The sequence below is a fragment of the Curtobacterium sp. YC1 genome (assembly GCF_016267665.1).
Classification (GTDB): domain Bacteria; phylum Actinomycetota; class Actinomycetes; order Actinomycetales; family Microbacteriaceae; genus Curtobacterium.
On sequence record NZ_CP066341.1, the window covers coordinates 3,085,088 to 3,142,758 of the forward strand.

A 57,671-nucleotide genomic window follows, 5' to 3' on the forward strand; every position below is an offset into this window, starting at 1 on the left:
CGGGTGGTCGACCGGGTTCATGGCGACACCACGCACGGTCGGGCGGACGCCCTTCCAGCGCATGCGGCCGGCCTTGCCCCAGTTGATGTTCGACTGCTCGGCGTTGCCGACCTCGCCGATCGTGGCGCGGCAGCGTGCGTCGACGTTGCGGACCTCGCCCGACGGCAGACGGAGCTGCGCGTAGGGGCCGTCCTTGGCGACGAGACGCACCGAGGCGCCGGCCGAGCGAGCCATCTTCGCGCCGCCACCGGGGCGGAGCTCGATCGCGTGCACGACGGTACCGACGGGGATGTTGCGCAGCGGCAGGTTGTTGCCGGGCTTGATGTCGGCGCCGGGGCCCTGCTCGATGACGTCGCCCTGCTTGAGCTTGTTCGGCGCGATGATGTAGCGCTTCGTGCCGTCCACGTAGTGCAGGAGCGCGATGCGCGCGGTGCGGTTCGGGTCGTACTCGATGTGTGCGACCTTGGCGTCGACGCCGTCCTTGTCGGAGCGACGGAAGTCGATCACGCGGTACTGGCGCTTGTGGCCACCACCGATGTGACGCGTGGTGATGCGGCCGGAGCTGTTGCGACCACCGGTCTTCGGCAGCGGACGAAGCAGGGACTTCTCCGGAGTCGAACGCGTGATCTCGGCGAAGTCGGCGACCGACGAGCCGCGACGACCGGGGGTCGTCGGCTTGTAGTTACGAATAGCCATGATTTATCCCTCTGGTCCTCAGCCGACAGCCGTGAAGATGTCGATCGAACCGGACTTGAGCGTCACGATGGCGCGCTTGGTGTCCTTGCGCTTGCCGAGACCGAACTTGGTGCGACGGGTCTTGCCCGGGCGGTTCAGCGTGTTGATGCTCGCGACCTTGACGTCGAAGATCTTCTCGATGGCGAGCTTGATCTCGGTCTTGTTCGAGCGGGGGTCCACGATGAACGTGTACTTGCCCTGGTCGATGAGCCCGTAGCTCTTCTCCGAGACGACCGGCGAGATGATGACGTCGCGCGGGTCCTTGTTGAAGCCGCTCATGCGGTGATCTCCTTCGCGGTCTTCGACGCGATGAAGGCGTCGAGGGCGCTCTTGCTGAAGACGAGCGCGTCGGCCTTGAGCACGTCGTAGGCGTTGAGCTGGCCGTACGAGAGCGCGTGGACGTTCGACAGGTTGCGGATCGACTTGAGCGTCAGCTCGTCGTCCGACTCGAGCACGACGAGCACGTTCTTGACGGGCGCGACCTTCTCGAGCAGGGTGCGGGCGGTCTTGGTCGACGGCACCTCGGCCGCGACGAAGCCCTCCACAGCGGAGATGCGGCCACCGCGGGCGCGGTCCGAGAGCGAGCCGAGCAGAGCAGCGGCGATCATCTTCTTCGGGGTGCGCTGCGAGTAGTCGCGCGGGGTCGGTCCGTGGACGACGCCACCGCCGGTGTGCTCCGGAGCACGGACGGAACCCTGACGGGCGCGGCCGGTGCCCTTCTGCTTGAACGGCTTGCGACCGGCACCGCGGACTTCGCCGCGGTTCTTGGTCTTGTGGGTGCCCTGACGCGCGGCTGCGAGCTGCGCGGTGACGACCTGGTGGATCAGCGGGACGTTGGTCTCGACGTCGAAGAGAGCTGCGGGCAGCTCGACGGTGCCGGACTTGACACCCGATGCGTCGAGGACGTCGATCGTGGTTGCGGTCGTGGTGGCCATGATCACTTACCCTTCACGGCGGTGCGGACGAAGACGGAGCGACCGCGAGCACCGGGGACGGCGCCCTTGACGAGCAGCAGACCCTTCTCGGCGTCGACGGCGTGCACCGTGAGGTTGAGGACGGTCACACGCTCGCCACCCATGCGGCCGGCCATGCGCATGCCCTTGAAGACACGCGACGGCGTCGACGAGGCACCGATGGAACCGGGCTTGCGGTGGTTGCGGTGCGCACCGTGCGAGGCGGAGACGCCGGCGAAGCCGTGGCGCTTCATGACACCCGCGAAGCCCTTGCCCTTGGACGTGCCGACGACGTCGACCTTCTGGCCCGCCTCGAACGTGTCGACGGTGAGCTCCTGGCCGAGTGCGTACTCAGCAGCGTCCGCGGTGCGGATCTCGGTGAGGGTGCGGCGCGGGGTGACCCCGGCAGCCTCGAAGTGACCAGCGGCCGGCTTGTTGACCTTGCGCGGGTCGATCGCACCAGCGGCGATCTGGATGGCCTCGTAGCCATCGCGCTCGACGTTGCGGATCTGGGTGACCACGTTCGGGCCGACCTCGATCACGGTGACGGGGATGAACTTGTTGTTCTCGTCCCACACCTGCGTCATGCCGAGCTTCTTGCCGAGGAGGCCCTTGACGGTCTTGAGTGAATTCGCCATCAGCGCAGCCCCCTTACAGCTTGATCTCGATGTTGACGTCTGCCGGCAGGTCGAGTCGCATGAGCGAGTCCACGGCCTTCGGCGTCGGGTCGACGATGTCGATGACCCGCTTGTGCGTGCGCTTCTCGAAGTGCTCGCGCGAGTCCTTGTACTTGTGAGGGGAACGGATCACTGCGATCACGTTCTTCTCGGTGGGGAGCGGCACCGGGCCGACCACGGTCGCACCGGCACGGGTCACCGTGTCGACGATCTTCCGGGCCGACGTGTCGATGACCTCGTGGTCGTACGACTTGAGCCGGATGCGGATCTTCTGTCCCGCCATGTGTCTCTTGTCCTCTCTGCGCCGCGCACCATCTGGCCGCCTGACGCCGCTCGGTTCCGCATTCCTGCGGACCGTGCTGTTTTCCTGAACCAACCGGCCGCATCCGCTGGGGATGACCGCTGTTCACCTGTCAACCGCGCGGGCGACCTGGGCCGTCCAGCGTGGGCAATCGACTGCCTCGCGTTCCGGGCGCAGCAGTGGTGCACTGCGTCCGTCCCGTCTCGGGGAGTCGTGTTCTGCTGCCTGCGGCCCAACCCAGCCCTGCTGAACAAGGGGGTTGTGCACTGCCAGAGCAGTGATCCTGTGGGCGTGCACCCACGGGGAATTCGGAACCGGACAAGTCTCGCATAGGCCCGGCGGACGTGCAACCCGGGCGTGTCGCGATTTCGTGGCGCGTCGGTTCCCTGCCTCGCCCCCGGTTCTCCGCGGATCCGACGGCCTGGAGGCGCGGGTCGGCCCCGCACGACACGGCGCCCTCCGGACGTGGTCCGGAGGGCGCCGTCGGGTCGGTCAGACGGCCGTCACTCGGCCGTCACCGGGGGCACGAACCAGGGCGGGAACACCGCGACGCGGGGTGCGTGTCCACCGTGGTCCGCGAGCACGGCACGAACGGTCTGCCGCGCCTTGTCGTTCGGGACGCCGATCACCGCGACCGACGTGAACGGCACGCTCGGGCCGGCGAGCAACTCGAGGCCGTGCATCTCGGGGTCGGTGAAGTCGGTGCGACGGATGAGGTTCGTCGCGGCGTCCGGACCGACGGCGAACCGGACGTCGTCGGCGTCGGCGTCCTGGTCGGCGACGATCACCGAGGCGCCGAACGACGCCACCGGCACGACCAGCACGACGTAGTCGATCGCGCGGGTCCGGCGTGCGGCGTCCGACCATCGCTCCCCCTCGGCGCCGCTGCGGAGCTCGTCCCAGCGGGTGGCGTCGGGCGAGAGCGTGAACGGGACGTGGGCGGCGATCGAGGAGCCGTCAGGAGCCTCCGCCTCCGCCCGTGCGGCGCGCGCCTCGGGCGAGCTGACGTCCACGACCGGTTCCGCCTGGTCGGACGCGAGGATCGCCCCCGCGCCGACGATGCCGTCGAGGTTGTCGATGTGCGTCACGTGGTGGGCACGGAGCGCGGCGAACTGCCGGGCTTCGGGCAGATCGGCGGACGACGACCGCAGCGACGTCGGCGAACGCAGCGACGAGCCGGGTCCGGACGCGGGCGGGTCGGCGCGCAGGTTGGTGGTGATGCGGGTCCGGCGGGGAGCCGGGGCGGCTGGGGTCTCCGGCGCTTCACGCTGCCGGGGTGCGCAGATGTCGCAGAGCTCGGTGGGGAAACCGTGGATGCACTCGTCGGTCACGACTGTTGAGGGTCCTTCCGTGCCGTGTGGGGGTGGTCCGGCACGTCGACCAACGCTACGTCATCCGGACGGCCACGGGGTCACTGTCGGTAGAGCAGGGCACGCACCTCGGACTCGGCCGATGCGAGGCGCTTCGGGTCGATGGTCTCGCCGTGCGCGTAGGCGTCGAGCAGACGCGGGTCGATGTAGCTCTGTCGGCACACCGTCGGGGTGTTGCCGAGCTCGTCACTCGCCGCCTTCACCGCGTGCGAGACCGCCTTCTTCCGCTTGGCCTCCGACGGCTGCGGGCCGGTCTTCGCCAGGTCGACGGCGGCGGCGACCGTGCCGTGCAGCGTGCGGAAGTCCTTCGCGGTGAACTCGTCCCCGGCGCGCTCCTTGACGTAGGCGTTGATGTCCTCGGCGGACAGGGGTTCCCACTCGGCGCCACGACGTTCGCGGAACGACAGCAACCGGGCGTTCGGTCCGCGCCGCTTCATGCCGGCGATGACGCGGGCCAGGTCGTGGTCGTGGATGGACGAGGACCACTCCTGGCCGCTCTTGCCCGGGAAGTCGAGTTCGATGTCGTCGCCGGACACGTGGGCGTGGGCGCAGAGCAGGGTCGAGAGCCCGCGGCTGCCGTGCTCGGTGGCGTACCGCTCCGAGCCGACGCGGAGCGACCCCTGGTCGAGCATCCGGAAGGCCGCTGCGAGAGCGCGCTGCCGGTCCGGCTCCGGCCGACGGAGGTCCTGCGTGACACCACGGCGCGCCACCGGCAGCGACTCGGCGAGGGCGAGCGCGCGGTCGTACTTGATGCGGTCCATGCGCTCGCGCCAGGACGGGTGGTACATGTACTGCCGACGGCCGGCACCGTCGATGCCGGTGGCGAGGATGTGCCCGTTCTCGTACGGCGAGATCCAGACGTCGTCCCACGCCGGCGGGATGACGAACTCGTCGAGCCGCGCGCGCTCCGTCGGATCGGTGACGGTGTTGCCGGCTGGGTCACGGTACGAGAAACCCCGGCCGGAACGGACGCGGTGGTAGCCACGTCCGCCGGTCCGGGATCTGCGGAGACGGGTCACTCCTCAGAGAGTGCCCGCGCGACCCTGTGACCGACCGGAGACAGGCGCACGACCGGCGGCGCGCCTCCAGGCCGACACGCACGCCGCGGGAGGACACGGTGGGCCAGGCCGGAACACGACAGCGGGGCCGGACCCGAAGGTCCGACCCCGCTGCAGCTGGTGACAGGAGTTACTTGATGATCTTCTCGACCGTACCGGCGCCGACCGTACGACCACCCTCACGGATGGCGAAGCGGAGGCCCTCCTCCATGGCGATCGGCTGGATCAGCTCGACGGTCATGGCGACGGTGTCACCGGGCATGACCATCTCGGTGCCCTCGGGCAGCGTGATGACGCCGGTGACGTCCGTGGTGCGGAAGTAGAACTGCGGGCGGTAGTTCGCGTAGAACGGGTTGTGACGCCCACCCTCGTCCTTGGTCAGGATGTACGCGTTCGCCTGGAACTCGGTGTGCGGCGTGACCGAACCCGGCTTCACGACGACCTGGCCGCGCTCCACGTCCTCGCGCTTGAGGCCACGGATGAGCAGACCGGTGTTGTCACCGGCGACCGCCTGGTCGAGCAGCTTGCGGAACATCTCGATGCCCGTGACGGTGGTCTTCTGCGTCGCGCGGATGCCGACGATCTCGACCTCCTCGTTCAGGTTGAGCGTGCCACGCTCGACGCGACCGGTGACGACCGTGCCACGACCGGTGATCGTGAAGACGTCCTCGATCGGCATCAGGAACGGCTGGTCGGTGGCGCGCACCGGGTCCGGCACGTTCTCGTCGACCTGGGCCATGAGGTCCTGGACCGACTTGACCCACTTCTCGTCGCCCTCGAGCGCCTTGAGCGCCGAGACCTGCACGACGGGGGCGTCCTCGTCGAACTGCTGCGAGCCGAGGAGCTCGCGGACCTCGAGCTCGACGAGCTCCAGGATCTCCTCGTCGTCCACCATGTCGGACTTGTTCAGCGCGACGACGATGTAGGGGACGCCGACCTGGCGGGCGAGCAGGACGTGCTCACGCGTCTGGGGCATCGGGCCGTCGGTGGCGGCGACCACGAGGATCGCGCCGTCCATCTGCGCCGCACCCGTGATCATGTTCTTCACGTAGTCGGCGTGACCGGGGGCGTCGACGTGCGCGTAGTGACGCTTCTCGGTCTGGTACTCCACGTGGGAGATGTTGATCGTGATGCCGCGCTGGCGCTCCTCGGGAGCGTTGTCGATCTGCGCGAAGTCGCGGGCCTCGTTGAGGTCCGGGTACTGGTCGTGCAGAACCTTGGTGATCGCCGCCGTGAGCGTGGTCTTGCCGTGGTCGACGTGACCGATGGTTCCGATGTTGACGTGCGGCTTGGTGCGCTCGAACTTGGCCTTGGCCACTGGGGTCCTCCTCAGGACTCGGAAGCGTCACCCCCGGCCGGCCCTGGATGGGCTCGGAACCGTTGGTGCGCGGTGTGTGTCTGTACTTTACTTGGTGGCGAGGGGCCCGTCGCCGGGCGCCCCCGCCTGTGGAGAAGCGCTGAGCGCTACTCCCCCGCGTTCTTCGCGATGATCTCCTCGGCGACCTTGGCCGGGACCTGGCTGTAGGTCTCGAAGGTCATCGAGTAGACCGCACGACCAGAGGTCTTCGACCGCAGGTCGCCGACGTAGCCGAACATCTCGGACAGCGGCACGCTCGCGCGGACCACCTTGACGCCCGAGGCGTCCTCCATCGAGGCGATCTGGCCACGACGGGAGTTCAGGTCACCGATGACGTCGCCCATGTACTCCTCCGGAGTACGGACCTCGACGGCCATGATCGGCTCGAGGATCGCCGGACCGGCCTTGCGGGCCGCTTCCTTGTAGGCGATCGAACCGGCGATCTTGAACGCCATCTCGGACGAGTCGACGTCGTGCGCCGCGCCGTCCTTGAGGATGGCCTTCACGCCGACGGTCGGGTAGCCCGCGAGGATGCCGACCTGCATGGCGTCCTGGATACCGGCGTCGACCGACGGGATGTACTCACGCGGCACGCGACCACCGGTGACGGCGTTCTCGAACTCGTAGACCTTCTCGGCCGTGACTTCCATCGGCTCGAGGGCGATCTGCACCTTCGCGAACTGGCCGGAACCACCGGTCTGCTTCTTGTGCGTGTAGTCGTAGCGCTCGACGACCTTGGTGAGCGTCTCGCGGTAGGCCACCTGGGGCTTGCCGACGCTCGCCTCGACCTTGAACTCGCGCTTCATGCGGTCGACGAGGATGTCGAGGTGGAGCTCGCCCATGCCCTTGATCGTCGTCTGACCGGTCTCGGCGTTGAGCTCGACGCGGAACGTCGGGTCCTCTTCGGCGAGCTTCTGGATGGCCGTGGAGAGCTTCTCCTGGTCGGCCTTCGTGTTCGGCTCGATGGCGACCTCGATGACCGGCTCCGGGAACGTCATCGACTCGAGGACGACCTGGTTCTGCGGGTCGCAGAGGGTGTCACCGGTGGTGGTGTCCTTGAGGCCGATGACCGCGTAGATGTGGCCGGCGGTCACGTTGTCGACCGGGTTCTCCTTGTTGGAGTGCATCTGGAAGATCTTCCCGATGCGCTCCTTCTTGCCCTTGGTCGAGTTGATGACCTGGGCACCGGACTCGATCGAGCCGGAGTAGACGCGGACGTACGTGAGGCGACCGAAGAAGGGGTGCACCGCGACCTTGAACGCCAGGGCCGAGAACGGCTCCGACGAGTCGGGCTTGCGGATGATCTCCTTCTCCTCGTCCTTGACGTCGTGGCCGATCATCGGCGGCACGTCGAGCGGGGACGGGAGGTAGTCGATGACGGCGTCGAGCATCGGCTGGACACCGCGGTTCTTGAAGGCCGAGCCGCACAGGACGGGGTAGACCTCGGACGCGATCGTGAGCTTGCGGATCGCGTTCTTGATCTCGTCCTTGGTGAGCTCCTCGCCACCGAAGTACTTCTCGAGCAGGGCGTCGTCGGTCTCCGCGACGCGCTCGATCAGCTTGGCGCGGTACTCGTCCGCACGGTCCTTGAGGTCCGCGGGGATCTCCTGGACCTCGTACTGGGCGCCCATGGTGACGTCACCCTTGGCATCGCCCGGCCAGACCTTGGCGTGCATCTCGATGAGGTCGACGATCCCGACGAAGTCGTTCTCGGCGCCGATCGGGAGCTGGAGCACGAGGGGCTCCGCGCCGAGGCGGTTGATGATGGTGTCGACGGTGAAGTAGAAGTCGGCGCCCAGCTTGTCCATCTTGTTGACGAAGCAGATGCGCGGGACGTCGTACTTGTCCGCCTGACGCCACACGGTCTCGGACTGGGGCTCGACGCCCTCCTTGCCGTCGAAGACGGCGACCGCACCGTCGAGGACGCGGAGCGAACGCTCCACCTCGACCGTGAAGTCCACGTGACCGGGGGTGTCGATGATGTTGATCTGGTTGTTGTCCCAGAAGCAGGTCGTCGCGGCCGACGTGATCGTGATGCCGCGCTCCTGCTCCTGCGCCATCCAGTCCATCGTGGCAGCGCCGTCGTGGACCTCACCGATCTTGTGCGTGATGCCCGTGTAGAACAGGATGCGCTCGGTCGTCGTCGTCTTGCCGGCATCGATGTGCGCCATGATGCCGATGTTGCGGACCTTGTTCAGGTCGGTGAGCACGTCCTGTGCCACAGGGTTCCTCCGGAAGAGTTGTAGGAGAGGTTGGCGGCCGGGCGGGCGCCGAGGTTCTTGACCACCGGCGCCCGCACGGTGCCGGGACTACCAGCGGTAGTGGGCGAAGGCCTTGTTCGACTCGGCCATCTTGTGCGTGTCCTCGCGGCGCTTGACCGCGGCACCGAGACCGTTCGACGCGTCGAGGATCTCGTTCATGAGACGCTCGGTCATCGTCTTCTCGCGACGGGCCTTGGCGTACGAGGTGAGCCAACGCAGCGCGAGGGTGTTCGCGCGGTGCGGCTTGACCTCGACCGGCACCTGGTAGGTCGAGCCACCGACGCGGCGGCTGCGGACCTCGAGGGTCGGACGGACGTTGTCGAGCGCCTTCTTCAGCGTCACGACGGCGTCCTGCTGGTTCTTGGCGGAGACGCCCTCGAGTGCACCGTAGACGATGCGCTCAGCGAGGCCCTTCTTGCCGTCGAGCAGGATCTTGTTGACGAGCTGGCTGACGATCGGCGCACCGTAGACCGGGTCGGCGACGACGGGACGCTTGGGAGCGGGACCCTTGCGAGGCATCTAACTCAACCCTTCTTCGCGCCGTAGCGGCTGCGAGCCTGCTTACGGTTCTTGACTGCCTGGGTGTCCAGGGCGCCACGGATGATCTTGTAACGGACACCCGGGAGGTCCTTCACACGACCGCCACGGACGAGCACCATCGAGTGCTCCTGGAGGTTGTGGCCCTCACCGGGGATGTAGGCCGTGACCTCGGTGCCGTTCGAGAGCTTGACACGAGCGACCTTGCGCAGTGCCGAGTTCGGCTTCTTCGGGGTGGTGGTGTAGACGCGGGTGCAGACGCCACGCTGCTGGGGGTTCGCCTTCAGGGCGGGCGCCTTGGTCTTGGTGACCTTCGGCGTACGACCCTTGCGAACCAGCTGCTGGATGGTAGGCAACTGTTCTCCTGGTTCTTCGCTCGTGCTCTCTGGCCGGCGCGTTCCGCCGGCTTCCTCGTCCCACGCTGATCACCGCCGGACGGCGGACGATCGAGTGGGGGACGGAGTGGTCCGACTGGGCGTTCCGCCCGCCGGACTTTTCGGGCGCGCCCGAGGGCGCACACCCGGTAGAGACTACCTGCGGAGCGGGACGAAATCAATCCGGGTCACCCCGGGCACGGACACCGTCATGAGCCGGTGTCAGAGGACCCGTTGCCCACGGCGGAGCGGAACGTCGCACCGTCGTCGGAGAAGCCGGTGACGTACCCGCTCGCGTTCACGTCGAGCGGCCCGGCAGAGGCGGTCCCGGTGCCGGCAGCGCCGGAGATGTCCGCCGTGTAGGTCGCACGACCGGCGGTGGTCGTGCTCACCAGCCACCCGTTGCTCGTCCAGTCGCCGACCGACACCGTGGGCCGCGACTCCAGCGTCCACTTCTGGTTCGTGTAGGTGAAGGCGGGGTCCTGCCCGTAGGCGTAGAAGCTGCACCCGGTCGGAGCCGCGTCGGTCGACGCGATGCAGCGATCCACCCAGGCGTCCACCGCTCGTTCGGCGGCTCGCTGCCCGGCCTCCGTCAGGGTCACCGTCGTCTGCACCGGCCGCGTCGGGACCTGCCCGAAGCCGCTGACGGTCGCGGACCCACCCTTCGCGGTCGTCCACCTGCCGCCGTCGAACGTGACGTCGTACGTGCCCGGCAGGGCTCGGAGACGGACGGTGCCGTCCTCCGCGGTCCGCGCTGCACGGCCCGCCACCTGCACCGTCGCACCGGCCGGCCCCCGGACGCCGACGTCGACCGTGCCGAGCTCCGGCGCCTGCAGCTCCCAGACCGGGAACACGCCCCAGTCGGTGCCGGTGCGGGCGAGCGTGAACGTCGCCGCCACGTCCTGCCCACCCTGCCGCAGGTACGCGCGGACGGTCGCCGTGTCCCCCTCGGTCCGGGTTGCCGCGATCCGGTACCCGGTGACCTTGTCGGTGGCCTGTTCGTAGGCCGTCGCGCCGAGCAGCACGTCGGAGCGTTCGCGGTCGATGCCGGCGTCGTCGAGGGCATCTGCCACCCGCCCCGCCGTCAGGTCGTCGAGGAACGCCCGCACGGGCCGGTCGGCCGAGTGCGAGGTCGAGCCGACCGAGTACCCCACGCCACCGGCGACCAGGAGGAGCACGACGGCCGCGCCGGAAGCGACCAGGGCGACGACCTGCCCGCGTCGCAACCGCCGCCGCGGTCGGCGCTGTCCCGTGGCGGCTCCGGCTGCGGGCGCGTCGACGGTGCCGCGGATCGAGGCCACGGTCGGCACGGCACCCCAGCCGCGCTGCTCGTCCGGGTCGTGCCCGTGCTGGTCGCTCATCGTTCCCCCGTCAGCTGTCCGTCGTCCTCCCGCAGACTACCGGCCGGTGGGTTCGTCGCCCGTGGACGAACGACCGGCACGCCCCTGCCGCTCGTGGGTGTCCACCGGGTTCCGCGCCCCGTGCCGAGCCGCCGTGACGCCGCCGAGCACGGAGAGCAGGGCCACCACGACGGACCCGACCACGAACGGACCGAGGGCGTAGCCGGCCGGGAACACCAGGAGCTCGGTCAGGTCCGACCGGATCAGCGCGTACCCGACCGCGCCGACGCCGAGCATCACCAGGTAGGCGGTCGCCGCGGCCACCAGCGCGGTCACGCCGGGGTTGCCCTCGCGCGCACCCACCGCGGTCGCGAGGAACACCACGACGGTCGCGCCGACCACCATCGCGGGTCCGAGGTACGGGGTGGCGTCGGGCTGCGAGATGACCTCGACGTCGGCGAGCAGGGACTCGAAGCCCGTGACGGCGATCACGAGCGCGATGAAGAGGACGGACGTCATCGTCGCGATCAACCACCGGGACATGGGGCGATCGTATCGCCGTCCGGCTGGTCGACGCCGGACCACGGCCACTGCGTCAGCCTGGAGGCCCGTGGTGGCGTCCGCCTCGGAGCCGTCCGGTCGGCGGTCGCCAGCGCACGGCCGGTGGCCGGGACGACCCGGACCTCGCGTCAGCCCGCCTTCGGGGCGTCCGCTGCCGCTGTGTCGCCTGGTTCCGCGAAGACGTAGACGGAGCCGGTCAGCGACCACGCCTGGTCGTCCATGGGGCTCGCCCCACCGTCCGAGCTCGTCGAGGCGATGCCCGTCACGAGGAACAACCGCTGCCCGGACTGCACCGCCTTCGTGAAGGCGAGCGCTTGGTCGTAGGACCCCTTCACCGCGGCCGTGACGGGGATCACGACGAAGTTGGCCCCGGTGACGGCGGGGTCGGTCAGCGGGGCCGGAGCGGACGGCGTCGGCTCCGCAGTCGGCGTCGCGGTCGTCGACGGGGACGGCTCGGACGCCGGCGCTGCCGCGACGGGGTCGTAGGCCTTCGCGTCACCGATCGTGATCGCCGTCACGGTGACACCGCTGGCGCCCGCCGCGTTGTTCAGCTGCGTCAGGAGCGCCGCCGTCGACGGGGTGGACGGGACCGAAGCACGGAGGACGTCGAGCTCCGCCTTCGTCGCACCGAGCTCCTCGCTGGCCTTCTCGAGCCGCGCGAGTTCCGCACGGTTGCGGGCGTTCGTCGCGTCGATGTCCGTCTGCTGGGTCGAGTGGTCGGCGGCCTGTGCGAGCTGCGGTTGCACGCCGAGGAACCAGGCCCCGGCCAGGACGGCGCCGATCGCGACGAGGGCGACGACGAGTGAGAGACGGTTGCGGTTCACTTCGACTGCTCCTCGGTGTACCTGCCGTCGAAGGCCCCTGCTCCGAGGTGGACCTGGACGGTCGCGGAGTACCCGCCGGAGTCCTCCTGGAGGGCGACGGCCGTGATGCTCGAATCGGCGTACCCGTCGAGCTGCGACAACCGGGCGGTCCAGTCGGGCACGGACGGGATCGTCGGGCTGGAGACGGTCAGCTGCATCGTCGCGACACGGGCCTTCTCGAGCGGCACGGCCGACTGGGCGAAGGGGGTGGTGACGTCCGCGGAGTCGATGGTCATCGACGTGATGGCGACCCCCGACGGCAGGAGGGCCTTCAGCTGCGACAGGGTGCCGTTCCAGTCGATCTCCGTCGACCCACCGACGGCGCGTGCCGCCTCGAGGAGCTGGCTGTCCTGCTCGGCCTGGCGGACCTCCGAGAAGCGCTGTTGCTGTTGGAGCAGCGAGGTCGTCTCGGCCTGTGCGGCGGTCAGCGACGACGCGGTGTCCAGCTGGTGCACCGCCGCTGCCCCGACGGCGAGCGCCGCGACGGCGGCGACGACGATCACGCCGAGCCAGGCGCGCCGAGCGACGCCCCGTTCACGCCGGTCAGCGTGCACCTCCGGCGGGAGGAGGTCGACGCGCGGCTCACGCCCTGCGATCGACACCTGCGCGCGCTTGGAGGCCTTCCGCTCGCGCATCCCACCTGCGTCGTCCTCGGCGGTGGCCGGACGGGTCTCGGCGACGGTCATGCTGCTCTGCTCCCTACTGCCAGGCCGAACGCCACGGTGATGGCGTCGAGGTGGTCGACCACGTCGTCCGCGGGGATCGACCGGGCGAGACCGACGCCGTCGAACGCGTCGCCCACGGTGATCGGGAGCCGGATCTGCTCCGCGAGCGCCTGCTGCAGTCCCGCGAGACGCGCGCCGCCGCCGGCGACGACCACCCGGGTCACCGGCTCGGTGGGACGGGTGTTCACGAAGTAGTTGATCGTGTTCCGCAGGCTCGAGATGAGCTCGTTGACCGACATCGCGATGACGGAGACGGCGCGAGCGTCGTCCGCCGTCCGCTCCCGGCCGCCCAACCCGAGGTGGCGCTTCACCGCTTCGGCCTGGTCGAACGTGACGTCGAGGGTGCCGACCAGCGCCCGCGAGATGTCGTTGCCGCCGATCGGGATGATCCGGACGAACTGCGGCACACCGTCGGTCGCGATGACCACGCTGGTGGTGTCGGCACCGAACTGCACGACGGCGGCGGTGCCACGGGCACCCTGCCTGCTGAGCAGCACGCGGGTGAGGGCGAAGGGGATCATGTCGACGCCCACCGGGTTGAGCCCTGCGAGCTGCACCGCCTTGACGTTCGCGAGCACGGCGTCCTTGATCGCCGCGATCAGGAGCCCGTGCACGACCGGTCCGTTCTCGCTCTCACCCTCGGACACCGGGTAGAAGTCGAGGATCGCGTCACCGACGGGCACCGGGAGCATCTCCTGCACCTGGAACGGCAGACTCTCGCGGATCTGCGGCATCGGCGCGAGCGGCACCGTGAGGTCGCGCGAGAGCACGCGCTGGTTCCCCATCCCGAGCACGACGTCCTTCGAGCGGAACCGACCCGTCGCCCACAGCTTGCGCAGGGCCGCGGCGACGGTGTTCGGCTCCAGGACCTCACCACGGCTCACGGCGTCCGGCGGGGTCGGCACCTCGGCGAAGCGCACCACCGTCGGACGTGCTCGGTCGGCGTCCGCGACCTCGACCGCTCGGATCGATGATCCGGCGATGTCGACACCCACGATGCTCTTGCCCATGATGCTGCTTTCGTTGACTGTGGAGGATGAGAGCGGTCAGGCGACGCCGAGGACGCGGAGGTACCCGGTCCAGAGTCCGTCGCCGAACGCGATGCCGAGCCATGCCCCCACCAGCATCGACGGACCGAACGGCAGGCCACCGCGCCAACGCGCGCGACCGCTGACGAGGAGTGCGAGGGCGACGGTACCGCCGACCACGAACGCACCGAAAGCACCCACTGCGAGGGGTCCCCATCCGAGGTACGCCAGGACGAGGCCGAGGACGACGGCCAACTTGACGTCCCCCAGCCCCATGCCTCCGGGCACCGCGAGGGCGAGGGCGAGGTAGGCGATCCCCAGCACCGCTGCCCCGATCGCGGCCCGACCGAGCGCTCCCCAGTCGCCGTCGAGCGCGCTGACCAGCGCGAGCAGTACCGCCAGGACGACCGCCGACGGGTAGACGACGCCGTTCGGCAACGTGTGCGTGTCCGTGTCGATCAGCGTGAGCGCCACGGACATGCCCATCGCCCAGAGCAAGGCGACGAGCAGCACCACCTGCGCGGCCGTGCTCTGCGACGCACGGTCCGACGTCGCCGTCACCGCCAGGACGGCGGCGACCCCGAACAGGACCGCCGTGGCGAGTTCGACCAGGGGATAGCGCGCGGAGATGGGCGCCGAGCAGTCGCGGCACCGCCCCCGCAGCAGGAGCCAGGACAGCACGGGGACGTTGTCGCGGCGACGGATCGCGTGGCCACAGGCCGGGCAGGCACTCGGCGGCGAGACCACGGACGCACCGGCCGGCACCCGGTGCACGACGACGTTGAGGAACGAGCCGACGAGCAGACCGAGCAGGGCGGACGCGCCGGTGAGCAGAGGGAGCAGGGGCTGGAGCGTCGTCATCGGCACGCACCGCCCGTCGTCTTCGCGCAGGAACCGTCCGCGGCGTAGGCCGCCTGCACCTCGACCTGGGTGGTGACCCCGTACGAGGTCGACACCGGCTGCAGGAACTTCGGCGGCGCGGTGGTCAGGAGGCGCTGGTCGTAGACGTAGTTCTTCGAGAACCCGGTGTTGCCGGTCGTCGCGACCGCTCCGCGCCAGTTCTGCGCGATCGACCCGACCACCTTGAGGGTGCCGAGCTTCGGGCCGATGTCGTAGTTCTGGTTCCAGAAGGTGCCCGCGTTGCTGGCGATCGCGGCGGCCACCGTGATGGAAGCACCGCCGGACCGGTTCAACAGCCCGACACCCGCAGTGTTGCACCGCGAGGTGTCCGTCACGTACCCGACCCCCCACTGGTAGGTGGTCGGGTAGGAGGTGCACCGCGCGGGATTGTAGATCTCGACGGCGTTCTGTCCCACGAGGCCGAGCACGTCGTTCGTCGGGCTCCCGTACGTGATGTCACCGGTGACCCAGACCGTGCCGGAGGACGCGATCGTCATCGCGCCGCTGAACGCCCCGCTGACGAACACGTCGCCGGCACTGCACCTGTACGTGTCGGAGGCCGAGCCGGTCTGGTACGAGTTGTCGGACCTTCCGCCGTTGATCCACTCGCCAGCGGCGGGGAACCCCTGGCCGTTGTCGAACGGCTGGTTGCGTGTCGTGGTCACGGATCCGTTCGCGCGCACGGTGACCGCGGTGGTGCAGTAGGTGTTCGAGTACCTCGACGGGTAGCTCGCACCCCACGCGTTGACGTTGTTCGACGCGGACGGGACGTCCTGCACGTACATGAGGTTCGACGGGAGCGTCGCGATCGTCGCCCCGGCGGCGCTCTGCAGGTCCGTGACCCCACCGCACAGTGCAGCGGCCTTGGCGGCGTCGTCAGCGGCGGAGACCGCTCCGGAAGCGCTGTCGACCTTGATCTGCGTGGCCTTCGACCATGGCGACCACACGGTCATCTTGCCGTTCCCGAGGAACTTCACGCGGGTCGGACCGGTGTACATGCACCCGGGCCGCGGGACCGTCGTCGGCAGGTCCGTGCGCGTCTCCTGCGACATGTTCGTGTTCAGTGCGGGGAGCCCGAGGTACGGGACCGCCGACGCCGGACCGCCGTTGAACGATCCGGCACAGCCCCCGCTCGCGGGGAGGACCGTCGTGTCGTGCTGCTCGACCGAGCCGTTGAAGACCGTGGAGCACGCGGAGGTGAAGACGTCGTTCGTCCGGATCGGGCCGTCCAGGGTGTCGGACCCGGCGAACTGCACCGCGGCGCACTTGCCGCTGACGGACTGCCACTGGTAGGCCGTCGTGCAGTCGCTCCCGGTGAGCGCCGGGTTCGACGATTCGTAGTTCGTGAAGTACAGGTAGTTGATGAAGCCGTCGCCCTTGAGGTTCGCGACGAGGGACCGGACGCTCGAGCCCGACTTCCCGGTGACCCGGACCCGGAGCACGCCCTTGCCGGAGTAGTCCGAGTTGTCGACCTCGTACCGGAACCACTGGTCGCTGGACCCCACGACCGGCGCCCAGTCCCGCCCGGAGGTGGTGAACGCGATGTTCTTGTCCGCGTTCACGAACGTCGACCCGCTCGACTTGCTGAACTGCGCGTCCGCGTTGCCGTAGAGGGCGTACCCGTTGTCGTTCGAGAGCTTCGACTGGTAGTCGGCGAGTCCTGCGTACGCCGCAGCCATCGCGTTCTGGAAGTTGCGGTCCGTCGCCGCCTTGACGGCACCCGAGGTCGAGACGGCGATCATCGTGGCGACGAGCAACATCATGACCGTACCGAAGATGAGCACGTTGCCGAGGATCATCCCGCGCTCGTCCCGGTGCGCCCGGTCCAGCACTCGGCTCAAGCGACCGATCATGGGGTTCCTGCTCCGATGCTCGTGCCGTAGACGACGTTGAAGAGGTACAGCGTGTTCTGGACGTGGGTGTTGCCGCTCGCCCCCGCGGCGGTCGATCCGAGCTCGAGGTTGACCCGGACGGCACGGATGTTGCCGAGCTGCGCGCTCGCGAGGGTGCCGTCCGGCTGGGTCGGCAGGGCTTTCCCGTCGGCGCCGAGGTACGTCAGCAGTGGGGCGCCGTCACTCGTCGGTGACGCGATCGGTCCGCCGATCACCAGGCTCCGCGCGGGCGTCTGCGACGTGGCGGGGAACGAGTAGAAGCCCTTCGTCGCAGACCCGTCCCACTGGTCCACCACGAGACGTTTCGCGGCGTTGAGCGAGTAGCGGACCTGGACGGGCTTGTCGGTGCTGTTGCCGTCCAGGTTGATGTAGGCGTAGAAGACCACCTGTGTGGGTCCGGCCTGCGTGACCGCAGCCGCGTAGGTGCCGTCGGCCTTCGGCAGCAGGCTCGCCGCGTGCACGTAGCGCGTCAGGGAGTTCATCGCGATCGACGCCGTCCGCGCGTTCTGGTCGGACGCGGTGTTGGTGGTGCCCGCACGCAGTGTCGAGGTGAAGAACCCGCCCACCGCGACGAGGATGATCATCGACACGCTGACGGCGACCAGCAGTTCGGACAGTGAGACGCCCGCCTGGTCCCGGTGGAGGCGGAGGACCAGCCGCCTCACGGTGTCTGACCCCGCGGGTCGAGGGTCAGCGTGTTGTCGTAGTTGATGACGACGAGGGTCGTCTTCTGGTTGACCATGCCGTTGGTGACCGGCTTGACGTTCGACGCCTTCGCCGCGATCTCGTTCTTGCTCGTCGACCCGAAGGTGGTGCCGGAGGAGATCGTCCAGGTGCCGAACGGCAGGGCGATGGTGGCGGTGTCCGTGGTCGAGACCGGGAACCGCATCGTCATCCCCGCAGCACAACCGGGGTCGCCCGCCGCCGGGTTGACGGACGACACAGCCGTGACGTACCGCCCCTTCACACCCGTGACGGTGGCGACGCCCATCTGGACGTCGGCGGTCGACGGCTGTCCGGGCGCGGTCGCGACGGTCGGGGGACTCACCCCGATGGCGTTCTCGGCGTCGGGTGTCGACCAGGACGACGGGTTCGGGCTGAGGCAGCTCGTCGATGCGCCCGGGGTGTTGGAGTAGGGCCCGGCGTACACCGTGTAGCCCGAGGTGAACGGGAAGACCGGCACCGATGGCCTCGACGCAGACGTGACGTTGAGCGAGGTGCTCGCCAGGTCCCACGGCCGGATCGTGTCCAGTCCCCCGGCGGTGCTCGACAGGGTCGTCGGCATGTTCGTGGGCAGGGTCGCCTGGTGCCCGGTCGCGTACTGCAGGGTCAGTCGGCTCGCCTGGTCGTAGACGAAGGGGACGGGTGCGCTCGCGCCGGCGGTCACCGAGATCGGTGACTGCACGGACGGTTGGCCCTGGTTGGTGTCGATGCCGCCACCAGCGTTCGCGGTGACGGTGTAGTCGCCCTGCGTCACGTTGACGGCGTACGAGCAGCCCTGGTCGTCGGTCGGGAGGACCGGGGTCGTCAGGGGGCTCCCGCCGCCGCCGCTGACCGGCGCGATGCTGATGCCGACACCCGCGGCGGGGGCGCCGGACGCGGTGGTGACCGAGATGATCACCGTGCCGTACCCGGGGTCGGTCACGGCGTCGCTCGGTGCGATGGCGGACGACACCGAGGTCGTGCTCGAGCCACCACGCGGGTTGGGCCACGTGACCGTCTCGACGACGCTCTTGTACGCCAGCTTGCCGTTCGACGTTCCGCAGGCACCGGTCGCGCCGTCACTCTGGACCCAGCGCACGGCTCGGTCGACCTGGTAGGTCACACCGCCGATGGTCTTCTTGTTGTCCTCGCCGGCCCTGCTGAGCACCTTGAAGATGCCACCGGTGGACGCGGCAGCCGTCTGGCGGAGGGTGTCGATGTCCTGCGAGGCCAGGGCGACGGCGGTCTCGCGTCCGCGGTTCGTCTGGGTGAGCTGCAGGCTGTTCGCGATGCCGTAGGCGATGCCGATGGACATCACGGCGAACACCATCATGGCGACCATGACCTCGATGACCGAGAAGCCGGCCTCGGCGTCGTGCCGGGACAGCCGGTCGCGCAGTCGTTGGATCATGGTCACCTCCTCGTCGTCCGGTGTGGCGAAGGGCGGCCCGTCCGATCGACGGGCCGCCCTCCACTTGTTGCCTAGGCCGCGCCGCAGGCCTTGTCGACCACGGAGGTCGACTCGGTGATGCGGAAGGTCTTACCGCTGTCCGAGGTCTGCTGGATGCAGAACGTCGATGCGCCGGTGGTCGGCGCCGTCCCGTACTTGAGGTCCTTGGTGTTCGCGCTGACCGTCAGCCCGTACTTGCCGAGTTCGGTGTTCGAAGCCTCGAGCTTCTGCCCTGTGCTGGAACCGTCCGGCAGGTTGCCCTTCTCGGTCTGGTAGGCGATGACGGCGGTCTTCGCGTTCGCGAGGTCGCTCTTGACTGCCGAGTCCTTCGCGTTGTTCTGCACGTTCAGGTACACCGGGATGGCGATCGCGGCGAGGATGCCGATGATGATGACGACGACGAGGAGCTCGATGAGCGTGAAGCCCTTCTCCTTGTCCTCGAGGAGACCCTTGCGGCGAGCGTCGAGCTTGCCCATGAGAGCGAAGTACATGGTGGTTTCCATTCTTCTGGGAATGCGTTTGGGTTGTGCAGGGAAGTGCTCCGCCGCCGCTGACAAGAGTATTCAGGGGTGTTTGCGGGCGGAATCCCGAGAACGGGGGGTCCGGGCGCACCGAAATGCCCCCAGTAGCGGGGGCAATCCAGCCGCGGCTGCCCCCGCACGAGGGCCAGGATCGAGCTGCCGCTACTGGACGAGCGACGTGATCTGGAAGATCGGCAGGTACAGCGCGACGATCATGCCACCCACCACCACGCCCAGGAACGCGATGAGCAACGGCTCGATCAGCGCGGTGAGGGACTCCGTCGTGGATTCGACCTCGGCGTCGTAGAACACGGCGATCTTCTCGAGCATCACCTCGAGGGACCCGGCGTCTTCACCGACCGCGACCATCTGCGAGACCATTGCCGGGAACACTGTTTCTTTTTCCATCGGCGCGGCGATCGATTCGCCTTTCCGAACACTTTCGGAAACGCGCTCGAGTGCTTTCTGCACGACGAAGTTGTTCGACACCTGACCGACGATCGACAATGCCTGGAGAATGGGGACGCCGGCCCCGATCATGTTCGAGAAGTTGCGGGCGAACCGAGCGATGACGATCTTGCGGGTCAGGGCGCCGAACACCGGCAGACGGAGCAGGATCGGGTCGCGGAAGTTCCGGAAACGGTCGGTGTTCTTGTTCGCGCGGTACCAGAGCCACGCGGCGATCAGCACGACCGCCAGCACCGGCCCGAGCCACCGCATCGCGCCGGACAGGGTCACGAGGATCTGCGTCGGCACGGGGAGCTGCCCGCCGAGCGACGAGAACATGTCCTGGAAGATCGGGACGATGAAGACGAGCATGATGACCACCGCGGCGAGCGACATGCACAGCACGACGACGGGGTAGGTCATCGCCGACTTGATCGTCGACCGGAGCTTGTGCTCCTTCTCGAAGTTCGTCGCGATCGAGTCCATGGCCTGGTCGAGGAACCCGCCGGTCTCCCCCGCACGGATCATGTTGATCATGATCGGCGGGAAGTCGACCGGGTACTTCGCCACGGCGTCGGAGAACGAGACGCCGCGCTCGACGTCGTCACGGACCTTGCCGAGGATGTCCTTGAGCTTCTTGTTCTCGGTCTGGTCGGACAGGATCGTGAGTGCACGCAGGAGCGAGAGCCCCGACGTCAGCATGGTCGACGCCTGGCGCGACATGATCGCGAGGTCCTTGAGGCCGACGCCCTTCTCGAAGCCCGGGATCTTGATCTCGGTCTGCAGGCCGGTGCCGGCCTTCGCCTCGGTGATGGCGATCGGCGAGACGCCCATCCCCCGCAGGCGCTGGACGACGGCGCCTTCGGACGCGGCGTCGAGGCGCCCCTTGACGAGCTTGCCCGCGCCGTCGCGACCGCGGTAGTCGAACGCGAGGGACATCAGTAGCCTCCGGAGAACTTGTCGCCGAAGTCGATGCCGCTGGCGGCGATCGCGGCGGCCGAGGAGTCGGACGGGGACTCGACGCGCTGCACCAGCCGGTCGAAGCCCTCCTCGTCGTGCACCTTCTCCATCGCGGCCTTCCGCGAGACGGTGCCGACGTTGACCAGTTCGGCGAGGTCCTGGTCCATGGTGTGCATGCCGAGGTCACGGCCGGCCTGCATGGCCGAGGTGATCTGGTACGTCTTGCCCTCGCGGATGAGGTTGCCGATGGCGGGGGTGATCGTCATGATCTCGGTCGCGACGACCCGACCGACGCCGTTCGCCTTCGGCACGAGGGTCTGGCACACGACGCCCTGCAGGGTCGCCGCGAGCTGCGTGCGGATCTGGCCCTGCTGGTGCGGGGGGAACACGTCGATGACGCGGTCGATCGTGCCGGGAGCGCTCTGCGTGTGCAGGGTGGCGAAGACCAGGTGGCCGGTCTCGGCGGCGGTGAGGGCGACGGAGATGGTCTCGAGGTCGCGGAGCTCACCGATGAGGATGACGTCGGGGTCCTGGCGGAGCACGTGCTTCAGTGCCGAGGCGAACGACTGCGTGTCGGCGCCGACCTCGCGCTGGTTGATGATCGACCGCTTGTGCTCGTGCATGAACTCGATCGGGTCCTCGACCGTGACGATGTGGTCGGACCGCGTCTCGTTCACCATGTCGATCAGGGCGGCGAGGGTGGTCGACTTGCCGGAGCCGGTGGGGCCGGTGACGAGGACCAGGCCGCGGGGCAGCCCGGCGAACGCGCCGACGTGCTCGGGGATGCCGAGCTGCTTGAGCGTCTTGATCTTCGTGGGGATGATGCGGAACGCCGCACCCCAGTTGCCGCGCTGCTGGTAGTAGTTCACGCGGAAGCGGTACTCCGGGGACAGCGAGTACGCGAAGTCGAGCTCCTGGTCGTGGTCGAACTGGCCGGCCTGCTCGACGGACAGCAGCGTCTTGAGCGCCGCGATCACCTTGCCGCGCGACCACGCGCCTCCCGGCACGGCGGGGCGGAGCGAGCCGTCGACGCGGACGGTCGGCGGGGCGTCGGCGGTGACGTGCAGGTCGGAGGCGCCCTGGTAGACGACCTGCGCGAGCGCCGTGATGAGATCGGGGTCGGCGACCTCGCGCGCGTGCCGGGCGAAGTCGATGTCGCCGGGGGCGGTCGAGCCCGGGGCGGTCGAGCCCGGCGCTGCGGCCGTCGTCGTGGGCGCGCTGAGCGAGGTCCCGGCGACGGGTGCGGTCGGCAGCTGCTGCGTCGGCGGTTCCGCGTAGCCGTAGGTGGCGGTGGAGGACGGCACGGCAGCGGGCGGCGTCACCGGCGCCGTCGACGACGGTGCCGTGGGGACGGCAGCCGAGGCGAGGGGCGCCGCCCATGCCGAGGCGTCGTCGCCGAGGTCGTACACCTGCTCCGGCGGAGCCGCGGCGGCCGCCGCGGCGAGCCGGGCGGCGCGGCGCGACCCCACCTCGGCGCCGGGCGTACCCGGGTGCCACCCGGCGACGGGCTCGTCGCCGGGCATGGTGATGTCGTACACGGAGTCGGTCATGTGCGGGTCCTGTCCTCCGGTCACGCGACGACGCGCAGGATCTCGTCGACGCTCGTCATGCCGAGCTTGACCTTCTCGAAGCCGTCCTGCCGGAGCGTGAGCATGCCCTGCTCCTGCGCCACCCGGCTGATCTCCGCGCTCGAGGCCCGGCCGACGGCGAGGCGCTCGATCTCCTCGGTGACGGTCATCACCTCATGCAGGGCGATGCGACCGCGGTAGCCCGTGTTCGAGCAGACCGCGCAGCCGACGGGGGCGAAGAACGACGGCAGTTCGTCGCCGGCGCGCAGGAATCCGAGCGCCTGGAGCTGCTCGACCTCGTACACGGCGGGCGCCTTGCACCGGTCGCACAGCCGGCGCGCCAGTCGCTGGGCCACGACGGAGTCGAGCGCCGAACCGACGAGGAACGGCTCGATGTCCATCTCGGTCAGGCGCGTGACGGCGGACGGGGCGTCGTTGGTGTGCAGCGTCGAGAGCACGAGGTGCCCGGTGAGCGACGCCTCGATCGCGATCTGCGCGGTCTCGTGGTCGCGGATCTCGCCGAGCAGGACCACGTCGGGGTCGGACCGCAGGATGGACCGCAGCGCCGAGGCGAAGGTCAGCCCGGCCTTCGGGTTCACCTGCACCTGGTTGATGCCGGCCATGCGGTACTCGACCGGGTCCTCGACGGTGATGACGTTGATCTCGGGCTTCGCGACCGCGTTCAGCGTGGTGTAGAGCGTCGTGGACTTCCCCGAACCGGTGGGCCCGGTGACCAGGATCATGCCGTACGGCTTCGAGTACGACCGCTGGTACGCCTGGAAGTTCCGCTCGAGCAGGTTGAGGTCCTTGAGGGTCAGCGACGTGTTCGTGTTGTCGAGGATCCGCATGACGACCTTCTCGCCCCACACCGTCGGCAGGGTCGCGACGCGGAGGTCGATCTGCCGACCGCCGTGGCGGACCGACATGCGGCCGTCCTGCGGCTTGCGCCGCTCGGCGATGTCGATGTCGCTCATGATCTTCAGACGGCTGATGACGCCGTTCTGGATGTTCTTCGGGGCCGGCGCCATCTCGTGCAGCACACCGTCGATGCGGTAGCGGATCCGCACCTCGTGCTCGCCGGGCTCGATGTGGATGTCGGACGCGTGGTCCTGGATCGCCTGCGACACGAGCAGGTTCACGAACCGGACGATCGGGACGTCGTCGAGGGCTCCGTCGGCGATGTCGACCTGCGCCGTGGAGGTGGCGGACGCTTCTTCCTCGAGCGAGGAGGTGAGGTCGTTCAGCTCGTCGTCGGCCCGGAGGTAGCGGTCGAGGGCCGCCACGAGGTCGCGCTCCTCGACCTGCAGCGGCTTGATCGTGCGCCCCGAGGCCGTGCGGGCGTCGTCGATCGCGAGCACGTTCGTCGGGTTCACCATCGCGAGGATGAGCAGGTCGCCCTCGAAGCCGACGCCGAGCACACCGTGCCGCCGGCAGAGCGCCGCCGGCAGGATCGACACCGCCGTGCCGTCGACGGGGTAGTCGCTCAGCGGGACCGTGCGGGAGTTGTTCGACGCGGCGCGGGCGGTGATGAACTGGGCCTCGCTCACGACGCCCTGGTCGACCAGGCCGCGGATGGCGCGCTCGTCGAGGTCCTCGTCGCCCGTCATCGAGTCGAGGTGCTCGATCGGCAGGGCGCCGTTCAGGATGAGGATCTCGGACAGGGTCGCCATGAGTCCCGTGCCTCCTTGGACTCGCGCAGGGCGAGACGTCGTCGGGTGATGCGCCACCAGGGATGTCGCGCCTGACCACGCTACTTCCGGGGCACGCACCGTCCGCAGTCCCAGAATGAGGGGGCGGGACCCCTCCGACTGCACCCAGAACAGGGGACTCGGGTCGACCCCCGCCGGGTCAGATCGCGATCGACGCCGTGACGTGGGCATCGCCGGCGACGAACCCGAGTCCCTCGTAGAGCCGGACGGCTCCGCTCGGGTTCTCGGCGTCGACGTCGAGCACCGCGGCGGCGAGCCCGTCGGCGCGCATCGCCCGGATCGCCGCGTCGAGCACGAGCGGGGCGAGCCCACGGCCGCGAGCGGACCGCACCACCCCGACCCAGTGCACGTACCCGAATGACCGCCCACGCGCCGCGAACGCGTCCGGGTCGACCTCGACGATCGCGAACGCCAACACCCGGCCGTCCGCGTCGACGACGACTCGGGACAGGTCCGGTCGGCTGACGGCCGCGGTGAGGAACCCGTGCCAGTCCGAGGCGACCATCGGCTGCGATCCCCAGTGGTCGCGGAAGGCGTCGTTCTTGGCGGTGCGCAGCGGCTCGATGTCGTCCGCGGTGCTCGCTCGCACGACCAGCCCGTCCGGCAGCGCCTGCGATGACGGCCCGTCGTGCTGCTCGCCGAACACGAGCTGCATCGCGACCCAGGTGCGCACGGGCGCGAAGCCGGCGCGGGCGGCGAGCCGGAGTCCGGACGCGCCGCGCGGGCCACCGACGTCGAGCGACGCGGGCAGGTCGACGTCGAGCAACGCCAGCCGCTGCCGCGCCCGACCCACCTGCCAGTCGAGCACCCGCCGGCCGACGCCACGACCGCGGTGGGCGGGGTGCACCGCTCCCTCGAGCACGGCCCGGGCCGCGGTGACGCGGGATGGGACGTCGATGACGATGCCGAACGCCTGCACATGCCCATCAGGATCGACCCCGACGACGGTGTCCCGCGGCACGTCCATGCCCGCGGTGGACAACGCTCGCTCCAGGGCTCCTGTGGAGGGACGAGCGAGCGGGTCGTCCGCCGCCGCGGCCGCCACCGCGACCGCGTGCATGCCGACGACGTCGTCCCGCGAGGCGGCCCGGAACGTCAGGCCACCCGTCGGCTCCGGGACGTCCAGGTGGGCCGGTGCCGTGATCCGTTCGCGCAGCGTCGCCATGTGCCCACCCTGCCACGGAGCCGGTCCCCGACGGACCGCCCGGGAAGCCCTCGACGCACGGCCGTCGCCGCGACATGATGAGGCATGGACATCACCAGCGTGACCGTGGGGCTGCCCGTCACCGACCTCGAGGCGTCCTGCCTGTGGTACGGCGCCGTCCTCGAGCGCACCGAGCCGGATCTCGAACCCGAGGACGGCGTCGCCGAGTACGAGGTCGGCGGCATCTGGATCCAACTCGTCGTCGACGACCAGGCCGAGGTGCACCCGGCCCGGGTCCGGTTCGGGGTCGACGACGTCGCCGCCCAGCACACGCGCATCGGCGCGCTCGGCATCGACGTCGGCCCGGTCCAGTGCGTCGCCGGCGCGGTCGACTGGTTCGACGTACGCGATCCCGACGGCAACGTGCTGAGCCTGTACTCGCTGGTCGACGAGAAGGGCCGGACAGCGTGACCCCCTGACGGACGGGAGGCACGGCGCGGCCCCGCACCGCGCCTCCCGTCCGCCACCCCGTCGCGAGCGTGACCCGCAACGGCGAAGGGCCCCGCATCCTGACGGATGCGGGGCCCTTCGTGGATCACTTCAGGCTCAGTTGTAGGTGCCCGGCGTGAAGTCGTCCGACGAGAAGCTGTCGAAGTCGACGAAGCTCAGGTCGGCGTCCGAGAACGACGAGTCGTCGGCGAAGATGCGGTTGGGGTACCGCTCTGCCTTCGCCTCCTCGGTCGCGTTCACGTCCACGTCGCGGTACCGGCTGAGGCCCGTCCCGGCGGGGATGAGCTTACCGATGATGACGTTCTCCTTGAGGCCGACGAGGTGGTCCTGCTTGCCCTCCATGGCCGCCTGCGTGAGCACGCGGGTGGTCTCCTGGAAGGACGCGGCGGACAGCCACGACTCGGTCGCGAGGGACGCCTTCGTGATGCCCATGACCTCCTGGCGAGCCGAGGCGGTCTTGCGACCCTCCTGCAGCGCCGCACGGTTCAGCGCGTTGTAGCGCGACCGGTCGACGAGCTCACCCGGCAGCAGGTCGGTGTCGCCGTGGTCGACGACGGTGACCTTGCGGAGCATCTGACGCACGATGACCTCGATGTGCTTGTCGTGGATCGGCACGCCCTGCGAGCCGTACACGTCCTGCACACCGTTGACCAGGTGCTTCTGGACCTCGCGCACACCCTTGACCCGGAGGACCTCCTTGGGGTCCACCGTGCCGGCGATGAACTGCTCACCGAGCTCGACGTGCTGGTTGTCCTCGATGAGGAGCGTCGCACGCTTGAGCACCGGGTAGATGAACGGCTCGTCACCGTTGTCCGGCGTGAGGATGATCCGACGACCCTTGTCCGTGTCCTCGACGACGACGCGGCCGGGGGCCTCGGCGATCGGGGACGCGCCCTTGGGCGTGCGGGCCTCGAAGAGCTCCGTGACACGGGGCAGACCCTGGGTGATGTCGTCGGCCGAGGCCGAACCACCCGTGTGGAAGGTACGCATCGTCAGCTGGGTACCGGGCTCACCGATGGACTGGGCCGCGATGATGCCGACCGCCTCACCGATGTCGACCAGGTTGCCGGTGGCGAGCGAACGGCCGTAGCACTTCGCGCAGACACCGACGGCCGACTCGCAGGTCAGGACCGAGCGCACCTTGATGCTCTCGACACCGGCGGCGACGAGCTTGTCGATGAGCACGTCACCGACGTCCTCGCCGGCCTCGGCGACGACCGTGCCCTGTGCGTCCACGGCCTCGGTGGCCAGGGTGCGGGAGTACACGGTGTTCTCGACGCGGGCGTCGCGCACGAGCTTGCCGTCGGCGTCCACGGTCGCGATCGGCAGCTCGAGGCCACGGGTCGTGCCGCAGTCGTCCTCACGGATGATGACGTCCTGCGAGACGTCCACGAGACGACGGGTCAGGTAGCCCGAGTCGGCGGTACGGAGAGCCGTGTCCGCCAGACCCTTGCGGGCACCGTGCGTGGCGATGAAGTACTCCGCCACGGTCAGGCCCTCGCGGTACGAGTTGATGATCGGGCGGGCGATGATCTCGCCCTTCGGGTTGTTCACCAGACCACGCATACCGGCGATGTTGCGGACCTGCAGCCAGTTACCACGAGCACCGGACGACACCATGCGGTTGATGGTGTTGTCGACCGGGAAGTTGTCACGCATCTCCTGCGCGATCTCGTTCGTGGCCTCGGTCCAGATCTTGATCAGGTCGGCGCGACGCTCGGAGTCGGTGATCAGACCCTTGTCGAACTCGCCCTGCACCTTGGCGGCCTGGACCTCGTAGCCCGCGATGATCTCCTTCTTGCGAGGAGGCGTCACGACGTCCGACAGGGCGACGGTCACACCGGAGCGGGTGCCCCAGTAGAAGCCGGCGTCCTTGATCCGGTCGAGCGCGGCGGCCGTCTCGGTCTTGGAGTAGCGCTCGGCGAGGTCGTTGACGATCGCGGAGAGCACGCCCTTGTCGGTCACCTTCTGGACGAACGGGTAGTTCCCCGGCAGGGTCTCGTTGAAGAGCGCACGGCCCAGGGTCGTCTCGAGCAGGATCGTGTCGCCCTGCTCGTAGCCCTCGGGAGCCTCACCCTCGGCGAAGTGGACGTCCGTCATGCGGATCTTCACCATCGCGTTGAGGTGCAGCGTGTGCTGGTCGTTCGCCAGGATCGCCTCGGCCACCGACGAGAACGCACGGCCCTCGCCCACGGCGCCCTCGCGGACGGTCGTGAGGTGGTGCAGACCGATGATCATGTCCTGTGCGGGCAGGGTCACCGGGCGGCCGTCGGACGGCTTGAGGATGTTGTTCGAGGCGAGCATCAGGATGCGGGCCTCGGCCTGGGCCTCGACCGACAGCGGCAGGTGCACGGCCATCTGGTCACCGTCGAAGTCCGCGTTGAACGCAGCACACACGAGCGGGTGGAGCTGGATGGCCTTGCCCTCGACGAGCTGCGGCTCGAACGCCTGGATGCCCAGACGGTGCAGCGTCGGCGCACGGTTCAGCAGCACGGGGCGCTCGCGGATGATCTCCTCGAGGACGTCCCACACCTGCGGGCGCGAACGCTCGACCATGCGCTTGGCCGACTTGATGTTCTGCGCGTGCGACAGGTCGATCAGGCGCTTGATCACGAACGGCTTGAAGAGCTCGAGCGCCATCTGCTTGGGCAGACCGCACTGGTGCAGCTTCAGCTGCGGGCCGACGATGATGACCGAACGGCCCGAGTAGTCGACGCGCTTGCCGAGCAGGTTCTGGCGGAAACGACCCTGCTTGCCCTTGAGCATGTCGCTCAGGGACTTCAGTGCGCGGTTGCCGGTACCCGTGACGGGACGACCACGACGGCCGTTGTCGAACAGCGCGTCGACCGCTTCCTGCAGCATGCGCTTCTCGTTGTTCACGATGATCTCGGGGGCACCGAGGTCGAGCAGGCGGCGGAGACGGTTGTTGCGGTTGATCACACGACGGTAGAGGTCGTTGAGGTCCGACGTGGCGAAGCGGCCACCGTCGAGCTGCACCATCGGGCGCAGCTCCGGCGGGATGACCGGCACGACGCCGAGCACCATCGCTGCCGGCGAGTTGCCGGTGGCGAGGAAGGAGCTGACGACGCGCAGGCGCTTGATCGCGCGGATCTTCTTCTGGCCCTTGCCCTCGGCGATCTGCAGACGCAGCGCCTCGGCCTCGGCGGCCAGGTCGAACGCCTCGAGCCGGAGCTTGATCGCCTCGGCGCCCATGTAGGCGTCGAAGTAGATCCCGAACCGGTCCTGGAGCTCGTGGAAGACGGTGTCCTCGGGCTTGAGGTCGCCCACCTTGAGGTTGCGGAAGTCCTCCCACACACGCTCGAGACGGGTGATGTCCTCGTCGAACGACTTGCGGACCTGGGACATCTCCTTCTCGGCGGTGTCCTTGGTGCGGCGCTTGACGTCGGCCTTGGCACCCTCTTCCTCAAGGGCTGCGAGGTCGTCCTCGAGCTTCTTGAGGCGGTCGGCGATGATCGAGTCGCGCTGGCCCTCGAGGGTCTTGATCTCGAGACGCATCTCGTTCTCGAGACCGGGCATGTCGGCGTGACGGCCCTCTTCATCGATGTCGATGATCATGTACGCCGCGAAGTAGATGACCTTCTCGAGGTCCTTGGGCGCCATGTCGAGCAGGTAGCCGAGGCGCGACGGGACGCCCTTGAAGTACCAGATGTGCGTGACGGGTGCGGCGAGCTCGATGTGGCCCATGCGCTCACGGCGGACCGAGGACTTGGTGACCTCGACGCCGCAGCGCTCGCAGACGATGCCCTTGAAGCGGACACGCTTGTACTTGCCGCAGGCGCACTCCCAGTCGCGGGAAGGACCGAAGATCTGCTCGCCGAACAGACCGTCCTTCTCGGGCTTCAGGGTGCGGTAGTTGATGGTCTCCGGCTTCTTGACCTCGCCGTACGACCACTGACGGATGTCCTCGGCGGTCGCGAGGCCGATCCGAATGGCGTCAAAGGAAGTTGCTTCGAGCAATGTTCTTCTCTCTTGCTGATTCAGGCTTCGATGTACGGGCGGGATCAGATGTCGTCGACGGAGGACGACTCGAACCGCGAGGAGATGTTGATGCCCAGCTCTTCAGCGGCACGGAAGACCTCGTCGTCCGTGTCGCGGAGGCTGACCGCCTGGCCGTCGGCCGAGAGGACCTCGACGTTCAGGCAGAGCGACTGCATCTCCTTCATGAGGACCTTGAAGGACTCGGGGATGCCGGGTTCCTGGATGTTCTCGCCCTTGACGATCGCCTCGTAGACCTTCACGCGGCCGAGGATGTCGTCGGACTTGATCGTCAGGAGCTCCTGGAGGGCGTAGGCGGCACCGTACGCTTCGAGCGCCCACACCTCCATCTCGCCGAATCGCTGTCCACCGAACTGCGCCTTACCACCCAGCGGCTGCTGCGTGATCATCGAGTACGGACCGGTCGAACGCGCGTGGATCTTGTCGTCGACCAGGTGGTGCAGCTTGAGGATGTACATGTAGCCGACCGAGACGGGCTCCGGGAACGGCTCGCCGGAGCGACCGTCGAAGAGCTGCGCCTTGCCGGACGAGCCGATCAGGCGCTCGCCGTCGCGGTTCGGGAGGGTCGAGTCGAGGAGGCCCTCGATCTCGCGCTCGTACGCACCGTCGAACACCGGGGTGGCGACCTTGGTGCCGGGCTCCGCGTGGCGTGCGGCCTCCGGCAGGGCCTCGGCCCACTCCTGGATGCCCTCGACGTTCCAGCCCTGCTTGGCGAGCCACCCGAGGTGGATCTCGAGCACCTGGCCGAAGTTCATGCGGCCGGGGACGCCGAGCGGGTTGAGGACGATGTCGACGGGGGTGCCGTCGGCGAGGAACGGCATGTCCTCGACCGGGAGGATGGTCGAGATGACGCCCTTGTTGCCGTGACGACCGGCGAGCTTGTCACCCGCGGTGATCTTGCGCTTCTGGGCGATGTAGACGACCACGCGCTGGTTGACGCCCGAGCCGAGCTCGTCGTCGCCGTCCTGCGCGTCGAACACCTTGACGCCGATGATCGTGCCCTCTTCACCGTGGGGCACCTTGAGCGAGGTGTCGCGGACCTCCCGCGACTTCTCGTTGAAGATGGCGCGGAGCAGGCGCTCCTCGGCGCTCAGCTCGGTCTCGCCCTTCGGCGTGACCTTGCCGACCAGGATGTCGCCGGGGCGGACCTCGGCACCGATGCGGATGATGCCGCGCTCGTCGAGGTCGGCCAGCAGGTCCGGGCTGACGTTGGGGAGGTCACGGGTGATCTCCTCCTTGCCGAGCTTGGTGTCGCGGGCGTCGACCTCGTACTCCTCGATGTGGATCGAGGAGAGCGTGTCGTCCTTGATGAGGTTCTGCGACAGGATCATCGCGTCCTCGTAGTTGTAGCCCTCCCACGGCATGAACGCGACGAGGAGGTTCTTGCCGAGCGCGAGCTCGCCGTTCTCCGTCGCGGGGCCGTCGGCGATGACCTCGCCCTGCTCCACGCGCTCGCCGGCGGAGACGATGACGCGGTGGTTGTAGCTCGTGCCCTGGTTGGAGCGGTCGAACTTGCGCAGGTAGTAGGTCTGCGTGCCGCCCTCGTCGAGCTGCAGGGTGACGGCATCGGCCGAGACCTCCGAGACGACACCGGCCTTGTCGGCGGTGACGACGTCGCCGGCGTCGATGGCCGTGTAGCCCTCCATGCCGGTGCCGACGAGCGGCGACTCGGAACGGAGCAGCGGGACGGCCTGACGCTGCATGTTCGCACCCATGAGGGCGCGGTTCGCGTCGTCGTGCTCGAGGAACGGGATGAGCGACGTCGCGACCGACACCATCTGGCGCGGCGAGACGTCCATGTAGTCGACCTCGTCCTTGGCGACGAGTTCGACCTCGCCACCCTTCTTGCGGACGAGCACCTTGTCGTCGGCGAAGTGGAAGTCGTTCGTCAGCGGGGCGTTGGCCTGCGCGACGACGAAGTCGTCCTCTTCCGAAGCGGTGAGGTAGTCGATGGTCTTCGTGACCTCGCCGTTGACGACGCGACGGTACGGGGTCTCGATGAAGCCGAAGGAGTTGATCCGACCGAACGACGCGAGCGAACCGATCAGGCCGATGTTCGGGCCTTCCGGGGTCTCGATCGGGCACATGCGGCCGTAGTGCGACGGGTGGACGTCACGGACCTCGACGCCGGCACGCTCACGGGACAGACCACCCGGGCCGAGGGCCGACAGGCGACGCTTGTGCGTCAGGCCCGCGAGCGGGTTGTTCTGGTCCATGAACTGCGACAGCTGGGACGTCCCGAAGAACTCCTTGATCGCGGCGACGACGGGGCGCACGTTGATCAGGGTCTGCGGCGTGATGGCCTCGATGTCCTGCGTGGTCATGCGCTCGCGGACGACGCGCTCCATGCGGGACAGACCCGTGCGGACCTGGTTCTGGATGAGCTCGCCGACGGCGCGGATGCGACGGTTGCCGAAGTGGTCGATGTCGTCCACGTCGAGGCGCAGCTGCACCGGCTCGCCGTCACGGACGCCGTCGATCGTGGTGCGCTCGGCGTGCAGCGACACCAGGTACTTGATCGTCGCGACGATGTCCTTGACGGTGAGCACCGAGTCGGACAGCGGGGCGTCCATGCCGAGCTTGCGGTTGACCTTGTAGCGGCCGACCTTCGCCAGGTCGTAGCGCTTCGGGTTGAAGTAGAAGTTGTCGAGGAGCGCACGCGCGGCCTCGGCAGCGACCTGCTCGCCCGGACGGAGCTTGCGGTAGATGTCCTTGAGCGCCTCTTCCTTCGTCAGGACGGCGTCCTTCTCGAGGGTCGACTCGATCGAGGCGAAGCCCTGGAACTCGTCCATGATCTCCTCGCTCGTCAGGCCGAGGGCCTTGAGGAAGACGGTCACGGACTGCTTGCGCTTGCGGTCGATGCGCACGCCCACCTGGTCGCGCTTGTCGATCTCGAACTCGAGCCAGGCACCGCGCGACGGGATCACGCGTGCCGAGTAGATGTCCTTGTCGGAGGTCTTCTCCTGCTGGCGCTCGAAGTACACACCGGGCGAACGGACGAGCTGCGACACGACGACGCGCTCGGTGCCGTTGATGATGAACGTGCCCCGCTCGGTCATGAGCGGGAAGTCGCCCATGAATACCGTCTGGGTCTTGATCTCACCCGTCATGTGGTTCATGAACTCGGCGTTGACGTACAGCGGGGCGGCGTAGGTCTTGCCGCGCTCCTTGCAGTCGTCGATCGAGTACTTCGGGTCCTCGAGCTCCGGCGCGGTGAACGAGAGCTGCATGGTCTCGCCGAGGTCCTCGATCGGGGAGATCTCCTCGAAGATCTCCTCGAGCCCCGAGTGCAGCGCGAGGTCGGTGCGACCCTGCTCCTGCCCTTCGGCGAGGCGGGCCTTCCAGACGTCGTTGCCGACGAGCCAGTCGAAGCTCTCCGTCTGGAGTGCGAGCAGATCCGGAACCGTGAGGGTGTCCGTGATCTTGGCGAACGAGAGTCGCGAGTGGTTGCGACCGTTCTTGGGGTTGGTGGATGCGTTGGGCGCAGCAGCCAAGGGTGTGACCTCCGGTAGGCCCCGTCGGGCCGACACTGACGAGCAGTGTGTAGGTGAGTGGATTGATCGCTCGGCGAACCCCGAGAGTTCGTGCCCTGCGACCACGCCGACACGTGCGCGACGCGGGACGTCGGTGTACGTGTGGGATGATCTCCGTGAGCGGGACCCGCCGCCATATACGGGTCCGGCTGCACCAGGGCGAGTTGAAGAACTCTGCGTCGACCGCAATATGACGACACGGATGCCAGGGAGCGCGAACTGTCATCATAGTTCGGCCCGAGGCGCGCTGTCCAGTCCCGGCTTGACCGGATTCGGCACTGGCGTGTATAAGCCCGTCTCCGTGGTCGGCATTCCCGCCCCGCGCACCCCGGCAGGCCCGGGACTCTGACGATCCGGGGGCGACCGCCCGCTCAGCCGATGCGTTCCCGCTCGACGTGCGCCGCGCCTCCCGGCCGGCCGTGTGCGCCCGCCAGCGCACGGAACGCGTCCTCCGGACGACGGGTGCGCACGAAGGTGACGCGACCACGGTCGTCCGTCAGCTCGAGGCCGAGCCCCGGGGTCAGGATGAGGGCGCGCACACCGTGCCGGATGCGCAGTCCGACCCCGCCGTACGTCGCGGCGTCCGCCTCGACGAGGCGCACCCCGGCGATCCGTCGGCGGGCGATGCGCCGTGGCGGCAGCGGACGGAAGTGCAGGACGACGTGCCGGTCGGTGATGCTGACGCCCGAGCGCGCGAGCACGAGCAGCAGCCCGGCCACGACGGCGAGCAGCCCCGGGACGAGCAGCGCGATCTCCGGGGCGTCGCCGGGCCAGCCGAGCACGGCGGCCGTCAGACCGAGTCCGCCGACGAGCAGCAGCGCGCCGACGGCGCGCATCCACGCGGGCGCCGCCTCGCGGTCGGTGTGGGACGGCCTGGAGGCGCGGGTCGCCCGGGCAGGGCGGCGCACGGTGGGGCGCGTGGTCGGGTGGGTGCGGCGTGCGGTGGGCACGCTCAACGTGTCGGCGGTCATGACGGAGGCTCCTGCGGCAGCTGGGCAGTGGCACTCGGCGCTGGGTGCGGTGCGGTCGTCGGTCACCACGGACGGGTGGCCGGAGGGGCGGCGCGCAGCAGCACGCCGGCGGCGCGCACGCTCGAGCGGTGGGGGTCGCTCACGGGCACGTCGCGGTCCCGCTGTCCCGGCGGACGCGTGCCGCGTGGGGCACGGCGCGCATCGACGCCGGACGGCGGGACGACTGCGTCGAGGGTACGGAACGAGTCTCCACGTCCACTGGAGGTCCATGTGTTCGCATGCACCGCGGTGCGGGCGGCGCGCGCGGTGGTGTTCGATTGACCCATGGCAGATGCGTTCGACGGCTTCCGGATCGGTGCGGGGCACGCGGTGGTCGAGGCGGACCGGCACCGTCCGGGGTCGTTCACCCTGGTGGTCGACGGCACGCCGCAGTCGCACGTCGACCTCGAGGACCCGACGCACCTGGCGTTCGAGTACATCCGGCGGATCGGGCACGCGATCGACCTGCTGCCCGAGGGCCCGGTCACCGCGCTCCACCTGGGGGCCGGCGCCCTGACGCTGCCCCGGTACGTCGCCGTGACCCGGCCGGGCTCGCGCCAGCAGGTGGTCGAGCTCGAACGGGACCTGGTCGAACACGTCCGCGAGGTCCTGCCGTTCCCCCGCGGCGCATCGATCCGCGTGCGGTACGGCGACGCACGCGAGGTCCTCGGCAAGCTGCCCGGCGGACTCCGCGGCACGGTGGACCTGGCGGTCGTCGACGTCTTCGGCGGCTCGCAGATCCCCGCCCACGTGACGAGCGTCGAGTTCTACCGCGAGGTCGCCGCGTTCCTGTCGCCGACCGGGATCCTGGCCGTGAACGTGGCCGACGGCGCCGGGCTGGCGTTCGCCCGGGGCCAGGCGTCGACCCTGCAGTCGGTGCTGCCCTCGGTCGCGGCCGTCGCCGACACCGGGATGCTCAAGGGCCGTCGGTTCGGGAACATCGTGCTGCTCGGGTCGCCGACGGACCTGCCGGTCGCGGAGATGCCGCGGCGCTACTCGTCGGACCCGATGCCGGCGAAGGTCGTGCACGGCGCCGAGCTGCGGTCGTTCATCGCCGGGGCACCGATCGTCACCGACCAGACCGCGGTGGCGTCCCCCGAGCCGAACCGGAGCGTGTTCGGCGGCTGACCGGGTGTGGCGCCAGCCTGAACACGCTCCGGAGCCGGCTGCCAGGATGGGCTGAACGACCGCGCAGGTGCGCGACCGAGCGATGGGAACCCTGATGACGAACGACGACCGGAACGACCAGGACCGGACGGGCGACGGCCAGGCGCCGCGATGGGGCGAGGCCCCGCAGCAGCGGCCCGACGCCGACGCCCCGCGGTACGGCGAGCGGGTGGACCCGACGCCGACCTCGACGCCGCAGTACGGCGAGCAGTACGGCCAGGGTCAGCAGCAGTACGGGCAGCAGCAGCAGCCGTACGGCCAACAGCACGGCGACCACCAGGGGCAGTACGGGCAGCCGTCGAGCACGCCGAGCTGGAACGACCAGCAGCGCCACGACCACGACCGGCACGACGGCCACGACCAGCAGCCGTACGCCGCCGCGGGCTCCGCGCACGCCGGTGCTCCGGCGTGGCAGCAGCACGACGAGCCGAAGCCCAAGAAGAAGAAGACCGTCGGCGTCATCGCCTTCGTGCTCGGCCTGCTCGCGCTCGTCCTCGGCGTCGTCGGTGGGTACATCCTGGGCTCCGCGATCAGCAGCAGCGGGGTCGTCGACCAGCTCACGCAGAACGGATCGACGACCCTCACCCCCGATCAGATGCAGAACGAGGTCATGAGCGACCCCGAGGTCCGTTCGCAGCTCCTCGGTGGATTCGCCGTGATCGGCATCGCCGCAGTGCTCGGCCTCTGGGCACTCGTGCAGGGCATCATCGCCGCGGTGACCAAGCGCGGTCGCGGGTGGGGCATCTTCGCGATCGTCCTGGCCGTCGTCGCGACCATCGCGACCTTCGTCACCTACGTCGGCGTCGCCGCTGCCGCCGCCATGGGCGCCAACTCCTGACCGATCCCCCGGACGGCCCGTCGTGCTCCGGCACGGCGGGCCGTCCGTCGTTCCGGGGCAACCCTGAGCGCGTCGCACCGACCGCTCCCGGGAGACCGCGGCTACCCTCGAACCGATGTCCCTCCCGCCCGACGACCGCCAGCAGCCCGACCCGTCCGACCGATCCCGCGAACCGCGCCACGCGTCTCCCGTGACGGCCGGGGTCAGCCCGGGCAGCACCTTCGCGCCCATCAGCCTGCGACCCGCGGTCGACGTCGACGCCGTGCACCAGCGGCTCCGCGACCTCGGCCAGAGCCGCAGCACCGACGCCCTCGCCGAGCGCGCCGAGCTCCTCCGTCTGCTCGGTCGACTGGACGAGTCGCTCGTCGTCGCCGAGGAGGTCTTCCGCCTCGCGATGTTCACCGGGGAGCGCCAGGACAAGGTGGCCGCCCGCATCCGCCGCGCGCACGTCCTGCACGACCTCGGTCGACACGACCGCGCCGCCGCCGAGGCCGCGATGGCCCGGGACACCGCCGCGACCGAGGAGTGGCCCGAGCTCGAGGGCGCCGCCGCCGAGATCGAGGGCTGGTCGCTGTTCGAGAACGACCGCTTCGAGGAGGCCCGCGCCGCACTGTCGCGGGCGTACCAGGCGTTCCGGCAGGCCGGTGCACCGTCGGAGCGGACCGATGCGCTCCGCACCGCCGTCGAGGCCGCGATGCGTGCTGCCATCACGAGCCCGGCCGACACCGCCGACAAGCCGCGGACCGCCCGCGAGGTCGCCGCACGGCGCGCCGACGACGAGGAACCGACGACCCGTGTCGCCGAACCGGTCAAGCAGGTGCCGCCGGTCCGCCGCCGCGTGCTGGGCGCCCCGGACGCCGCGCGCACCGAGGCCGACGACATCTGGGGCCGGATCGCGGCCCGGGCAGCGAAGAAGGGGCAGGCCGACCCCCGCGCCGAGCAGTGACGGCGCTCGAGACCGTTCGCCTGCGCGCCGAGGAGCTCATCGCCGAGCACCTGGGCAGCGGCACGTGGTCGTTCGGCTTCGACCACGCCAAGACCCGCGCGGGGCAGTGCGACTTCGCCCGGCGACGCATCACGGTGAGTCGCCACCTGGCCACCCGGTTCTCGGACGCCGACGTCGAGCAGGTCCTGCTGCACGAGGTCGCACACGCACTGGCCGGGGCTCGCGCAGGGCACGGCCCGGCCTGGAAGCGGACCGCGTCGGCGATCGGCTACACGGGGTCGCGACTGCACGACGGTCCGATCGCCAGCGAGCTCGCGCCCTGGATCGGCACCTGCCCGGCGGGCCACGAGCACTTCCGGTACCGCACCCCGACGCGGCAGCTCGCCTGCGCCCGGTGCTCCCGCCGCTTCGATGCGCGCAACGTGATCGCCTGGCGCCGACGCACGGCCGCCGACGACGTGGCCACGCTGTCGTCGACTACCGCATGAGGAGCTCGCCGCTCGGAGGCGCGCCGGTGAGCCGTTAGCCTGGGCGGATGCACACGGGGCAGCACATCCGCACGGACGCCGGTTCCACCTGGTTCTTCGACGCCGGACGGATCGCGCTCGACTTCGCGCACACGGGTGGCTTCGCGGACGACGCCGCCGGACGACGCCCCCGGTCGCAGCTCGGCGAGCTGCTCGCGAGCCCGGCCGACCTGGACGAGTGGCTGAGCGAGCACACCGAGCCGATCGACGTCGGCGCCAGCGCCCGGGAGCTGCAGGACGCCCGAGCCCTGCGCGCGGCGATCGCCCGGCTCGCCGTCGCGGCGGCGCCCGCGCCGGCGAGCACGGCGGCGGACCGCACGGCGGTCGCGGCGGGCCTGCGTGCCGGAGCCGGCCGGACGCGCCCCGCGCCCGACGACATCGACACCGTCAACCTGTTCGCCGCCCTGCCGGACGTGCCCCCGAGCCTCCCGGGTGGCCGCCGCCGCGCCGGGGCGAACCGCGTCCGCCTGGCCCAGGCGCTGTCGAGCGTCGCGCGCGACGCGGTCGCGCTCTTCACCGAGGTCGGCTTCGACGACGTCGAGGCCGACGGGCGCCCCACCCGGCTGAGCCGCTGCTCGGCCGACGACTGCGGGCTCGTGTTCTACGACTCCTCACGGGGCGGCACACGCCGCTGGTGCTCCATGCAGCGGTGCGGGAACCGCGCCAAGGTGCGCGCGCACCGCGCCCGTCGCTCCGCGGCGTGAGCAGGAGCTGACGCCTGCCCGGCGTGATCCGGCGGCGTCCGCGACACCCCACCCACCTCGGCTGAGCGGTCACCGACCGTCGCCCGTCGGCGTCGCAGCCGTCAGGTCGTGACCACCCGACGCCGAGCACGCGACGAGTCGCGACCGCCCCACCGCACGAGAGGCGCGTGGCGGCGCCGCCCCGGGCCTCCCGTCCGCGCTCCGCGAGCGGTCACGACAACCCGCTCACCTTCGCCGAGCGGTCGCGGACCGTCGGCCGGCGGCTCCGCAGCCGACCGATCGCGACCACTCGAGGCACGCACCCGCGCATGTCGGCCAGGCGGCGCAAAGGACACGAAGAAAAAGATTCGGCGTGCCGAATCCTCTGGCAGGATCAGTGCATGACCGACACTGCCACCAGCCGGCTCGACGAGCACTCACCCGGTGCCCCGCGTCGTCGCGCAGCCGGCTTGACGCTGCTCGGACCGGCCTTCGTGGCGGCCATCGCCTACGTCGACCCGGGCAACGTCGCCGCCAACCTGACCGCGGGCGCCGAGCACGGGTACCTGCTGCTCTGGGTGCTCGTCGCCGCGAACGCCAGTGCCGTCGTCGTGCAGTACCTGTCCGCCAAGCTCGGCGTCGTGACGGGGCGGTCACTGCCGGAGCACCTGGGCCTGCGGATGCGCCGCACCCCGCGCCTGCTGTTCTGGGGGCAGGCGGAGATCGTGGCCGCGGCGACCGACATCGCCGAGGTGATCGGCGGCGCACTGGCCCTGCACCTGCTCTTCGGCCTGCCCCTGGTGGCCGGCGGGGTCATCACCGGAGTGGTGTCGATGCTCCTGCTCACCCTGCACAGTCGCCGGGGCACGCGCCTGTTCGAGACCGTCGTCACGGCGATGCTCGCGATCCTGACCGTCGGCTTCTGCGCCGGACTGCTGTTCGCCCGGGTGTCACCGGCCGACCTGGTCGCCGGGCTCGTGCCGCGGTTCGAGGGCGCCGGGTCGGTGCTGCTCGCCGCCTCGATGCTCGGCGCGACCGTGATGCCGCACGCGGTCTACCTGCACTCGGCGCTGGCCCGCGACCGGCACGGTGACGTGCCCGCCGGACCGGAGCGTCGTCGCGTGCTGGTCGCGACGCGGTGGGACGTCGCCCTCGCCCTGGTCGTCGCCGGCGGCGTGAACATCGCGATGCTCGTGCTGGCGGCGGCGACCCTGCCGGGCGTCGAGGGCACGGACTCGATCCCGGGTGCGCAGCGCGCGATCGCCGAGAACGTCGGCCCCGTCGTCGGGGTGCTCTTCGCGGTGGGGCTGCTGGCGTCCGGCCTGGCCTCGACCTCGGTCGGCTGCATGGCCGGCGCCGAGATCATGAAGGGGTTGCTGCACGTGCGGATCCCGCTGGTGGCCCGTCGGGCGATCACCCTGGTGCCCGCCGTCGTGCTGCTCGCGCTGAACGCCGACGCGACGATGCTGCTCGTGGTGAGCCAGGTGGTGCTGAGCTTCGGGATCGCCTTCGCCATCGTGCCGCTGGTGGTCTACACCTCGCGCCGGAGCGTCATGGGGGCGGACGTGAACGCCGCGACCACCCGCGTGGTGGCGTGGGTGATCGCGGCGGTCATCGTGACGCTCAACGTCGCACTGGTCGTGCTCACCCTGACCGGGTGAGTCCGGGCCGGGTGAGCCCGGGCCGGGTGAGCCCGGATCGGATGAGCCCGGATCGTCAGTCGACGACCTTGACGTCCTTCCAGAACGCGACGTAGCCCGAGTAGTCCTTGCCGACGCGGTCGAACGACGACGGGATCGGCGTCGGGTACGACCACGCGCGGTCCGGCAGCGCCTGCCCGTCCACGTTCACCGTGAAGTACTGGGTGTCGCCCTTCCACGGGCAGTGGTACTGGGTGGGGCTCTCGGTGAAGAGCTCGGTCTTCACGCTCGACGGCGGGAAGTACCAGTTGCCCTCGATCTTGATGAGGTCCTCTTCCGGGGCCTCTGCGATCACCGTGTCGCCGACGACTGCCTTCATGGCGTTGCTCCTTCGCTCGCTGGTTGCGTGACGACCGGAACGCTACGCGCGCTCCCCCGATTCCCGCAGGACGGGCAGGTCGGGCCCTGCGGCGAGCGCCGCGTGCACGTCGTCGCGGGACAGGGCGGCCGCGCCCTCGCATGCGCTGACAAGGTGCTTCACCGCGCGGCGCAGACCCGTGTACGCCGCACAGGCCGCAGCGGCCTCAGGCGAGGTGTGGTCGATCCCGGCCTCGGTCAACGCGTCGACGACGGCTCCGGCCGCGAGCAGGTCCTCGACGGCGAAGTCGGGTGCGTCCGGGACGTCGACCGACTCGCCCGCCGCCTCGGCAGCGTCGTCGTGGACCGCGCCGTGGTGCAGCCCGGCAGCGACGATCGCGACGACGCACCGGTCGCCGCGCGCGGCCTGGAGGCCCGTCACCCGTTCCGCGACCGCCGCCGCGTTGCCGAGGTGGCCGAGCACGACCTCCGGACCCGCCGGCAGCTGCGCGGTCACCGTCCGCAGCGCGCGCCGCTGCGCGGTGGCGTCGGCGGTGGCCGGGAGGACGTCGACCCAGACGAGCAGGTGGGCGCCGTGCGCGATGCGGCTCGCACCCCCGATCCCCCACGCGAACCGGACCTGGTACTGCTCCTGGGTGCGTTCTGCCACGTCCGTCACGATAGCCGCCCGGTGATGCTGTCCCTCTCCACAGGGTCGGCGTCCGACCGGGCTCCACCAGGGTCGGCGACCCTAGGATGCATGTCCATGGAGATCGCCCCCGTACCCACCCTGACCGGCGACCGTGTGACCCTCGAGCCCCTCGAGCAGGAGCACGCGGACGACCTGCGGGCGGTGGTCGCGGACGGCGATCTCTGGCGCACCTGGTACACCTCGGTGCCCGCCCCGGCGCAGGTCGAGGCCGAGATCGACCGCCGGCTCGCCGAGCACGAGGCCGGCCGGATGGTGCCGTTCGCGGTCCGGGACCGGCCGACCGGCCGTGTCGTGGGGGCGACGACGTTCATGAACCTCGACCCGGGCAACCGGCACGTCGAGATCGGGCACACGTTCCTGGCTCGGTCGGCGCAGCGCTCGGGCATCAACACCGAGGCGAAGCTCCTCATGCTCTCGCACGCGTTCGAGGCGTGGCAGTGCATCGCGGTCGAGTTCCGCACGCACTGGCACAACCAGCAGTCGCGGGCCGCGATCGCGGGACTCGGCGCGAAGCAGGACGGCGTGCTCCGGAACCACGCGATCGGGCGCGACGGCACGCTCCGCGACACCGTGGTGTTCTCGATCATCGCGTCGGAGTGGCCGACCGTGCGGCTCTCGCTGGCCGAGCGGCTGCGGCGGCACGACCGCGCCGAGGGCTCGCGCCGTCGGTCCGCCCGGCACGCCTGACCCGTCGGCTCGCCGCGCACCGGGCCACGTGCAGCGCCCGGGCGTAGCGTCGGGGACATGCACGTCGGCCTCCGGATCGTCCTCGATGCGCCGGTCGACGCCGTGCGCGATGCCCTGCTGTCCCCGTCCGTCATGGTCGCGGTAACGAAGCCGTTCCTGGCGTACCGCTCGCGCGACCCCCGGGGGTTCCCCGACCGGTGGGAACCGGGACACCCGCACCCGATCACCGCGAAGGCGCTCGGGGTGCTGCCGAGCGGGGACACGCACGTCGACCTCGACCTGTACGAGGTCGAGGGGGTCCCGGTGCAGCGCGACAACGGCGGTGGCACCTCGGGGCTGTTCGGCCGCATGACGATGTCGCACCGGATGGCGGTCGTCCCGGCGCCGGGTGGCCGCACCCTGCTGCTCGACCGCCTGACCTACCGGATGCGTCCCGCCGTGCTCGGCCTCGCGCTCTGGCCCGGCATGTGGGTCATCTGGCAGTGGCGGGCGTTCCGGATGCGTGCTCTCGCGCCCACCTGGCGGACCGACGGCGCGTGACCGACGCGGGTCGGGCCTCCCGTCCGCCGCGCAGCGGGCGTAGCCTCGACGACGTGAGCCAGACGCGCCCCCAGGAGCCGACGACCGACGACCGCGTGCGCGGCACGCTCGCGACCGTGGATTGGCGTCGGATGACGTTCGATCTGTACCGGCGCGTGCGCGCCACCCCCGATCCCGAGACGGCGCACGCGCTGTGGCGGGAGACCCGCGACGCGATGTTCGCGGAGCACCCGGCGTCGCCGCTGCTCGACGAGGACGCCCGTGACTTCGAGTCCCTGCCCGTCCCGGACTACGACCCGGCCTGGCGGTTCCAGCTGCCCGTCGAACCGACCGAGCCCGCTGAGTTCGACTTCGAGACCGGCACCGACGGGATCGTCCACTTCGACCGACTCGGCGTCGTCGCGGTGCCCGGCGTCGGGACCCTGGACGTCTGGTCGCACGGCGGGTACGCGGGCGGCGTGTTCGTCCCGGTGAAGGACGCCAGCGCCGGCAAGGCCCGGGGCACCTACGGCGGCGGACGCTACCTGCTCGACACGATCAAGGGCGCAGACCTGGGCGGCGACGACGGCGGATCGCTCGTGCTCGACTTCAACTTCGCGTACAACCCGTCGTGCGCCTACGACCCCGCGTGGGCGTGCCCGCTCGCGCCTCCGGGCAACACCGTGCCGGTCCCGATCCCGGTCGGCGAGCAGTACGACTTCTAGGGTGGACCGCATGACAGGACTCGTCGCCCTCGACGCCGGTGGCCGCGTGCCGCCGTTCGAGCAGGTCCGTTCGCAGATCGCGGCGCAGATCACCGCCGGCTACCTGGTGGACGGCGAGCGGCTGCCGAGCGTGCGGGGCCTGGCGGACGAGCTCGGGCTCGCCGCGGGGACCGTCGCGAAGGCCTACCAGCTGCTCGAGGAGGCCGGACTCGTGCACACCGCCCGTGGTGCCGGCACGCGTGTGGTGCGCCCGGCCGAGGTGCCGGACGCCGTGGCCGACGCCGCACGGGCCCTGGCCGCCGCGGCACGCTCGGCCGGACTGTCCGCCGACCAGGCGGCGACCGCGTTGCGCGAGGCCTGGCCGGCGTAGCCGCACGGCGGCCGCGCGCCGCGCGTGCAGCCGCGGGTGCTCAGCAGCGCTCGTAGACGTACTCGTCGTCGCTCGGCGCCACCAGGTCGCGGTCGCGCAGGATGGTCATGGCCGGACGGCTCTTCAGCGTGCAGACCGACCCCCACGAGCGCTCGAGGGTGTCGGAGTACTCGACGTCGATGACCCGCCCGCCGTACGCCTTCGTGTACGCCGCGCACTCCCGGTACTGCACGCACTCCTCGGCGACGACGAAGTCGAACCCGGTCTGCTTGCGGCCCGACGCCCCGAGCTGCGGCGTGTTCTTCTGCCCGACCGCCATGCCGTGCCGGTGCCCCTTGGCGACGAGCGACTTCGCGAGCGCCAGGTTGCCGGCGCGGGTGAGGCGCCCGCCGCTGCGGGTCCACGAGTCGAGGTTGTCGAACTCGACCGCGTCGAACCCGCGGTCACCGCACCGGGCGACGGTCTTCGCGATGACCTTCGTGATGAGGGCGCGCTTGGCGGCCGTCCTGGTGTCCAGGAGCATCTCGTCGGGCCAGCCCGGGTCGGCCACCGGCTTGCCGGCCCGGTCGCGCAGGATCGCCGACGGGTAGGACTTCTTCCACGTGCGGGCGGACCCGGGCTGCGTCTGGAAGCCGTTGACGTAGCAGATGTTGTACTTGCCCTTCGCCGGCTTCGCGGTGCTGTCCCGCTCGACGATCGTCACGCCGGACGGCGGCGTGTACGCGCCACCGAGCTGGTAGTCGAACCGACCGGAGGTGGGCAGGTTCGTGTAGCCCGCGGCCCGGGCGGTCGTCGCGGCCTCGGCGCAGCCGGCGGTGCCGAGGACCGCCACCAGGGCCATCGCAGTGGTCATGAGGACGGTTCGTGTGCGCACCCGGGAATCCTCGCACGCGCACGGGTTCGCCGGTGGCCTCGGTGATCCGGGGTCCGCGCGCTATGCTGGTGGTACTCGAGGCGCCGATCGCCTCGTGCGTCGTACGGACGCCCCCGAACTCCCGACCACCCGTCCCCGGACCCCGGTCGATGATCGAGCACCTCACGAAGGTGCCCAGGCTTCTCTGCTGCGGCGACTGCGCCAGCCACCTCCGTTGGCGCGCATCCCGCCCGCGCGCTGCCTTGCACGTGCGCCCACAGCCGGACCGTTCCGGCTCGAAAGGTCACCATGACCACCGAAGACATCCGTTTCTCCGACCTCGGCGTCCCCGCGCCGATGGTCTCCGTCCTCGCCGACCAGGGCAAGGACACGGCGTTCCCCATCCAGGCGGACACGCTCCCCGACTCCCTGCAGGGCAAGGACGTGCTCGGCCGCGGCCGCACCGGCTCCGGCAAGACGATCGCGTTCGCGATCCCGCTGGCCGCCCGCCTCGCCGCCAGCGGCCGCAAGCGCCGCGCCGGTCGCCCCCGGGCCCTGGTGCTCGCCCCCACCCGTGAGCTCGCGACACAGATCGACGCGACCCTCGCTCCCCTCGCCAAGGCGATGGGCCTGAACACGACGACCATCTTCGGCGGTGTCGGCCAGGGCCGTCAGGTCGACGCACTGCGCGGTGGCGTCGACGTCGTCGTCGCGTGCCCGGGTCGCCTCGCGGACCTCATGCAGCAGGGCCACGTGAACCTCGGCGACATCGAGGTCACCGTCCTCGACGAGGCCGACCACATGGCCGACATGGGCTTCCTGCCCGGTGTCACCAAGATCATGCAGGCGACGCCGGAGCAGGGGCAGCGCCTGCTGTTCTCGGCCACGCTCGACAACGGCGTGGACAAGCTCGTCAAGAAGTTCCTGCACAACCCGGTCATGCACTCGGTCGACGACGAGACCAGTCCCGTCGAGGCGATGACCCACCACCTGTTCGAGGTGGCCGACGCCGACGCCAAGAAGCAGCTCGTCACCACGCTCGCCTCGGGCACCGGTCGCCGCATCCTGTTCATGCGCACGAAGCACCACGCCAAGCGACTCGCCAAGCAGCTCACCAGCCAGGGCATCCCGGCCGTCGACCTGCAGGGCAACCTGTCGCAGGGCGCCCGTGAGCGGAACCTGGCGAAGTTCTCGTCCGGCGAGGCCCTGGTGCTCGTCGCCACCGACGTCGCCGCCCGCGGTGTGCACGTCGACCACGTCGAGCTCGTCGTGCACGTCGACCCGCCGACCGAGCACAAGGCGTACCTGCACCGCTCGGGCCGCACCGCCCGCGCCGGTTCGTCCGGCGACGTCGTCACGGTGACGATGCCCGCCGAGCGCCGCGACGTCGCGCAGATGATGCGCGCGGCCGCGATCAAGGTCACCCCGCAGCACGTCACCTCGAACTCGCCGGCCGTCACCGCGCTCGTCGGCGAGGTCGCCCCGATCCGTCACGTCGCCGAGGACCAGCCCGCGCAGCAGCAGCGTCAGCCGAAGCAGCGCTCGGCCGAGTCCGCCGGTGACGGCGCCGGTCGTCGTCGTGGTCGCGGCGGTCGATCGGGAGGCGCGGCGCAGCCCGCGCGCGCCGGCTCGGCATCCGAGTCCGCCGGTTCGGCCGGTGGCCGTCAGGGCCGTCCGGCTCGCGGCACGCGTTCCGAGGGTGCCGGGCGCTCCGGCGCCGCGGCAGCCGGATCGACCGGGGGTCGCCGCAGCGGCGGCGCCCGTCGCTCGGGCAGCAGCGACGTCGTGCGCGGCGGCTCGTCGGCCGTGTGGTCGTCCGACGGCGGCTACGCCGCGGGTCGTGGGACCGGCACCGAGTCCGGCGGTGGCCGTCGTGGCGGCTCGCGCCGCGCCTCCCGTCCGGCCGGCGCCGCCGACCGCCACTGACGCCGGTCCGTGCTCGGCCGCACAGGGGCAACCTTGACGGCGGCTGGGGACGGGGACGCCGACGGGCGTACGGTCTGGGGCACCGGAGGCCGCGCGAGCGGCTGACGGGGAACACGTCCCCTTCAGGAAGGAGTGCCCATGGCAGGCATCGATGACATCAAGAACGCCGCTGAGAAGGCGGCAGGCAAGGTCAAGGAAGCCGTCGGGAACACGACCGACAACGACCGCCTGAAGGCCGAGGGCAAGACCGACCAGGGCAAGGCCTCGGCGAAGCAGGGCGTCACGGACGTCAAGGACGCCGCGCACGGCGTCGCCGACAGCTTCAAGGACGACAACAAGCACTGAAGCCGGTTCGCGACCGCGCTGCGGAGCCCCCGGATCCGATCGGATCCGGGGGCTTCGTCGTGTGCGGGTCGCGCCCGCCGAACCGGGGGACGGCCCTGCGGCTAGTGGAGCGCCCCGACCGAGGCGAGTCCGGCGCGCAGCAGTGCGCCGCGGCCGCCCTCCATCTCGTCGGCGACGGCGTCGGACGCGGCCTCCATCGGGCTCATCCACGTGAGCTCGAGGGCGTCCTGCCGCGGCTCGCACGTGCCCGTGACCGGGACGACGTACGCGAGGGAGATCGCGTGCTGCCGCTCGTCGGTGTACACCGAGGCACCGGGTAGCGGGAAGTACTCGGCCACCGTGAAGGGCGTCGGGCTCGGCGGGAGCTGCGGGAAGGCCATCGGACCGAGGTCCTTCTCGAGGTGCCGGAACAGCGCGGTCCGGATCGACTCGCCGAACATGACACGGCCGGACACCAGGGTGCGTGCGATGGAGCCGCTCGGGGAGACCCGGAGGAGCACACCGACCTCGGTCACGACGCCGAGGCCGTCGGTGCGGACCGGCACCGCCTCGACGTAGCAGATCGGCAGACGCCGGCGGACGTTCGCGAGTTCCTCGTCGGACAGCCAGCCGGAGTCGGGGTCGGGATCGGGGGTGCGCAGCGAGGCCATGCTCCGTGTCTACCAGGGACGGCGGCGAGTTCGGCGGAAGCCGCGGGGCTGTGGACGGTCGACGGCGTCCACAGGACCGGTGCGGAGGAGCGGGACCCGGCCGCGGGGCGGACGGGAGGCACGTGGCGGGCTCGCGCCGCGCCTCCTGTCCGCTAGTCGGCGAGGATCTGCAGCAGGTCCTTACGGAGCTGGTCGACCTTGGCGGTGGCGGCCTTCGCCTGTTCCTCGGTCGCGGTGGTGCGGTACATCTGCAGGACACCCATGGTCTTGCGGAGCGCCTCGAAGAACTCGCGCTGGGCGTCCGGGATGCCGGGGGCACCGTCGAGGGCCGCCGCGATCTCGTCGGCCTTGTCCTCGGTCTCGGCCTTGCCGGCGTCGGTGAGCTCGAAGAGCGTCTTGCGGCCGTCGCCCGACGAGACCACCAGGTCTTCGTCGACGAGCTGCTGGAGCGTCGGGTAGACCGAGCCGGGGCTCGGCTTCCAGGCGCCACCGGTGCGCTCGGCGATGGTCTTGATGACGGCGTAGCCGTTCTGCGGGCCCTCGGCGAGGAGACCGAGGATGGCGAGGCGGACGTCGCCGCGGCGGCGGCGTTCGCGGCCGAAGCCGGGTCCGCCGAAGCCGGGTCCGAAGCCGGGGCCGAAGCCACGGCCGCCGAAGCCCCGCCCGCCGTGGTCGTGGTCACCGCGGTCGCGGCCGGGGAACCCGGCGCCGTGGTGCTGTCGGGCACCGCCGAAGCGGGGGCCGCGCGGGTGGCGGCCGGTGTCGTGATCGTCGTGCATGGGGCGCATGGTGCGTCCTTCCTGGGTGTGATCGGTCGCTACCGCTCCGACCTGAGTGGTCTTCGTCGTATCGCGATGTGTTTACGATAGATCGGTAACTGACATCGTGTCAAGGGGTACCGCTCCCTCGGCCTGCTGTCGGTGGTGACGGGCAGGATGGGACGGACCATGACGGACGTCTTCGAGCGCTTCTCCCCCGCCACCACCGAGTGGTTCCGCGGTGCGTTCGACGCCCCGACGCCCGCGCAGGCCGGAGCGTGGGACGCGATCTCGACCGGACGGCACGCTCTCGTCATCGCTCCGACCGGCTCGGGCAAGACGTTGGCGTCGTTCCTGTGGTCCATCGACCGGCTGATCAGCGCGACGGACCGGCCCCCGGCCAAGCAGCGCACGCGCGTGCTCTACGTCTCACCGCTCAAGGCGCTGGGCGTCGACGTCGAGCGCAACCTGCGGAGCCCGCTCGTCGGGATCACCCAGACCGCGCGGCGGCTCGGCACCGAACCCCCGGACGTCACGGTCGGTGTGCGCAGCGGCGACACCCCGTCGTCCGACCGGCAGAAGCTGCTGCGGCAGCCGCCGGACATCCTCATCACCACGCCCGAGTCGCTGTACCTCATGCTGACCTCGCAGGCGCGCGAGACCCTGGTGAACGTCGACACCGTCATCGTCGACGAGGTCCACGCGGTCGCCTCCACCAAGCGCGGGGCGCACCTGGCGGTCTCGCTCGAACGACTCGACGACCTGCTCGAGAAGCCCGTGCAGCGCATCGGCCTGTCGGCGACGGTCCGCCCCCCGGAAGAGGTCGCGCGGTTCCTCGGCGGTCGTGCGCCCGTGTCGATCATCGCGCCGCCCGCGCAGAAGACCTTCGACCTGCGGGTCGTCGTGCCCGTCGACGACATGACCGAGCTCGGGGCGCCCCCGGTCGGCGCCGACGCCACCGAGTCCCCGACCAACGGGTCGATCTGGCCCCACGTCGAGGAACGGGTCGTCGACCTGATCGAGGAACACCGGTCGACGATCGTGTTCGCGAACTCGCGACGGCTGGCCGAGCGGTTGACCGCGCGGCTCAACGAGATCCACGAGGAGCGCGTCACCGCGGCGGCGAGTGACGGCGTCCTGGTGCCGGCGGGCGTCGCCCCGGACGGCTCCGAGGCGCTCGCCACGTCGGGCCGACCGCAGTTGCCGGCACGGACCAGCGCGCACGCCGTCGCGCCGCAGGGCGCCAAGCGGCCGCCGGCGCAGCTGATCGGTGGATTTGGGCAGACCGGCGGGGGCGGGTCCGACGCGTCGGTCCCGGTGCTCGCCCGGGCGCACCACGGGTCGGTCTCCAAGGACCAGCGCGCGATCATCGAGGACGACCTGAAGTCCGGACGGCTGCGGTGCGTCGTCGCCACGAGCTCGCTCGAGCTCGGCATCGACATGGGCGAGGTCGACCTGGTCGTGCAGGTCGAGGCGCCGCCCTCGGTCGCGAGTGGCCTGCAGCGGGTCGGTCGCGCCGGACACCAGGTCGGCGAGATCTCGCGCGGCGTGCTGTTCCCGAAGCACCGCGCGGACCTGGTCAACAGCGCCGTCACGGTCGAGCGGATGGTCGCGGGACAGATCGAGTCGATCTCGGTGCCCGCGAACCCGCTCGACGTCCTGGCGCAGCACACGGTCGCGGCCGGTGCCATCGACACGATCGACGTCGAGCACTGGTTCGAGCTCGTCCGCCGCAGTGCTCCGTTCAGCGGGCTGCCCCGATCGGCGTTCGAGGCCACGCTCGACCTGGTCACCGGCAGGTACCCGAGCGACGAGTTCGCCGAGCTCCGGCCACGCCTGGTGTGGGACCGCGTGCACGGCACCCTGACCGGGCGTCCGGGTGCGCAGCGCCTCGCCGTCACGAGCGGTGGGACGATCCCCGACCGCGGCATGTTCGGTGTCTTCATGGTCGGCGAGAAGGCCAGTCGCGTCGGTGAACTCGACGAGGAGATGGTCTACGAGTCCCGCGTCGGCGACGTCTTCGCGCTCGGTGCCACGAGTTGGCGCATCGAGGAGATCACGCACGACCGCGTCATCGTCAGCCCGGCCTTCGGACAGCCCGGACGCGTGCCGTTCTGGAAGGGCGACGGCATCGGGCGGCCGGCCGAGCTCGGACGCGCGACGGGCGCCTTCGTGCGCGAGGTCGAGGGCGCCTCGGACGACGACGCCCGCGCCCGGGTCGCCGCCGGCGGACTCGACGAGCGAGCGGTCACGAACCTGCTGACGTTCCTGCGCGACCAGCGCGCGGCCACCGGGCACGTGCCGAACGACACCACCCTGGTGGTCGAGCGCTTCCGCGACGAGCTCGGTGACTGGCGGCTCATCCTGCACTCGCCCTACGGCATGCAGGTGCACGCACCGTGGGCCCTGGCCGTCGCCGCACGACTGCGCGAACGGCACGGCATCGACGGGGACGCCATGGCGGCTGACGACGGCATCGTCGTCAGGATCCCGGAGACCGACGCCGAGCCACCCGGGGCCGACCTGTTCGTGTTCGAGCGCGACGACCTCGAGGCCCTGGTGACCGACGAGGTCGGCGGTTCGGCCCTGTTCGCCGCCCGGTTCCGCGAGTGCGCGGCGCGTGCCCTGCTGCTGCCCCGCCGGAACCCCGGGCAGCGGTCGCCCCTGTGGCAGCAGCGGCAGCGTGCCTCGCAGCTGCTCGAGGTCGCGCAGAAGTACCCGACGTTCCCGATCGTGCTCGAGACCGTGCGCGAGGTGCTGCAGGACGTCTACGACGTACCGGCACTGCTCGGCATCGCCGACGAGATCGCCGGCCGCCGCATCCGCCTCGTCGAGACCGAGACCGAGACGCCGTCGCCGTTCGCGCGGTCGATCCTGTTCGGCTACGTCGCGGCCTTCATGTACGAGGGCGACTCCCCGCTCGCCGAACGCCGTGCGGCGGCACTCTCGCTCGACTCCACCCTGCTCAGCGAGCTGCTCGGCCGCGCGGAACTGCGCGAACTGCTCGACCCCGCCGTCATCGTCTCGGTCGAACGCGACCTGCAGCGCCTGTCGCCGGACCGCCGTGCACGGGACGCCGAGGGACTGGTCGACGTGCTGCGGCTCGTCGGCGCCGTGGACCTGGACGAGGCACTCGACCGCAGCTGGCTGGCGGCGACCGCGGTCGACGACGACACCCGGGCGACCGCCCGAGCCGAGCTGTCCGACGTGCTCACCGCCCTCGAGCGCGACCGCCGGGTGCTGTCCTTCTCGCACGCCGGGGCGACCCGCTGGGCCGTCATCGAGGACGCCGCCCGCCTGCGCGACGCCCTCGGGGTACCGCTGCCGATCGGTGTGCCCACTGCGTTCGTCGAGCCCGTCGCCGATCCGCTCGGCGACCTGATCGGACGCTACGCCCGGTCGCACGGGCCGTTCTCGGCGCAGGAGGCCGCCGGGCGCCTCGGCCTCGGCATCGCCGTCGTGCAGGACACCCTGCGCCGGCTCGTCGCCGACCGCCGCGTGGTCGAGGGCGAGTTCCGCCCCGACCGGCAGGGGGCCGAGTGGTGCGACAGCGAGGTCCTGCGGCGGATCCGCACGAAGTCCCTCGCGGCCCTGCGGCACGAGGTCGAACCGGTGTCCCCGGACACCCTCGCGCGCTTCCTGCCCGCGTGGCAGCACGTCCAGGCGCCCGGCACCCGCGGTGGGCTGCGGGGCGTCGACGGCGTGCTGCAGGTGATCGACCAGCTCGCCGGGGTCGCCCTGCCCGCCAGCGCGTGGGAGACCCTGGTGCTGCCGTCGCGCGTGACCGACTACTCGACGAGCATGCTCGACGAGCTCACCGCCACCGGCGAGGTCCTGTGGTCCGGTGGCGGGACCCTGCCCGGCAACGACGGATGGGTCCGCCTGCACCTGGCCGAGAGCGCCGCGACGACGCTCGCCGAGCCCTCCGGCGACGAGACGACCGAGCTGCAGCGTGACGTGCTCGGCGCCCTCGCCGGCGGCGGCGCGTACTTCTTCCGGCAGCTCGGCCAGGCGGTCGGCAGCTCGGACGACCAGGCCCTGACCACCGCCCTGTGGGACCTGGTGTGGGCCGGGCAGATCACGAACGACACGTTCGCGCCGCTCCGGTCGATGCTCGGCGGCAAGGCGAAGAGCGCGAGCGCGCCTCGGGCACGAGCCTACCGCGGACGCCGGCGGCCGACGATGCCGACGCAGTCCGGTCCGCCGTCGGTCGGTGGGCGGTGGTCGCTCCTGCCGCTCGCCGAGTCCGACTCGACCGTGCGGGCCGCAGCGACCGCCGAACAGTTGCTGGAACGGTACGGCGTCGTGACCCGCGGGGCCGTGCAGGTCGAGGGGGTCCGCGGCGGGTTCGCCGGGGTCTACCGGGTGCTCTCCCGGTTCGAGGAGTCCGGCCGTGCGCGCCGCGGGTACTTCGTCGAGGGGCTCGGCGCCGCGCAGTTCGCCACCGGTCCGACCGTCGACCGCCTGCGCACCTACGCACGCGACCTGGACGAGGACGAGCGCGCCGACCCGGACCGCAAGCGCGAGGCCCTGACGCTCGCCGCGACCGACCCGGCCAACCCGTACGGGGCGTCCCTGGCGTGGCCGACCGGTGACGACGGCGACGCCGACGACGGAGCTGCGGACGAGACGGCGACCCCCGCTGCCGTCGGTGCCGCGAAGACCACGGGCCGCGGGCACCGACCGGGCCGCAAGGCGGGTGCGCTCGTCACCACCGTCGACGGCCGCCTGACGGTCTACGTCGAGCGCGGCGGCAAGTCCGTGCTCACCTTCACCGACGACCCGGCCGACCTGGCGGCAGCCGCGGCCTCGATCGCCGGCACCGTCCGGACCGGCCTGCGGAAGCTCTCGGTCGAGCGGGTCGACGGCGACTTCGTGCTCGAGACGCCGCTCGGCGGCGCGCTCCGCGAGGCCGGGTTCACCGCCACCCCGCAGGGACTGCGGCTCCGTGTGTGAGCCGCGCCGCGCCTCCCGGCCGGTCCGCGACCGCCTGCCGGAGGTGACCCGTGCCTGAGGGCGACACCGTCTACCGGGCTGCACGCCGCCTGCACACCGCCCTGGCGGGCAAGGTCCTGACGACGAGCGACTTCCGGGTCCCGGCGTTCGCGACCCTCGACCTGGTCGGTCGCACCGTCGACGAGGTCGTGCCCCGCGGCAAGCACCTGCTGCACCGCATCGGCGACCTGACCGTGCACTCACACCTGAAGATGGAGGGCCGGTGGGACGTCTACGCGCCCGGTGACCGGTGGCGTCGTCCGGCGCACCAGGCGCGGGCGGTCCTGGACGCCGAGGGGGTCTCGACCGTCGGGTTCACGCTCGGCGTGCTCGAGGTCATCCCGCGCGACCAGGAGTCCGAGGTCGTCGGACACCTCGGGCCGGACCTGCTCGGCCCGGACTGGGACGCCGACCTCGCCCTGGAGAACCTGACCCGCGACCCGTCCCGCCCGGTCGGGCTCGCACTGCTCGACCAGCGGGTGCTCGCCGGCCTCGGCAACGTGTACCGGAACGAGCTCTGCTTCCTGCGCGGGGTGCTCCCCACCCGGCCGGTGGGCGAGGTGCGGGACCCGGCCCGGATGATCACGATGGCGCAGCGGTTGATCGTGGCGAACCGGGACCGCAGCGCCCGGGTCACGACCGGTGTCGACCGGCCGGGCTCGCGCTTCTGGGTCTACAACCGCCGCGGCAAGCCCTGTCTGCGGTGCCGGACGCCCATCCGGCACGGGGAGCTCGGTGACTCGGAGCTCACGCTGCGCGACACCTACTGGTGCCCGCGCTGCCAGACGTAGGGCCTCGGACGGATCAGGCCGCCGGGCGGTCGGCCTGGGTGCGGCGACGGAGCGTGGCGTCGAGGACGGCCGGCGGGTCGTACTGCTGGTCGAGCCGGCCGACGTCGGTGCCGGGCGGGACGATGGCGTCGATGCGGTCGAGCACCTCGTCCGACAGCACCGTGTCCGCCCCGGCCAGCAGGTCGTCGAGCTGCTCCATCGACCGCGGCCCGATCAGGGCGCTCGTGACGCCCGGGTGCGCGATCGCGAACGCCATCGCGAGGTGGGTCATCCGGACACCCGTCTCCTCGGACAGGGCGACGACCTGCTCGACGGCGTCGATCCGGCGCTCGTCGCTGTTGTGCCGGAACATCTGCACGCGAGCCAGGTCGGACTGCTGCCCCTTGCGGAAGCGCCCGGTGAGCATGCCGCCGGCGAGCGGGCTCCAGACGAGCGTGCCCATGCCGTACCGCTGCGCCACGGGCAGGACCTCGCGCTCGATGCCGCGGTTGAGGATCGAGTAGGTCGGCTGCTCGGTCCGGAAGCGCTCGAGACCGCGACGTTCCGAGGTCCACTGCGCCTCGACCTGCATCGAGGCCGGGAAGTCCGAGGACCCGATCGCGCGCACCTTGCCGCTGCGCACGAGGTCGGTGAGGGCGGAGAGGGTCTCCTCGAGGTCGACCGTGTCGTCCGGTCGGTGCGCCTGGTACAGGTCGATGTGGTCGGTCTGCAGGCGTCGGAGTGAGTCCTCGACCGCGGTCGTGATCCAGCGGCGCGAGTTGCCCCGACGGTTCGGGTCGTCACCCATCGGTCCGTTGAACTTGGTCGCGAGGACCACGTCGTCGCGGCGCCCCTTGAGGGCCTTGCCGACGAGGATCTCGGAACCGCCCTGCGAGTAGCGGTCTGCGGTGTCGATGATGTTGATGCCGGCGTCCAGCGCACGGTGCACGATCCGGATCGAGTCCTGCTCGTCCCCGTTGCCGATGCGACCGTCGGTGCCGAGCATCATCGCTCCGAGCGCGAAGGGGCTGACCTGGATGCCGGTGCGTCCGAGTGTGCGGTAGTGCATGTTCGTGCCTCCTGTCGATGGCGGTCCACGGGTCCGTGCCGTACGCTGGCCGAAGTGGAACGCTCTTCCGGAACTATACGGAACAGTTTTCCGTTTACGCAAGAGGAGATACTTTGCGCGCTGACGCCCGCCGCAACGCCGACGCCCTGACCGACGCCGCGAAGGCGGTCTTCGCCGACGACGGCGTCGACGCACCGGCGAAGGTGATCGCCGACCGCGCCGGCGTCGGAGTCGGGACGCTCTACCGGCACTTCCCGCAGCGGTCCGACCTGGTGGTCGCGGTCTTCCAGCGCGCGGTGGACGCCTGCGCCGACGCCGCCGACGAACTCGCGGCGACCCACGCGCCGGACGAGGCCCTGGCGCTCTGGCTGCAGCGCTTCACGGAGTTCATCGCGACGAAGCGCGGACTCGCGGCCGCGCTGCACTCCGGCGATCCCGCCTTCGAGGCGCTCCCCGAGTACTTCCTCGGTCGGCTCGGGGGCGCGCTGAGTGGCCTGCTCGACGCCGCGGCGCAGGCGGGGACGATCCGCCCGGACGTCGACGCCCCGCAGCTCCTGCACGCGGTGGCGAACCTGTGCCACGGCGCCCCGACCCCGGAGCAGAGCCTGCTCATGGTCGGCCTGCTCGTCGACGGGCTCCGCTACCGCGCCACCGTCTGAGCCACGGTCGGTCCGGTGGTCACCGCGGTGGGTGCAGCCGCTCCGCCGCCGTGGCACGCACGGCATCGGTGACGCACTCGAGCAGCGGTGACGCCAGGTTCCAGCGCTGCCACCAGAGCGCGACGTCGGCGTGCCGGCCCGGCGCGAGTTCGACCAGGACGCCGCGGTCGATCGCCTCGAGGCACTGCGCCTCGGGCAACAGCCCCCAGCCGAACCCGAGCGTCACCGCCCGGGCGAAGTCCGCCGACGTCGGGACGAAGTGGCGTGGCCCACCGGGAGCGTGCCCGAGGACCTGGCGCAGGTACCCCTGCTGCAGGTCGTCGTCGCGGTCGTAGTCGACGAGCGGGACCTCGTCGAGCCGCCGGAGCATCCGACGTTCGGTGCCGGTGCCGTCGAGGTAGCGCGCGACGAACGCCGGGGACGCCACGGCGCGGTACCGGTCGATCCCGAGCGGCACGGACGAGCACCCCTGCACCGGGTCCGCCTCGGCCGTCACCGCCGCCATCACCGTGCCCGCGCGCAGGAGCTCCGCGGTGCGGTCCTGGTCCTCGCGGTGCAGGTCGAAGACCACCTCGGCGTCGGCCCGGACCAGCGCGAGAGCGTCGAGGAACCAGGTGCCGAGCGAGTCGGCGTTCACGGCCAGCGGGATCGAGGGCACGGCCGGTCCGTCGTCGCCGAGGGCACTCGAGGTCTCCTCGTCGAGCAACCGTACCTGCCGTGCGTGCCGGAGGACGACCTCGCCGTCGGCGGTGGGTCGCACCGGGGTCGTGCGCTGGAGCAGCACCCGCCCGACCTGCTGCTCCATCGACTTGATGCGCTGCGACACCGCGGACGGGGTGATCGACAGCGCGCGGGCCGCGGCGTCGAGGGTGCCGTGGTCGACCGCCGCGAGCAGCGTCTCGAGGTGTTCGCGCTGGAACCGGGGCATGCAGCGCAGCTTACGGTGCTGCAGGAACCTGAGCTGTACTGCATGTGGGCCGGCCTCTAGCGTCGGAGCGTGACCATACTCCTGCCCCTGCTCTCCGGCCTCGGCACCGGGCTCGCGCTGATCGTCGCGATCGGCGTGCAGAACACCTACCTGCTCCGGCTCGCCGTCAGCGCGGGACTCCGGGTGGTGGCGGCGGCGGTCGTGGTGTGTGCCGCCTCGGACGCCGCGCTCATCATCGCCGGGGTGCTCGGGGTCGGCGTCGTGGTCGAGCGGTTCCCCGCGGCCGTCGTGGTGATCCGGTTCGTCGGCGCGGCGTTCCTGCTCACGTACGGGGTGCTCGCCGCCAGGCGGGCGCTGCGGCCGGCCGGGGACGCGATGCGGGTGACGGACGAGGCGGCGGACGACGGGGTCGTGCGGACCACCACCGGGGCGACGGCTCCGGCGGACGACGGGGTCGTGCGGACCACCACCGGGGCGGCGGGGGCGGCGGACGACGGGCTCGCGCACGCGACCAGCGGCGCGACGGTCGCCGCGGGGCGGACGCGCACCGCGCCTCCCGGCCGCACGGTGACCATGCGCACGGCGGTGCTGACCATGCTCGTCTTCACGTGGGCGAACCCGCACGTGTACCTGGACACGCTCGTGTTCCTGGGTTCCGTCGCGAACCAGCAGGGGCCGGACGACCGCTGGCTGTGGACGATCGGGGCCGTCGCGGCGAGCTGCGTGTGGTTCTCGGCCCTCGGGTTCGGCGGCCGGTTGCTGCGGCCGCTGTTCGCGAAGCCGATGACCTGGCGGGTGTTCGACGGTCTGGTCGCCGTGGTGATGCTCGGCTTCGGGGCGCTGCTGCTCGTCGGCGCGTAGCCCCTCGCCAACAGCGGGGGAGCCCCGGAACAGCGGAGAACGATCCGGAGCAGTGCAGGCCCCCGGAACGGACACAGCACCGTGCGATCGCACGGTGCTGTGTCCGGAACGGATTCGGAGCGGGGCTACTGCATGCCCTGGCCGACGCGGCTGTGGCGGCGGCTGTACCCGAAGTAGATCGCG

The 57,671-nt window shown here is 70.6% G+C and carries 53 protein-coding genes (2 of these 53 running past the window's edge); 17 read left to right on the forward strand and 36 right to left on the reverse strand.

Going from position 1 to position 57,671, the window contains the following annotated elements:
- From rplB to I8920_RS14720, 25 genes are all read right to left on the reverse strand, one after another.
- Positions 1-696, reverse strand: the 5' portion of a protein-coding gene (gene rplB, locus I8920_RS14600; protein WP_027466728.1) for a 50S ribosomal protein L2. 144 nt of this gene lie to the left of the window's left edge; 696 of the gene's 840 nt are visible here — the first part of the coding sequence; its start codon is at positions 694-696; its stop codon lies off the left edge, out of view.
- An 18-nt stretch (positions 697-714) separates the two neighbouring features.
- Positions 715-1,014 carry a 50S ribosomal protein L23 gene (gene rplW, locus I8920_RS14605; RefSeq protein WP_071259768.1) on the reverse strand — a complete coding sequence of 100 codons (300 nt, stop codon included), beginning with the start codon at positions 1,012-1,014 and terminating at the stop codon, positions 715-717.
- On the reverse strand, positions 1,011-1,670 hold the full coding sequence (rplD, locus tag I8920_RS14610; protein ID WP_198656994.1) for a 50S ribosomal protein L4: 660 nt from the start codon (positions 1,668-1,670) through the stop codon (positions 1,011-1,013). The genes rplW and rplD overlap by 4 nt, the downstream gene beginning before the upstream one ends.
- Before the next feature lie 2 nt (positions 1,671-1,672).
- Positions 1,673-2,326: a 50S ribosomal protein L3 gene (gene rplC / locus I8920_RS14615; RefSeq protein WP_198656995.1), complete on the reverse strand. Its 654-nt coding sequence runs from the start codon at positions 2,324-2,326 to the stop codon at positions 1,673-1,675.
- Between the two features lie 13 nt (positions 2,327-2,339).
- A complete protein-coding gene (gene rpsJ, locus I8920_RS14620; RefSeq protein ID WP_017885534.1) occupies positions 2,340-2,648 on the reverse strand; it encodes a 30S ribosomal protein S10 in 309 nt (102 codons plus the stop codon).
- A gap of 521 nt (positions 2,649-3,169) precedes the next feature.
- Positions 3,170-3,997 carry a DarT ssDNA thymidine ADP-ribosyltransferase family protein gene (locus I8920_RS14625; RefSeq protein ID WP_198656996.1) on the reverse strand — a complete coding sequence of 276 codons (828 nt, stop codon included), beginning with the start codon at positions 3,995-3,997 and terminating at the stop codon, positions 3,170-3,172.
- An 80-nt stretch (positions 3,998-4,077) separates the two neighbouring features.
- Positions 4,078-5,055 (reverse strand): DNA topoisomerase IB, encoded by a 978-nt coding sequence (locus I8920_RS14630; RefSeq protein ID WP_198656997.1) that lies wholly within the window; start codon positions 5,053-5,055, stop codon positions 4,078-4,080.
- Between the two features lie 169 nt (positions 5,056-5,224).
- Positions 5,225-6,412, reverse strand: a complete 1,188-nt coding sequence (tuf, locus tag I8920_RS14635) for an elongation factor Tu (protein ID WP_071259759.1) — start codon at positions 6,410-6,412, stop codon at positions 5,225-5,227.
- Between the two features lie 146 nt (positions 6,413-6,558).
- Positions 6,559-8,673: an elongation factor G gene (gene fusA, locus I8920_RS14640; RefSeq protein WP_198656998.1), complete on the reverse strand. Its 2,115-nt coding sequence runs from the start codon at positions 8,671-8,673 to the stop codon at positions 6,559-6,561.
- 87 nt (positions 8,674-8,760) lie between these two features.
- Complete coding sequence (rpsG, locus tag I8920_RS14645; protein ID WP_017885539.1) at positions 8,761-9,231, reverse strand: 30S ribosomal protein S7; 471 nt, start codon at positions 9,229-9,231, stop codon at positions 8,761-8,763.
- Positions 9,232-9,236: 5 nt separating this feature from the next.
- Complete coding sequence (rpsL, locus tag I8920_RS14650; protein ID WP_017885540.1) at positions 9,237-9,605, reverse strand: 30S ribosomal protein S12; 369 nt, start codon at positions 9,603-9,605, stop codon at positions 9,237-9,239.
- 227 nt (positions 9,606-9,832) lie between these two features.
- A complete protein-coding gene (locus I8920_RS14655) occupies positions 9,833-10,984 on the reverse strand; it encodes a hypothetical protein (RefSeq protein WP_198656999.1) in 1,152 nt (383 codons plus the stop codon).
- Between the two features lie 36 nt (positions 10,985-11,020).
- Entirely contained in the window at positions 11,021-11,506 is a 486-nt protein-coding gene (locus I8920_RS14660) for a DUF6121 family protein (protein WP_198657000.1), read from the reverse strand.
- 146 nt (positions 11,507-11,652) lie between these two features.
- The gene (locus I8920_RS14665) at positions 11,653-12,348 is read right to left on the reverse strand and encodes a type 4a pilus biogenesis protein PilO (RefSeq protein WP_198657001.1); all 696 of its coding nucleotides are present in this window, start codon (positions 12,346-12,348) and stop codon (positions 11,653-11,655) included.
- Positions 12,345-13,073: a hypothetical protein gene (locus I8920_RS14670; RefSeq protein WP_198657002.1), complete on the reverse strand. Its 729-nt coding sequence runs from the start codon at positions 13,071-13,073 to the stop codon at positions 12,345-12,347. The genes I8920_RS14665 and I8920_RS14670 overlap by 4 nt, the downstream gene beginning before the upstream one ends.
- Complete coding sequence (gene pilM, locus I8920_RS14675) at positions 13,070-14,122, reverse strand: type IV pilus assembly protein PilM (protein ID WP_198657003.1); 1,053 nt, start codon at positions 14,120-14,122, stop codon at positions 13,070-13,072. The genes I8920_RS14670 and pilM overlap by 4 nt, the downstream gene beginning before the upstream one ends.
- 36 nt (positions 14,123-14,158) lie before the next feature.
- Complete coding sequence (locus tag I8920_RS14680) at positions 14,159-15,001, reverse strand: prepilin peptidase (protein ID WP_198658782.1); 843 nt, start codon at positions 14,999-15,001, stop codon at positions 14,159-14,161.
- Positions 14,998-16,881, reverse strand: coding sequence for a hypothetical protein (locus I8920_RS14685; protein ID WP_198657004.1), 1,884 nt, complete (start codon positions 16,879-16,881; stop codon positions 14,998-15,000). The genes I8920_RS14680 and I8920_RS14685 overlap by 4 nt, the downstream gene beginning before the upstream one ends.
- Before the next feature lie 8 nt (positions 16,882-16,889).
- On the reverse strand, positions 16,890-17,597 hold the full coding sequence (locus tag I8920_RS14690) for a PilW family protein (RefSeq protein WP_198657005.1): 708 nt from the start codon (positions 17,595-17,597) through the stop codon (positions 16,890-16,892).
- Complete coding sequence (locus I8920_RS14695; RefSeq protein ID WP_198657006.1) at positions 17,594-19,045, reverse strand: prepilin-type N-terminal cleavage/methylation domain-containing protein; 1,452 nt, start codon at positions 19,043-19,045, stop codon at positions 17,594-17,596. Before I8920_RS14695 ends, I8920_RS14690 begins: the two co-directional genes overlap by 4 nt.
- A 71-nt stretch (positions 19,046-19,116) precedes the next feature.
- Positions 19,117-19,575 carry a type II secretion system protein gene (locus tag I8920_RS16340; RefSeq protein WP_198657007.1) on the reverse strand — a complete coding sequence of 153 codons (459 nt, stop codon included), beginning with the start codon at positions 19,573-19,575 and terminating at the stop codon, positions 19,117-19,119.
- Positions 19,576-19,767: 192 nt separating this feature from the next.
- Complete coding sequence (locus tag I8920_RS14705) at positions 19,768-20,991, reverse strand: type II secretion system F family protein (protein WP_198657008.1); 1,224 nt, start codon at positions 20,989-20,991, stop codon at positions 19,768-19,770.
- Positions 20,991-22,562: a type IV pilus twitching motility protein PilT gene (locus tag I8920_RS14710; RefSeq protein ID WP_269802229.1), complete on the reverse strand. Its 1,572-nt coding sequence runs from the start codon at positions 22,560-22,562 to the stop codon at positions 20,991-20,993. The genes I8920_RS14705 and I8920_RS14710 overlap by 1 nt, the downstream gene beginning before the upstream one ends.
- A 20-nt stretch (positions 22,563-22,582) precedes the next feature.
- The gene (locus I8920_RS14715; protein ID WP_198657009.1) at positions 22,583-24,250 is read right to left on the reverse strand and encodes a GspE/PulE family protein; all 1,668 of its coding nucleotides are present in this window, start codon (positions 24,248-24,250) and stop codon (positions 22,583-22,585) included.
- Between the two features lie 178 nt (positions 24,251-24,428).
- On the reverse strand, positions 24,429-25,454 hold the full coding sequence (locus I8920_RS14720) for a GNAT family N-acetyltransferase (RefSeq protein WP_198657010.1): 1,026 nt from the start codon (positions 25,452-25,454) through the stop codon (positions 24,429-24,431).
- Between the two features lie 84 nt (positions 25,455-25,538).
- Between I8920_RS14720 and I8920_RS14725 the strand changes: the two genes are divergently transcribed.
- The gene (locus I8920_RS14725; protein WP_198657011.1) at positions 25,539-25,904 is read left to right on the forward strand and encodes a VOC family protein; all 366 of its coding nucleotides are present in this window, start codon (positions 25,539-25,541) and stop codon (positions 25,902-25,904) included.
- 135 nt (positions 25,905-26,039) lie between these two features.
- On the opposite strand, the gene rpoC is transcribed toward I8920_RS14725, so the two are convergent.
- From rpoC to I8920_RS14740, 3 genes are all read right to left on the reverse strand, one after another.
- Entirely contained in the window at positions 26,040-29,921 is a 3,882-nt protein-coding gene (gene rpoC, locus I8920_RS14730) for a DNA-directed RNA polymerase subunit beta' (RefSeq protein WP_198657012.1), read from the reverse strand.
- A gap of 44 nt (positions 29,922-29,965) precedes the next feature.
- Positions 29,966-33,454 carry a DNA-directed RNA polymerase subunit beta gene (gene rpoB, locus I8920_RS14735; RefSeq protein ID WP_198657013.1) on the reverse strand — a complete coding sequence of 1,163 codons (3,489 nt, stop codon included), beginning with the start codon at positions 33,452-33,454 and terminating at the stop codon, positions 29,966-29,968.
- Between the two features lie 410 nt (positions 33,455-33,864).
- On the reverse strand, positions 33,865-34,464 hold the full coding sequence (locus I8920_RS14740; RefSeq protein WP_198657014.1) for a hypothetical protein: 600 nt from the start codon (positions 34,462-34,464) through the stop codon (positions 33,865-33,867).
- Positions 34,465-34,788: 324 nt separating this feature from the next.
- Here I8920_RS14740 and I8920_RS14745 point away from each other — a divergent pair, with 324 nt between their 5' ends.
- The 6 genes from I8920_RS14745 (at position 34,789) to I8920_RS14770 (ending at position 40,325) form a co-directional block, all read left to right on the forward strand.
- On the forward strand, positions 34,789-35,631 hold the full coding sequence (locus I8920_RS14745; RefSeq protein WP_198657015.1) for a spermidine synthase: 843 nt from the start codon (positions 34,789-34,791) through the stop codon (positions 35,629-35,631).
- A 94-nt stretch (positions 35,632-35,725) separates the two neighbouring features.
- The gene (locus tag I8920_RS14750) at positions 35,726-36,508 is read left to right on the forward strand and encodes a DUF4064 domain-containing protein (protein WP_198657016.1); all 783 of its coding nucleotides are present in this window, start codon (positions 35,726-35,728) and stop codon (positions 36,506-36,508) included.
- Positions 36,509-36,623: 115 nt separating this feature from the next.
- Positions 36,624-37,454 carry a hypothetical protein gene (locus I8920_RS14755; protein WP_198657017.1) on the forward strand — a complete coding sequence of 277 codons (831 nt, stop codon included), beginning with the start codon at positions 36,624-36,626 and terminating at the stop codon, positions 37,452-37,454.
- Entirely contained in the window at positions 37,451-37,942 is a 492-nt protein-coding gene (locus I8920_RS14760; RefSeq protein WP_198657018.1) for a SprT-like domain-containing protein, read from the forward strand. Before I8920_RS14755 ends, I8920_RS14760 begins: the two co-directional genes overlap by 4 nt.
- Before the next feature lie 47 nt (positions 37,943-37,989).
- Positions 37,990-38,685: a CGNR zinc finger domain-containing protein gene (locus I8920_RS14765; protein WP_198657019.1), complete on the forward strand. Its 696-nt coding sequence runs from the start codon at positions 37,990-37,992 to the stop codon at positions 38,683-38,685.
- Between the two features lie 380 nt (positions 38,686-39,065).
- The gene (locus I8920_RS14770; RefSeq protein WP_198657020.1) at positions 39,066-40,325 is read left to right on the forward strand and encodes an Nramp family divalent metal transporter; all 1,260 of its coding nucleotides are present in this window, start codon (positions 39,066-39,068) and stop codon (positions 40,323-40,325) included.
- Between the two features lie 55 nt (positions 40,326-40,380).
- Here I8920_RS14770 and I8920_RS14775 read toward each other — a convergent pair whose 3' ends face one another.
- Both I8920_RS14775 and I8920_RS14780 read right to left on the reverse strand, forming a co-directional pair.
- Positions 40,381-40,683, reverse strand: coding sequence for a DUF427 domain-containing protein (locus I8920_RS14775; protein ID WP_198657021.1), 303 nt, complete (start codon positions 40,681-40,683; stop codon positions 40,381-40,383).
- A 42-nt stretch (positions 40,684-40,725) separates the two neighbouring features.
- A complete protein-coding gene (locus I8920_RS14780) occupies positions 40,726-41,331 on the reverse strand; it encodes a hypothetical protein (RefSeq protein ID WP_225558237.1) in 606 nt (201 codons plus the stop codon).
- A 90-nt stretch (positions 41,332-41,421) separates the two neighbouring features.
- Between I8920_RS14780 and I8920_RS14785 the strand changes: the two genes are divergently transcribed.
- The 4 genes from I8920_RS14785 to I8920_RS14800 all read left to right on the forward strand — a co-directional run bounded on the left by I8920_RS14785 (position 41,422) and on the right by I8920_RS14800 (position 43,674).
- Positions 41,422-42,060: a GNAT family N-acetyltransferase gene (locus tag I8920_RS14785; protein WP_198657022.1), complete on the forward strand. Its 639-nt coding sequence runs from the start codon at positions 41,422-41,424 to the stop codon at positions 42,058-42,060.
- 57 nt (positions 42,061-42,117) lie between these two features.
- Positions 42,118-42,600: a hypothetical protein gene (locus I8920_RS14790; RefSeq protein ID WP_198657023.1), complete on the forward strand. Its 483-nt coding sequence runs from the start codon at positions 42,118-42,120 to the stop codon at positions 42,598-42,600.
- A 131-nt stretch (positions 42,601-42,731) separates the two neighbouring features.
- Positions 42,732-43,304 (forward strand): DUF1684 domain-containing protein, encoded by a 573-nt coding sequence (locus I8920_RS14795; RefSeq protein ID WP_198658785.1) that lies wholly within the window; start codon positions 42,732-42,734, stop codon positions 43,302-43,304.
- 10 nt (positions 43,305-43,314) lie between these two features.
- The gene (locus tag I8920_RS14800; RefSeq protein ID WP_225558240.1) at positions 43,315-43,674 is read left to right on the forward strand and encodes a GntR family transcriptional regulator; all 360 of its coding nucleotides are present in this window, start codon (positions 43,315-43,317) and stop codon (positions 43,672-43,674) included.
- A gap of 40 nt (positions 43,675-43,714) precedes the next feature.
- Here I8920_RS14800 and I8920_RS14805 read toward each other — a convergent pair whose 3' ends face one another.
- Positions 43,715-44,548 (reverse strand): endo alpha-1,4 polygalactosaminidase, encoded by an 834-nt coding sequence (locus tag I8920_RS14805; protein WP_198657025.1) that lies wholly within the window; start codon positions 44,546-44,548, stop codon positions 43,715-43,717.
- Between the two features lie 288 nt (positions 44,549-44,836).
- Here I8920_RS14805 and I8920_RS14810 point away from each other — a divergent pair, with 288 nt between their 5' ends.
- On the forward strand, positions 44,837-46,453 hold the full coding sequence (locus I8920_RS14810; RefSeq protein WP_198657026.1) for a DEAD/DEAH box helicase: 1,617 nt from the start codon (positions 44,837-44,839) through the stop codon (positions 46,451-46,453).
- A gap of 138 nt (positions 46,454-46,591) precedes the next feature.
- Positions 46,592-46,798 (forward strand): CsbD family protein, encoded by a 207-nt coding sequence (locus I8920_RS14815; protein WP_198657027.1) that lies wholly within the window; start codon positions 46,592-46,594, stop codon positions 46,796-46,798.
- Positions 46,799-46,899: 101 nt separating this feature from the next.
- Here I8920_RS14815 and I8920_RS14820 read toward each other — a convergent pair whose 3' ends face one another.
- The gene (locus tag I8920_RS14820) at positions 46,900-47,448 is read right to left on the reverse strand and encodes an NUDIX hydrolase family protein (RefSeq protein WP_198657028.1); all 549 of its coding nucleotides are present in this window, start codon (positions 47,446-47,448) and stop codon (positions 46,900-46,902) included.
- A 152-nt stretch (positions 47,449-47,600) separates the two neighbouring features.
- On the reverse strand, positions 47,601-48,227 hold the full coding sequence (locus I8920_RS14825) for a PadR family transcriptional regulator (RefSeq protein WP_225558242.1): 627 nt from the start codon (positions 48,225-48,227) through the stop codon (positions 47,601-47,603).
- A gap of 168 nt (positions 48,228-48,395) precedes the next feature.
- On the opposite strand from I8920_RS14825, the gene I8920_RS14830 reads away from it, so the two are divergent.
- Together I8920_RS14830 and I8920_RS14835 are read left to right on the forward strand one after the other, a co-directional pair.
- Entirely contained in the window at positions 48,396-53,162 is a 4,767-nt protein-coding gene (locus tag I8920_RS14830; protein ID WP_198657030.1) for an ATP-dependent helicase, read from the forward strand.
- Between the two features lie 50 nt (positions 53,163-53,212).
- Entirely contained in the window at positions 53,213-53,992 is a 780-nt protein-coding gene (locus I8920_RS14835) for an Fpg/Nei family DNA glycosylase (RefSeq protein ID WP_198657031.1), read from the forward strand.
- A 13-nt stretch (positions 53,993-54,005) separates the two neighbouring features.
- Here I8920_RS14835 and I8920_RS14840 read toward each other — a convergent pair whose 3' ends face one another.
- Positions 54,006-55,040, reverse strand: a complete 1,035-nt coding sequence (locus I8920_RS14840; RefSeq protein ID WP_198657032.1) for an aldo/keto reductase — start codon at positions 55,038-55,040, stop codon at positions 54,006-54,008.
- Between the two features lie 113 nt (positions 55,041-55,153).
- On the opposite strand from I8920_RS14840, the gene I8920_RS14845 reads away from it, so the two are divergent.
- A complete protein-coding gene (locus I8920_RS14845) occupies positions 55,154-55,699 on the forward strand; it encodes a TetR/AcrR family transcriptional regulator (protein ID WP_232832758.1) in 546 nt (181 codons plus the stop codon).
- A gap of 19 nt (positions 55,700-55,718) precedes the next feature.
- Here I8920_RS14845 and I8920_RS14850 read toward each other — a convergent pair whose 3' ends face one another.
- Positions 55,719-56,627, reverse strand: coding sequence for a LysR family transcriptional regulator ArgP (locus I8920_RS14850; protein ID WP_198657034.1), 909 nt, complete (start codon positions 56,625-56,627; stop codon positions 55,719-55,721).
- A 69-nt stretch (positions 56,628-56,696) separates the two neighbouring features.
- Between I8920_RS14850 and I8920_RS14855 the strand changes: the two genes are divergently transcribed.
- The gene (locus I8920_RS14855; RefSeq protein ID WP_198657035.1) at positions 56,697-57,488 is read left to right on the forward strand and encodes a LysE/ArgO family amino acid transporter; all 792 of its coding nucleotides are present in this window, start codon (positions 56,697-56,699) and stop codon (positions 57,486-57,488) included.
- 125 nt (positions 57,489-57,613) lie between these two features.
- Here I8920_RS14855 and I8920_RS14860 read toward each other — a convergent pair whose 3' ends face one another.
- On the reverse strand, positions 57,614-57,671 hold the final stretch of the coding sequence (locus tag I8920_RS14860) for an APC family permease (RefSeq protein WP_198657036.1). It continues 1,418 nt past the right edge of the window; 58 of the gene's 1,476 nt are visible here — the last part of the coding sequence; the start codon falls outside the window, past its right edge; the stop codon is at positions 57,614-57,616.

Coding starts and splice junctions, on each gene's coding strand:
- rplW (WP_071259768.1), bottom strand. CDS start 1,014: ATGAGCGGCTTCAACAAGGACCCGCGCGACGTCATCATCTCGCCGGTC.
- rplD (WP_198656994.1), bottom strand. CDS start 1,670: ATGGCCACCACGACCGCAACCACGATCGACGTCCTCGACGCATCGGGT.
- rplC (WP_198656995.1), bottom strand. CDS start 2,326: ATGGCGAATTCACTCAAGACCGTCAAGGGCCTCCTCGGCAAGAAGCTC.
- rpsJ (WP_017885534.1), bottom strand. CDS start 2,648: ATGGCGGGACAGAAGATCCGCATCCGGCTCAAGTCGTACGACCACGAG.
- rpsG (WP_017885539.1), bottom strand. CDS start 9,231: ATGCCTCGCAAGGGTCCCGCTCCCAAGCGTCCCGTCGTCGCCGACCCG.
- I8920_RS14655 (WP_198656999.1), bottom strand. CDS start 10,984: ATGAGCGACCAGCACGGGCACGACCCGGACGAGCAGCGCGGCTGGGGT.
- I8920_RS14660 (WP_198657000.1), bottom strand. CDS start 11,506: ATGTCCCGGTGGTTGATCGCGACGATGACGTCCGTCCTCTTCATCGCG.
- I8920_RS14670 (WP_198657002.1), bottom strand. CDS start 13,073: ATGACCGTCGCCGAGACCCGTCCGGCCACCGCCGAGGACGACGCAGGT.
- pilM (WP_198657003.1), bottom strand. CDS start 14,122: ATGGGCAAGAGCATCGTGGGTGTCGACATCGCCGGATCATCGATCCGA.
- I8920_RS14680 (WP_198658782.1), bottom strand. CDS start 15,001: ATGACGACGCTCCAGCCCCTGCTCCCTCTGCTCACCGGCGCGTCCGCC.
- I8920_RS14695 (WP_198657006.1), bottom strand. CDS start 19,045: ATGATCCAACGACTGCGCGACCGGCTGTCCCGGCACGACGCCGAGGCC.
- I8920_RS16340 (WP_198657007.1), bottom strand. CDS start 19,575: ATGTACTTCGCTCTCATGGGCAAGCTCGACGCTCGCCGCAAGGGTCTC.
- I8920_RS14705 (WP_198657008.1), bottom strand. CDS start 20,991: ATGTCCCTCGCGTTCGACTACCGCGGTCGCGACGGCGCGGGCAAGCTC.
- I8920_RS14710 (WP_269802229.1), bottom strand. CDS start 22,562: ATGACCGACTCCGTGTACGACATCACCATGCCCGGCGACGAGCCCGTC.
- I8920_RS14715 (WP_198657009.1), bottom strand. CDS start 24,250: ATGGCGACCCTGTCCGAGATCCTCATCCTGAACGGCGCCCTGCCGATC.
- I8920_RS14720 (WP_198657010.1), bottom strand. CDS start 25,454: ATGGCGACGCTGCGCGAACGGATCACGGCACCGGCCCACCTGGACGTC.
- I8920_RS14725 (WP_198657011.1), top strand. CDS start 25,539: ATGGACATCACCAGCGTGACCGTGGGGCTGCCCGTCACCGACCTCGAG.
- I8920_RS14740 (WP_198657014.1), bottom strand. CDS start 34,464: ATGACCGCCGACACGTTGAGCGTGCCCACCGCACGCCGCACCCACCCG.
- I8920_RS14745 (WP_198657015.1), top strand. CDS start 34,789: ATGGCAGATGCGTTCGACGGCTTCCGGATCGGTGCGGGGCACGCGGTG.
- I8920_RS14750 (WP_198657016.1), top strand. CDS start 35,726: ATGACGAACGACGACCGGAACGACCAGGACCGGACGGGCGACGGCCAG.
- I8920_RS14755 (WP_198657017.1), top strand. CDS start 36,624: ATGTCCCTCCCGCCCGACGACCGCCAGCAGCCCGACCCGTCCGACCGA.
- I8920_RS14765 (WP_198657019.1), top strand. CDS start 37,990: ATGCACACGGGGCAGCACATCCGCACGGACGCCGGTTCCACCTGGTTC.
- I8920_RS14770 (WP_198657020.1), top strand. CDS start 39,066: ATGACCGACACTGCCACCAGCCGGCTCGACGAGCACTCACCCGGTGCC.
- I8920_RS14775 (WP_198657021.1), bottom strand. CDS start 40,683: ATGAAGGCAGTCGTCGGCGACACGGTGATCGCAGAGGCCCCGGAAGAG.
- I8920_RS14785 (WP_198657022.1), top strand. CDS start 41,422: ATGTCCATGGAGATCGCCCCCGTACCCACCCTGACCGGCGACCGTGTG.
- I8920_RS14790 (WP_198657023.1), top strand. CDS start 42,118: ATGCACGTCGGCCTCCGGATCGTCCTCGATGCGCCGGTCGACGCCGTG.
- I8920_RS14795 (WP_198658785.1), top strand. CDS start 42,732: ATGACGTTCGATCTGTACCGGCGCGTGCGCGCCACCCCCGATCCCGAG.
- I8920_RS14800 (WP_225558240.1), top strand. CDS start 43,315: ATGACAGGACTCGTCGCCCTCGACGCCGGTGGCCGCGTGCCGCCGTTC.
- I8920_RS14810 (WP_198657026.1), top strand. CDS start 44,837: ATGACCACCGAAGACATCCGTTTCTCCGACCTCGGCGTCCCCGCGCCG.
- I8920_RS14815 (WP_198657027.1), top strand. CDS start 46,592: ATGGCAGGCATCGATGACATCAAGAACGCCGCTGAGAAGGCGGCAGGC.
- I8920_RS14820 (WP_198657028.1), bottom strand. CDS start 47,448: ATGGCCTCGCTGCGCACCCCCGATCCCGACCCCGACTCCGGCTGGCTG.
- I8920_RS14825 (WP_225558242.1), bottom strand. CDS start 48,227: ATGCACGACGATCACGACACCGGCCGCCACCCGCGCGGCCCCCGCTTC.
- I8920_RS14830 (WP_198657030.1), top strand. CDS start 48,396: ATGACGGACGTCTTCGAGCGCTTCTCCCCCGCCACCACCGAGTGGTTC.
- I8920_RS14840 (WP_198657032.1), bottom strand. CDS start 55,040: ATGCACTACCGCACACTCGGACGCACCGGCATCCAGGTCAGCCCCTTC.
- I8920_RS14850 (WP_198657034.1), bottom strand. CDS start 56,627: ATGCCCCGGTTCCAGCGCGAACACCTCGAGACGCTGCTCGCGGCGGTC.